General features: G+C 70.0%; 47 protein-coding genes and 1 riboswitch (1 of these 48 cut by a window edge). Of the genes, 39 read left to right on the top strand and 8 right to left on the bottom strand.

What is annotated here, in order from left to right:
- Positions 1-51: 51 nt before the first annotated feature.
- From KX816_03055 to KX816_03225, 35 genes are all read left to right on the top strand, one after another.
- The gene (locus tag KX816_03055; protein QXQ07050.1) at positions 52-282 is read left to right on the top strand and encodes a hypothetical protein; all 231 of its coding nucleotides are present in this window, start codon (positions 52-54) and stop codon (positions 280-282) included.
- 253 nt (positions 283-535) lie between these two features.
- Positions 536-1,009 carry a hypothetical protein gene (locus KX816_03060; protein QXQ07051.1) on the top strand — a complete coding sequence of 158 codons (474 nt, stop codon included), beginning with the start codon at positions 536-538 and terminating at the stop codon, positions 1,007-1,009.
- Positions 1,006-1,965 carry a 16S rRNA (cytosine(1402)-N(4))-methyltransferase RsmH gene (rsmH, locus tag KX816_03065; protein QXQ07052.1) on the top strand — a complete coding sequence of 320 codons (960 nt, stop codon included), beginning with the start codon at positions 1,006-1,008 and terminating at the stop codon, positions 1,963-1,965. The genes KX816_03060 and rsmH overlap by 4 nt, the downstream gene beginning before the upstream one ends.
- Positions 1,962-2,474: a hypothetical protein gene (locus KX816_03070; GenBank protein QXQ07053.1), complete on the top strand. Its 513-nt coding sequence runs from the start codon at positions 1,962-1,964 to the stop codon at positions 2,472-2,474. Before rsmH ends, KX816_03070 begins: the two co-directional genes overlap by 4 nt.
- Positions 2,471-4,213: a penicillin-binding protein 2 gene (locus tag KX816_03075; GenBank protein ID QXQ07054.1), complete on the top strand. Its 1,743-nt coding sequence runs from the start codon at positions 2,471-2,473 to the stop codon at positions 4,211-4,213. Before KX816_03070 ends, KX816_03075 begins: the two co-directional genes overlap by 4 nt.
- Complete coding sequence (locus KX816_03080; GenBank protein ID QXQ07055.1) at positions 4,210-5,628, top strand: UDP-N-acetylmuramoyl-L-alanyl-D-glutamate--2,6-diaminopimelate ligase; 1,419 nt, start codon at positions 4,210-4,212, stop codon at positions 5,626-5,628. The genes KX816_03075 and KX816_03080 overlap by 4 nt, the downstream gene beginning before the upstream one ends.
- Positions 5,625-7,007, top strand: coding sequence for a UDP-N-acetylmuramoyl-tripeptide--D-alanyl-D-alanine ligase (locus KX816_03085; GenBank protein QXQ07056.1), 1,383 nt, complete (start codon positions 5,625-5,627; stop codon positions 7,005-7,007). Before KX816_03080 ends, KX816_03085 begins: the two co-directional genes overlap by 4 nt.
- Positions 7,004-8,080: a phospho-N-acetylmuramoyl-pentapeptide-transferase gene (gene mraY, locus KX816_03090; GenBank protein QXQ07057.1), complete on the top strand. Its 1,077-nt coding sequence runs from the start codon at positions 7,004-7,006 to the stop codon at positions 8,078-8,080. The genes KX816_03085 and mraY overlap by 4 nt, the downstream gene beginning before the upstream one ends.
- Complete coding sequence (murD, locus tag KX816_03095) at positions 8,077-9,402, top strand: UDP-N-acetylmuramoyl-L-alanine--D-glutamate ligase (GenBank protein ID QXQ07058.1); 1,326 nt, start codon at positions 8,077-8,079, stop codon at positions 9,400-9,402. Before mraY ends, murD begins: the two co-directional genes overlap by 4 nt.
- Positions 9,399-10,556 carry a putative lipid II flippase FtsW gene (locus tag KX816_03100; GenBank protein ID QXQ07059.1) on the top strand — a complete coding sequence of 386 codons (1,158 nt, stop codon included), beginning with the start codon at positions 9,399-9,401 and terminating at the stop codon, positions 10,554-10,556. The genes murD and KX816_03100 overlap by 4 nt, the downstream gene beginning before the upstream one ends.
- Positions 10,553-11,626, top strand: coding sequence for an undecaprenyldiphospho-muramoylpentapeptide beta-N-acetylglucosaminyltransferase (murG, locus tag KX816_03105; GenBank protein ID QXQ07060.1), 1,074 nt, complete (start codon positions 10,553-10,555; stop codon positions 11,624-11,626). Before KX816_03100 ends, murG begins: the two co-directional genes overlap by 4 nt.
- Positions 11,623-13,086, top strand: coding sequence for a UDP-N-acetylmuramate--L-alanine ligase (gene murC / locus KX816_03110; GenBank protein ID QXQ07061.1), 1,464 nt, complete (start codon positions 11,623-11,625; stop codon positions 13,084-13,086). The genes murG and murC overlap by 4 nt, the downstream gene beginning before the upstream one ends.
- Positions 13,086-14,021: a UDP-N-acetylmuramate dehydrogenase gene (gene murB, locus KX816_03115; GenBank protein ID QXQ08372.1), complete on the top strand. Its 936-nt coding sequence runs from the start codon at positions 13,086-13,088 to the stop codon at positions 14,019-14,021. The genes murC and murB overlap by 1 nt, the downstream gene beginning before the upstream one ends.
- On the top strand, positions 14,018-14,929 hold the full coding sequence (locus tag KX816_03120; GenBank protein ID QXQ07062.1) for a D-alanine--D-alanine ligase: 912 nt from the start codon (positions 14,018-14,020) through the stop codon (positions 14,927-14,929). The genes murB and KX816_03120 overlap by 4 nt, the downstream gene beginning before the upstream one ends.
- Positions 14,926-15,822 carry an FtsQ-type POTRA domain-containing protein gene (locus KX816_03125; protein QXQ07063.1) on the top strand — a complete coding sequence of 299 codons (897 nt, stop codon included), beginning with the start codon at positions 14,926-14,928 and terminating at the stop codon, positions 15,820-15,822. Before KX816_03120 ends, KX816_03125 begins: the two co-directional genes overlap by 4 nt.
- Positions 15,822-17,105: a cell division protein FtsA gene (ftsA, locus tag KX816_03130; protein QXQ07064.1), complete on the top strand. Its 1,284-nt coding sequence runs from the start codon at positions 15,822-15,824 to the stop codon at positions 17,103-17,105. The genes KX816_03125 and ftsA overlap by 1 nt, the downstream gene beginning before the upstream one ends.
- Positions 17,106-17,151: 46 nt before the next feature.
- Positions 17,152-18,594 (top strand): cell division protein FtsZ, encoded by a 1,443-nt coding sequence (gene ftsZ, locus KX816_03135; protein ID QXQ07065.1) that lies wholly within the window; start codon positions 17,152-17,154, stop codon positions 18,592-18,594.
- A 178-nt stretch (positions 18,595-18,772) separates the two neighbouring features.
- Positions 18,773-19,897 (top strand): CoA transferase, encoded by a 1,125-nt coding sequence (locus KX816_03140; GenBank protein QXQ07066.1) that lies wholly within the window; start codon positions 18,773-18,775, stop codon positions 19,895-19,897.
- Positions 19,894-20,751 (top strand): retropepsin-like domain-containing protein, encoded by an 858-nt coding sequence (locus tag KX816_03145; protein ID QXQ07067.1) that lies wholly within the window; start codon positions 19,894-19,896, stop codon positions 20,749-20,751. The genes KX816_03140 and KX816_03145 overlap by 4 nt, the downstream gene beginning before the upstream one ends.
- On the top strand, positions 20,748-21,911 hold the full coding sequence (locus tag KX816_03150) for a deoxyguanosinetriphosphate triphosphohydrolase (protein ID QXQ07068.1): 1,164 nt from the start codon (positions 20,748-20,750) through the stop codon (positions 21,909-21,911). Before KX816_03145 ends, KX816_03150 begins: the two co-directional genes overlap by 4 nt.
- Before the next feature lie 480 nt (positions 21,912-22,391).
- Positions 22,392-22,679, top strand: coding sequence for a hypothetical protein (locus tag KX816_03155; protein QXQ07069.1), 288 nt, complete (start codon positions 22,392-22,394; stop codon positions 22,677-22,679).
- Positions 22,680-22,900: 221 nt separating this feature from the next.
- Complete coding sequence (gene argS, locus KX816_03160; GenBank protein QXQ07070.1) at positions 22,901-24,640, top strand: arginine--tRNA ligase; 1,740 nt, start codon at positions 22,901-22,903, stop codon at positions 24,638-24,640.
- The gene (locus KX816_03165; protein ID QXQ07071.1) at positions 24,640-25,533 is read left to right on the top strand and encodes an SPOR domain-containing protein; all 894 of its coding nucleotides are present in this window, start codon (positions 24,640-24,642) and stop codon (positions 25,531-25,533) included. The genes argS and KX816_03165 overlap by 1 nt, the downstream gene beginning before the upstream one ends.
- Positions 25,530-26,531, top strand: coding sequence for a beta-N-acetylhexosaminidase (gene nagZ, locus KX816_03170; GenBank protein QXQ07072.1), 1,002 nt, complete (start codon positions 25,530-25,532; stop codon positions 26,529-26,531). Before KX816_03165 ends, nagZ begins: the two co-directional genes overlap by 4 nt.
- Complete coding sequence (locus tag KX816_03175) at positions 26,528-27,409, top strand: segregation/condensation protein A (GenBank protein QXQ07073.1); 882 nt, start codon at positions 26,528-26,530, stop codon at positions 27,407-27,409. The genes nagZ and KX816_03175 overlap by 4 nt, the downstream gene beginning before the upstream one ends.
- Positions 27,406-27,954, top strand: coding sequence for an SMC-Scp complex subunit ScpB (scpB, locus tag KX816_03180; GenBank protein QXQ07074.1), 549 nt, complete (start codon positions 27,406-27,408; stop codon positions 27,952-27,954). Before KX816_03175 ends, scpB begins: the two co-directional genes overlap by 4 nt.
- 121 nt (positions 27,955-28,075) lie before the next feature.
- The gene (locus KX816_03185) at positions 28,076-29,065 is read left to right on the top strand and encodes an adenosine kinase (GenBank protein QXQ08373.1); all 990 of its coding nucleotides are present in this window, start codon (positions 28,076-28,078) and stop codon (positions 29,063-29,065) included.
- 171 nt (positions 29,066-29,236) lie between these two features.
- Complete coding sequence (gene thyA, locus KX816_03190; GenBank protein ID QXQ07075.1) at positions 29,237-30,136, top strand: thymidylate synthase; 900 nt, start codon at positions 29,237-29,239, stop codon at positions 30,134-30,136.
- Between the two features lie 23 nt (positions 30,137-30,159).
- The gene (locus tag KX816_03195; GenBank protein ID QXQ08374.1) at positions 30,160-30,636 is read left to right on the top strand and encodes a dihydrofolate reductase; all 477 of its coding nucleotides are present in this window, start codon (positions 30,160-30,162) and stop codon (positions 30,634-30,636) included.
- Positions 30,637-30,662: 26 nt separating this feature from the next.
- Positions 30,663-31,832: a dipeptidase gene (locus KX816_03200; protein ID QXQ07076.1), complete on the top strand. Its 1,170-nt coding sequence runs from the start codon at positions 30,663-30,665 to the stop codon at positions 31,830-31,832.
- A gap of 25 nt (positions 31,833-31,857) precedes the next feature.
- On the top strand, positions 31,858-32,778 hold the full coding sequence (locus KX816_03205) for a bifunctional riboflavin kinase/FAD synthetase (protein ID QXQ07077.1): 921 nt from the start codon (positions 31,858-31,860) through the stop codon (positions 32,776-32,778).
- A gap of 10 nt (positions 32,779-32,788) precedes the next feature.
- Positions 32,789-35,755 carry an isoleucine--tRNA ligase gene (gene ileS / locus KX816_03210; protein QXQ07078.1) on the top strand — a complete coding sequence of 989 codons (2,967 nt, stop codon included), beginning with the start codon at positions 32,789-32,791 and terminating at the stop codon, positions 35,753-35,755.
- Positions 35,748-36,248, top strand: coding sequence for a signal peptidase II (lspA, locus tag KX816_03215; protein QXQ07079.1), 501 nt, complete (start codon positions 35,748-35,750; stop codon positions 36,246-36,248). The genes ileS and lspA overlap by 8 nt, the downstream gene beginning before the upstream one ends.
- Positions 36,245-36,679 (top strand): DUF3035 domain-containing protein, encoded by a 435-nt coding sequence (locus KX816_03220; GenBank protein ID QXQ07080.1) that lies wholly within the window; start codon positions 36,245-36,247, stop codon positions 36,677-36,679. Before lspA ends, KX816_03220 begins: the two co-directional genes overlap by 4 nt.
- A 45-nt stretch (positions 36,680-36,724) precedes the next feature.
- A complete protein-coding gene (locus KX816_03225) occupies positions 36,725-39,490 on the top strand; it encodes a [protein-PII] uridylyltransferase (GenBank protein ID QXQ07081.1) in 2,766 nt (921 codons plus the stop codon).
- A gap of 154 nt (positions 39,491-39,644) precedes the next feature.
- Here KX816_03225 and KX816_03230 read toward each other — a convergent pair whose 3' ends face one another.
- The 5 genes from KX816_03230 to KX816_03250 all read right to left on the bottom strand — a co-directional run bounded on the left by KX816_03230 (position 39,645) and on the right by KX816_03250 (position 47,396).
- On the bottom strand, positions 39,645-40,397 hold the full coding sequence (locus KX816_03230) for an ABC transporter ATP-binding protein (protein QXQ07082.1): 753 nt from the start codon (positions 40,395-40,397) through the stop codon (positions 39,645-39,647).
- A complete protein-coding gene (locus tag KX816_03235; GenBank protein QXQ07083.1) occupies positions 40,394-41,374 on the bottom strand; it encodes an iron ABC transporter permease in 981 nt (326 codons plus the stop codon). The genes KX816_03230 and KX816_03235 overlap by 4 nt, the downstream gene beginning before the upstream one ends.
- The gene (locus KX816_03240; GenBank protein ID QXQ07084.1) at positions 41,371-42,174 is read right to left on the bottom strand and encodes an ABC transporter substrate-binding protein; all 804 of its coding nucleotides are present in this window, start codon (positions 42,172-42,174) and stop codon (positions 41,371-41,373) included. The genes KX816_03235 and KX816_03240 overlap by 4 nt, the downstream gene beginning before the upstream one ends.
- Positions 42,174-44,111: a TonB-dependent receptor gene (locus KX816_03245; GenBank protein QXQ07085.1), complete on the bottom strand. Its 1,938-nt coding sequence runs from the start codon at positions 44,109-44,111 to the stop codon at positions 42,174-42,176. The genes KX816_03240 and KX816_03245 overlap by 1 nt, the downstream gene beginning before the upstream one ends.
- A gap of 166 nt (positions 44,112-44,277) precedes the next feature.
- A riboswitch (cobalamin riboswitch) is annotated at positions 44,278-44,494 on the bottom strand.
- Positions 44,495-44,555: 61 nt separating this feature from the next.
- Complete coding sequence (locus KX816_03250; GenBank protein QXQ07086.1) at positions 44,556-47,396, bottom strand: insulinase family protein; 2,841 nt, start codon at positions 47,394-47,396, stop codon at positions 44,556-44,558.
- 241 nt (positions 47,397-47,637) lie between these two features.
- On the opposite strand from KX816_03250, the gene zwf reads away from it, so the two are divergent.
- From zwf to glk, 4 genes are read left to right on the top strand one after another with little or no spacing between them, the layout of a single operon-like run.
- Positions 47,638-49,035, top strand: a complete 1,398-nt coding sequence (gene zwf, locus KX816_03255) for a glucose-6-phosphate dehydrogenase (GenBank protein QXQ08375.1) — start codon at positions 47,638-47,640, stop codon at positions 49,033-49,035.
- Positions 49,028-49,639 carry a 6-phosphogluconolactonase gene (locus KX816_03260; protein QXQ07087.1) on the top strand — a complete coding sequence of 204 codons (612 nt, stop codon included), beginning with the start codon at positions 49,028-49,030 and terminating at the stop codon, positions 49,637-49,639. The genes zwf and KX816_03260 overlap by 8 nt, the downstream gene beginning before the upstream one ends.
- Positions 49,640-51,460 (top strand): phosphogluconate dehydratase, encoded by a 1,821-nt coding sequence (gene edd / locus KX816_03265; GenBank protein ID QXQ07088.1) that lies wholly within the window; start codon positions 49,640-49,642, stop codon positions 51,458-51,460.
- A complete protein-coding gene (gene glk / locus KX816_03270) occupies positions 51,460-52,434 on the top strand; it encodes a glucokinase (GenBank protein QXQ07089.1) in 975 nt (324 codons plus the stop codon). Before edd ends, glk begins: the two co-directional genes overlap by 1 nt.
- A 196-nt stretch (positions 52,435-52,630) precedes the next feature.
- Here the strand turns inward: glk and KX816_03275 are convergent, their stop codons facing one another.
- From KX816_03275 to KX816_03285, 3 genes are all read right to left on the bottom strand, one after another.
- Complete coding sequence (locus tag KX816_03275; GenBank protein ID QXQ07090.1) at positions 52,631-54,712, bottom strand: TonB-dependent receptor; 2,082 nt, start codon at positions 54,710-54,712, stop codon at positions 52,631-52,633.
- 79 nt (positions 54,713-54,791) lie between these two features.
- Positions 54,792-55,739 carry an acetoacetate decarboxylase family protein gene (locus KX816_03280; protein ID QXQ07091.1) on the bottom strand — a complete coding sequence of 316 codons (948 nt, stop codon included), beginning with the start codon at positions 55,737-55,739 and terminating at the stop codon, positions 54,792-54,794.
- A gap of 1 nt (position 55,740) precedes the next feature.
- A protein-coding gene (locus tag KX816_03285) for an AAA family ATPase (protein ID QXQ07092.1) crosses the window boundary here: on the bottom strand, positions 55,741-57,671 show its end. The gene runs 2,080 nt beyond the window's last position; only the last 1,931 of its 4,011 coding nucleotides appear in the window; its start codon lies off the right edge, out of view; the stop codon is at positions 55,741-55,743.

Consider the following 57,671-nt stretch of genomic DNA (forward strand, 5'->3'; position numbering starts at 1 on the left):
CCTGGACGAGACCTTGGGGGCAGGGTCCCGGATGCGGGTCGGTGAGGGTCAATGCAACGCGTTCGCGCCGGACTTACGGGTCTGGCAGCAATCTTCCTGATGGTCCTTATCGCTGCGGCGGGGCTACGCCCGGCCCGGCAGGTCGCGCATGCTGCGGGCCGCAGCGAGACTTTGGCCGTGCTCGGCGTCGCGCCGGGATCGAACGGCGAGGCCGACCGCAAGCTGGCCGTCGAGCCAGTGACCCGACCGCGGGTAACGATTCGTAAACCGGTAGCGCGTTAAGTCTACACAGACTTATCCACAGCTTTAATTGCAGGAGAATGAAAGAAGAACGGGCCTGTTCCGAGCGGCTATGCTTTAACTCGCTCCATCGAAAACCGTCCGAAATGGCGGCTGTGCCCAAGATTTCCCATTGAGGCCCAACCCAGCCCATGATACCTGCTTGTCCACAGAAGTGGTGGCGGGTTTTCTTCCCATTCGGATTGTTGCGGCTTGTCCGTGACTTGAAGGGAGGCCCTGCCAGGCGAGGGGATCGGTGGCGGGGGAACAATATCTTGGCTTTGCGCTGAATGCGGTCGACGCGAAGTTGCGCGTGTCGGTCCCGACGGCGTTTCGCGAGATCGTTGCCGCGCGTTCGGTCGAGCGCGAGCTGATCCTCGGCCCCTCCGAGTACGACGACTGCCTGGTCGCCTACGACCCGACCCACGGCGACGCGCTGCGCGCCGAAATCGAGACCCGCTATGCCGGCAATTACTCGCGTGAGCGCAGCGTCGCGCTGCGCCGGGCGTTCGGCAACACCACCCGCCTCAAGATCGACGAGGCCCACCGCATCACCCTGACGCCGACGCTGAAGGACCTGCTGGGTCTCGAGCGGTTCGTCTATTTCCTCGGTGCGGGCGAGTATTTCGAGCTGTGGAACCCGCGCACGCTGCTCGGGGTGCCGGACCTCGATCCGTCGACGGCGCGCATCCTGCGCCGCGAACTCGAAGCGCGCGGCGAAGCGGCATGAGCCACGTTCCCGTCCTCCTCGACGAAGTCATGGCCGCGCTCGCGCTGTCGGACGGCGCACTCTACGTCGACGGCACGTTCGGTGCGGGTGGCTACACACGCGCGGCGCTGGAGCAGGGCGCGACGGCCTATGCCTTCGACCGCGACCCGACCGCGATCGCCGGCGGGGCCGCGATGACCGCCGGGTACGGTGACCGCCTGACCCTGATCGAGGCGCGTTTCGCCGTCATGGACCGCGAGCTCGCCGACCGCGGCATCGATGCGGTCGACGCCATCGCGCTCGATATCGGCGTCTCGTCGATGCAGATCGACCAGCCCGAGCGCGGCTTCTCGTTCATGTCGGACGGTCCGCTCGACATGCGGATGGGCGGCGATGGGATGACCGCCGCCGACTTCATCAACTCGGCCGACGAGGCGACCATCGCCGACGTCATCTACAACCTCGGCGACGAGCCCAAGGCGCGGCGCATCGCGCGCGCCATCGTCGCCGACCGCCCGCTGACCCGGACGTCGGAGCTGGCGCGGCTGGTGCGCAGCGTCTGCGGCCCGCAGCCCGGTGGCAAGGACCCGTCGACGCGCACCTTCCAGGCGCTCCGCATCCACATCAACGACGAGCTCGGCGAACTCGATGCCGGGCTGCTCGCCGCCGAGCGCCTGCTGCGCCCCGGCGGGCGGCTTGCGGTGGTCAGTTTCCACAGCCTCGAGGACCGCGCGGTCAAGTCGTTCCTGCGCGAGCGTTCGGGCGGCACCCCCGCCGGTTCGCGCCACGCACCCCCGGCGCTCGCCGGCCGCCCCCCGAGCTTCGCACGTCCCGCCAAGGCCGTGCGCGCCTCGGATGCCGAGACCCGCCGCAATCCTCGCGCACGGTCGGCGACCCTGCGCGCCGCCGTTCGCACCGCCGCCCCCGCCTGGGGCCACGATTCAAGTCACGATACGCTGAGTAGGAGTGCCGCATGATCCGCTTTGGTTCACTGATCTGGGGTGGCGCGACGCTCGCCATCATGCTCGGCTGCTACACGGTGTCGCTGAAGGCATCCGGTGAGCGCAAGGCGGTCACCGACCTGCGCCGCGAGATCGCCAGCAACGAGCGCGGCATCCGCACCTTGCAGGTCGAGTTCCGGACCCGCGCCCGGCTGCCCGAGCTGGCGCGCTGGAACGAGCAGGTATTCGGGCTGCAGGCGGCGACCGCGCAGCAACTGGTCAATGATCCCGTCAAGCTGGCGAACTTCGAGGCGCCGCGTCCGGCCGCCCCGGCTCCGCAACTTGCCATCGCCGCAGCACCCGCTCCCGCCGCCGCGCCGCTCCAGACGGTCGCCTACACGCCGGCACCGACCCCGGCGCACACAACCGCGTCGCGCCTGACCACGGTCGCCAGCTACGTCGCCGCCGCAAGTGACGCCCTGCCGAGCGCCCCGGGTACCGCGACCCTGCAGCAGGTCGCCCTGCGCCGCGTCGCGCTGCGGTGAATGCCGGCGTTGCCACCGCCAGCGCATTGACGCGGCTGCCGCCGCGGCCGGTGGCGCTTGCCGGGCGGCGACAGACCGCCTTCGCCCAGGCGCGGTCGCGCCTGGTGATCGGCGGCATGCTGTTCATCGCGCTGATCGCGGTGCTGTGCCTGCGCCTTGTCGACCTCGCGGTGCTCCACGCCGCGCCCGCCAGCGACAACGCCTCGTCCCTGCTGCTACCGGCGCGCGGCGACATCGTCGACCGTAACGGCGTCGAGCTGGCGCGGAGCTTCGATGCCTTCGCGATCACCGTCGAGCCGCGCAAGCTGATCACCGACCGGCACGCCCTCGCGCACCGTCTCGCCGCGATCCTGACCGAGCGCACCGAGGCCGAAATCTATGCGGAGCTGAGCAGCCCCAAGGCCTTCCGCTACGTCGCGCGCCGGGTGCTGCCGTGGCAGGCGAAGGCGATCAACGACCTCGGCGACCCCGGCCTGGCGCTGCGCCGCGAGCCGCAGCGCCTGTATCCGGACCTCGATCTCGGTGCCCACGCGATCGGCTACACCGCCGAGGGCAAGGACCGCAGCTACGGCATGTCGGGCATGGAACGCGTCCTCGACAAGCGCCTGACCGATCCCGCGACGCGCGGGATGCCGGTCGCGCTGGCGATGGATAGCCGCGTCCAGCAGGCGCTCGAGTCCGAACTCGGCGCGGCGATGGTCAAGTTCCGGGCGATCGGCGCGGCCGGCCTGATCTTGGACGTCCACACCGGCGAGGTCGTCGCGATGGCGTCGTTGCCGACCTTCAACCCCAACGCGCCCGGCCACGACAGCAACGATGCGCGCTTCAACCGCACGACGGTCGGCGTCTACGAGCTCGGCTCGACCTTCAAGGCACTGACCATCGCGATGGCGTTGGACTCGGGCGTCATCACCTCGATGAGCCAGACCTTCGACGCGCGCGCCCCGATCACCATCGGCGGCCACACCATCCACGACGACCGCGGCCATGAGCTGCGCAAGTTTGCGACGACGCCGGAGATCTTCATCCACTCGTCGAACATCGGCACGGCGCGGATCGCGTCGCAACTCGGCGGCGAGCGCCAGCGCGCCTATCTCGACCAGCTCGGGTTCTTCAAGAAGGTCGACGTCGAGCTGTTCGAGAAGGGCCGCCCGATCTATCCGCCGGTCAGCAACTGGGGCGAGGCGGCGGTGATGACGGTCGGCTTTGGCCACGGCGTCTCGGTGTCACCTCTCCACCTCGCGACGGCCTATGCGGCGTTGGCCAACGGCGGCATCCTCCACCCCGCGACGATGCTCAAGGTCCAGCCCGGCCAGCCGGTCCCGGGCCACCGCGTCTTCACCGAGGCGACCACCGCCAAGCTGCGTGCGCTGTTCCGCCTTGTCGTCACCAACGGCACCGGGCGCAAGGCGAACGCGCAGGGCTACCGCGTCGGCGGCAAGACCGGCACCGCGGAAAAGGTCGTCAACGGCCACTACGCGCACAACCAATTGGTCTCGACCTTCGCCGGGGCCTTCCCGATGGACGCGCCGCGCTATGTCGTGCTGGCGATGCTCGACGAGCCGCACGGCAATGCCGAAACCGGCGGCTTCGCGACCGCCGGCATGGTCTCGGCGCCGATCATCGAGAAGCTCGTGACCCGCATCGGCCCGATGCTCGGCGTCCAGCCCGACGATAGCAAAGACATCGACATCGGCGGGCTGCTTGGCCTGATTACGGACAAGCAGGCGGACGAGTGAGGCTCGCGGCGCTGGTCCCGGGGGCTCCGGACGCCGACGTCACCGGGTTCGCGCTCGACCACCGGAAGGTCGCGCCGGGAACGGTGTTCGGGGCGTTCACGGGCACGAAGTTCAACGGCGAGGATTTCATCGCGGGCGCGGTCGCGAGCGGCGCGGTGGCGGTCGTGGCACGGCCCGGGGCGAGCGTCGTCGGGGCCTGGCACGTCGCCGACCCGGAGCCGCGGCGGGCGTTCGCGCGGCTGGCGGCCAAGTTCTTCGCGCCGTTCCCCGCCACCACCGTCGCGGTTACCGGCACCAACGGCAAGACCAGCACCACCGAACTGCTGCGCCAATTGTGGCTGATGGCCGGGCACAATGCCGCGAGCATCGGCACGCTCGGCGTCACCACCGCGCACGACCGCGTCACCACCGGCCTGACGACGCCCGACGTGGTGACCTTCCTCGCCAACATGGCGGGCCTGCAGCGCGAGGGCGTGACCCACGCGGCGTTCGAGGCGTCGAGCCACGGCCTCGCCCAGTTCCGCACCGAGGGGCTGCCGGTCAGCGCCGCCGGATTCACCAATTTGAGCCGCGACCACCTCGACTATCACCTGACGATGGAGGCGTATTTCGCCGCCAAACTGCGGCTGTTTACCGAGGTCGTGGACAGCGCCGGAACTGCAGTCGTCTGGGCCGATGACGGCGACTGGAGCGCGCGGGTGATCGCGGCGGCGACAGCGCGTGGCCTCAAGGTGATGACGGTCGGGGAGGGCGGGGAAGCTCTCAAGCTGGTGTCGCGCACGCCGACGCAGCTCGGGCAGACGCTGGTCGTCGAGGCGGCGGGCAAGACCTTCAAGATCGAGCTGCCGCTGATCGGTGCCTACCAGGCGGCGAACACGCTCGTCGCGGCCGGCCTGTGCATCGCGACCGGTGGCGACGTTGCGACAACGTTGGCGAACTGCGCGCGCCTGCAGCCGGTGCGCGGCCGCCTCGAGCGCGCCGTCATCGCCCGCAGCGGCGCACCGGTCTATGTCGACTACGCCCACACGCCCGACGCGGTCGAGGCCGCGATCGCCGCGCTCCGCCCGCACACACGCGACCGCCTGATCGTCGTGCTCGGCGCGGGCGGCGACCGCGATACCGGAAAGCGCCCCGAGATGGGCGCGGTCGCGGTGCGCGACGCCGACCGGGTCATCGTCACCGACGACAACCCGCGCTCCGAGGACCCCGCCAGCATCCGCGCCGCGATCCTGGCGGCAGCCCCCGGCGCGACCGAGATCGGCGACCGGCGCTCGGCGATTGCGGCGGCGCTTGCCGAAAGCGGCCCCGGCGACGTCGTGCTGATCGCCGGCAAGGGCCACGAGCAGGGGCAGATCGTCGGCGACCGGGTGCTGCCCTTCGACGACATCCAGGTCGCGCGCGAGTGCGCGGCATGACGGGCCCGATGCGAGCGTTGTGGACCAGCGCGGAGATCGCCGAGGCCACCGCCGGCACCGTCCACGGTGACTTCGACGTCGATGCGGTGACGTTTGACTCGCGCGAAATCATCGGCGGCGAGTTGTTCGTCGCGCTCAAGGGCGAGGCCACCGACGGTCACAAGTTCATCGAGCAGGCGAAGCTGCGCGGCGCGCGCGGCTTCCTCGTCTCCGAGCCGGTCGACGCGCCTCACGTGCTGGTCGCCGACACCACCGCAGCCCTCGAAGCGCTCGGGCGTTCGGCCCGCGCGCGCATGTCCGGCAAGGTCATCGGGGTCACCGGCAGCGCTGGCAAGACCGGGGTCAAGACCGCCATCGCCGCGAGCCTCGAGCGCTTTGCCCCCGACCGCGTCCACGCCTCGGTCAAGAGCTACAACAATCACGTCGGCGTACCGCTGAGCCTGGCGCGGATGCCCGCTGCGTCGCGCTTCGGGGTGTTCGAGATGGGCATGAACCACGCCGGCGAGCTCCACGCCCTGACCGCGCAGGTCCGGCCCCACGTCGCGGTCGTCACCACCATCGCCCCTGCCCACATCGAGTTCTTCGGCAGCGAGGAAGCCATCGCGGACGCCAAGGGCGAGATCTTCGCTGGACTCGAGGACGGTGGGACCGCGGTCATCCCCTACGGCAGCCCGCACCGCGACCGCCTGATCGGACACGCCCGTCCGTTCGCGGCGACCATCGTCACCTTCGGCCTCGACAGCGCGGCCGACGTCCACCCGCTCGACTATGCGCTGCTCCCCGACCTGACGACGTGCACCGCGCAGGTCGGCGACGAGCGCCTGACCTTCAAGATCGGCATGGCCGGCAAGCACTGGCTCGAGAACGCGCTCGGCGTGCTGGCGGTGGTGCAGGCGGTCGGCGGCGACCTCGCGCTGGCGGGCCTTGCGCTCGCGGAGATGTCCGGCCTGCCGGGGCGCGGGCAGCGCTTCCGCACCGCCGCCGGGGTCATCGTCATCGACGAGAGCTACAACGCCAATCCTGCCTCGATGGCGGCCGCACTCGCGGTGCTGGGCGACGCCGTACCCGTCGGCAAAGGCCGCCGCATCGCGCTGCTCGGCGAGATGCGCGAGCTTGGCGCACAGGGTTCGGACTTCCACGCCGGCCTCGCGCCGATGATCGTCGCGGCGGGCGTGACGCGCGCGATCCTGGTCGGCCCGGCGATGGCGCCACTTGCCGACGCGCTCAGGCGGCAACTCGGCGTGCGCCATGTCGACAGCGCCGCGCAGGTTCGCGATAGCCTCGACCTCGCCCCCGACGACGTCTTGCTCGTCAAGGGCTCGAACGGTGTCGGCCTCGGTGCCGTCGTCACGGCACTGCGCGAGGAAGACCGTCCATGATCTACGCCCTCGCCCGCTATTTCGAATTCGAGGGCGTGCTCAACCTGTTCCGCTACCTGACGTTCCGCAGCGGCGCGGCGGTGGCGACGGCGCTGTTCATCGCATTGCTGATCGGGCCGCGCTTCATCGCCTTGCTGCGCACCCGGCAGGGCAAGGAGGGCCAGCCGATCCGCGAGGACGGGCCCGCCTCGCACCTGCTGACCAAGCGCGGCACGCCGACGATGGGCGGCCTGATGATCCTGATCGCGATGACGATCTCGACGCTGATCTGGATGGACTTCAACAACGGCTTCACCTGGGCCTGCCTCGGCGTGACGCTCGGTTTCGGCGCGATCGGCTTCATGGACGACTACGACAAGGTCACGAAGCGCAGCAACAAGGGCATCTCCGGCCGCACCCGCCTGCTGATCGAGTTCTTCGTCGCCGGCCTCGCGGTGACGTGGATCGCCAGCAAGACCGGCACGACCCTGTACCTGCCGTTCCTCAAGGACGCGGGTATCCCGCTCGGCCTCGGCTACATCCTGTTCGGCGCGTTCATCATCGCCGGCTTCGGCAACGCGGTGAACCTGACCGACGGCCTCGACGGGCTGGCGACGATGCCGGTGATCATCGCCGCGCTGACCTTCGGCGTGATCGCCTACCTCGCGGGCAACATCCGGTTTTCCGACTACCTCGGCATCCATCACGTCCCCGGATCGGGCGAGCTCGCGGTGTTCGCGGCCGCGATGATCGGGGCGTGCCTCGGCTTCCTCTGGTACAACGCACCGCCCGCAGCGGTGTTCATGGGCGACACCGGCAGCCTCGCGCTCGGCGGCGCGCTGGGGTCGATCGCGGTCGTCACCAACCACGAGATCGTGCTGGTCCTGATCGGCGGGCTGTTCGTGCTGGAGACGGTCAGCGTCATCGTCCAGGTCGTGAGCTTCAAGACCACCGGCAAGCGCGTCTTCCGCATGGCCCCGCTCCACCACCATTTCGAGCACCTCGGCTGGAGCGAGTCGACGGTCGTCATCCGCTTCTGGATCGTCTCGATCGTGCTGGCGCTCGCCGGCCTCGCGACGCTCAAGCTGCGGTGATCACGGCGAAAATCTTCGCGGGGAAGACCTACGGCGTCTACGGGCTGGCGCGCACCGGCACGTCGGTCGTCGCCGCGTTGACCGCGAGCGGCGCGACGGTGCTGGCGTGGGACGACGGCGAGGCGGCGCGGACGGCGTTCGGCGGCGCGACCACCGACCTACACCAGGCCGACCTCCGCACCCTCGATGCGCTGATCGTCTCGCCCGGCGTCCCGCACGCAGCCCCGCTGTTCGTCAAGGCGACCGCGGCGAAGATCCCGGTTATCGGCGATATCGAGCTGTTCGCGCTCGCCCGGCCCGAGTTGCCGCCGCACAAGGTTGTCGGCATCACCGGTACCAACGGCAAGTCGACGACGACGGCGTTGATCCACCACATTCTCGAGCAGGCGGGCGTCCCGACGACGATGGGCGGCAACATCGGCCTGCCGATCCTGTCGCAGGAGGCGCTGCCCGAGGGCGGCGTCTATGTCCTCGAACTGTCCAGCTTCCAGCTCGACCTGACCTTCAGCCTGGTCAGCGAGGTCGCGGTGCTGCTCAACATTACCCCCGACCACCTCGATCGCCACGGCACCGTCGAGGCCTATGCGGCCGCCAAGGCACGGCTGTTCGCGATGCAGGTGCCGGAGGACGACGCGGTCATCGCGATGGACGACAGGCTGGCGTGCAACATCGCCGAGATGGTCGTCGCGCACCTCGTGCCGGCGTCGGCCAGCCGGATCGTCGAGGAGGGCGTCAGCGTCGGTGGCGGTGTTGCGTATGTCGACGGGCTGGCGATCGGGCGGCAGTCCGACTGGCCCGACCTGCAGGGGCCGCACAACGCCCAGAACGCCGCCGCCGCGATTGCCGCCTGCCGCTCGCTCGGGCTGGACAACGACGTCATCCTCAGCGGCCTCGCCAGCTACAAGGGCTTGCCGCACCGCATGGAGCGCGTTGCCACCGTCAGCGGCGTCACGTACGTCAACGACAGCAAGGCGACCAACCCGACCTCCACGGCACCGGCACTGGCCGCTTATCCGCACATCCACTGGATCGCCGGTGGCCGCGCCAAGACCGACGAGCTCGACGCCTGCGCGCCGTTCTTCGGGCATGTCCGCGCCGCCTACCTGATCGGGGAAGCGATGCCGGTGTTTGCCGGCGTGCTCGAGGGCCAGGTGCCCGTCGTGCAGGCTGGGACACTTGCCGAGGCGGTCGCGCAGGCGCACCGGGCTGCGGTATCGGGCGAGGTCGTGCTGCTGTCGCCGGCGTGCGCGTCTTACGACCAGTTCAAGGATTACGAGGCACGCGGCGACGCGTTCCGGGCGCTTGTCGGGGGGCTTGAATGAAGGCGTTGTCGCGTAACGACCGGAGCGCGGTCGGTCACTGGTTCTGGACCATCGACAAGTTGCTGCTGACCCTCGTCATGCTGCTGATCGGTGCCGGGCTCATCGCTGTCGCCGCCGCCTCGCCCGCCGCCGCGCACCGCTATTCGGGCGGCAACGTCCACGTCGGCGACCTGTTCTATCTGAAGCGCCAGATAATGTGGGTGCTGGCCGGCGTGCCGCTGATGCTCGGCGTCTCGATCCTGCCGATCGCCTGGGCGAAGCGTGTCGCGATCGCGCTGACGGTGGTGTTCCTCGCCTGCCTGTTTGCGGTGCCGCTGGTCGGAGCCGAGGTCAACGGCGCGGTGCGCTGGATCGCGCTGCCCGGCTTCCAGTTCCAGCCTTCGGAGTTCCTGAAGCCGGTCTTCATCGTGACCACGGCGTGGCTGCTCGGCCTGCGCTTCGACGACCGCTCGGTACCGACGATGCAGCTGTCGTTCGGGCTCCTGGTGATCATCGCCGCCTTGCTGGTGAAGCAGCCCGACTTCGGCCAGACGGCGCTGTTTGGAGCGGTATGGCTGACCCAGGCAATCCTCGCGGGCATGAGCATCTGGGTCGTCGGCGGCTCGGTCGCAGCGGGCGCGGTGGGGCTGGCGCTGAGCTATGAATTCGTCCCCCACGTCACCGAGCGCATCGACAAGTTCCTGACCGGCGGCGGCGACACCTACCAGATCGACCGGGCGCTCGACTGCTTCAAGGCGGGAGGCTTGTTCGGCGCTGGCCCCGGTGAGGGCGTCATGAAGTTCAAGCTGCCCGAGCCGCACACCGACTACATCTTCTCGGTGATCGGCGAGGAGTTCGGCGCTGTCGCCTGCGCGCTCGTCGCGGTGCTGTACCTCGCGATCGTGCTGAGGGTGCTGCTCCAACTGCTCGACGAGGAGGAGCCGTTCATTTTCCTCGCCGCCTCCGGTCTCGCGGTCCAGTTCGGGCTGCAGGCAGCGATCAACATGAGCGTCAACCTCAAGCTGATGCCGTCGAAGGGCATGACCCTGCCGTTCGTCAGCCACGGCGGCTCGTCGTTCCTGGCGTTGTCGCTCGGCATGGGGCTGTTGCTGGCGCTGACCCGGCGCAACCGCTTCCTCAAGCACTCACCTTATGTCGGGGTCCGCACCGCATGAGCCACTACGTCGTCGCGGCGGGCGGGACCGGGGGCCACATGGTCCCCGCGTCCGTCGTCGCGCACGAACTGATCAAGCGCGGCCACCGGGTGACGCTGCTGACCGACGCGCGCGGGCTGCGCTTTCCCGGGCTGTTCACCGGCGTCACCAGCCGCATCATCGAGTCCGCGGTGCTCAGCCTGCGTACACCGCTGAAGTCGCTGCGCGCGATCTGGCGCGGGCGGGCTGACGCGATGAAGTTCCTGAAGGCCGAGCATGTCGCGGCAGTCATCGGCTTTGGCGGCTACCCGTCGTTGCCGCCGCTGCTCGCTGCCTCGGCGCTCAAGATCCCGACCATCCTCCACGAGCAAAACGCCGTGTTCGGACGCACCAACCGCTTCCTCGCCGGCCGCGCGACCCGCATCGCCACGAGCTTCGCGGGCACGCGGCGGCTACCGGCGAAATACGACGCCAAGACCGTGCTGACCGGCCTGCCGGTGCGCGACGCGGTCCGCGCGATCGGCGAGGCACCGCCGTCCGAGGGTCTGATCAACCTGCTGATCATCGGCGGTAGCCAGGGCGCTTCGATCCTGTCGCGGGTCGTCCCTGCCGCGATCGCCGAGCTCCCCGCCGACCTCCGCGCGCGCCTGCTGGTCATCCAGCAATGCCGCGAGGAGGATCTCGCCATCGTCCGCGCCAGGTACACCGACCTTGGGGTTGCCGCCGAGTGCGCGAGCTACTTTGCCGACCTGCCCGCGCGCCTTGCTGCCGCCAGCTTGGTGGTCTCACGCTCGGGTGCGTCGACGATGGCCGAGCTTGCCGCGGCCGGCCGCCCCGCGATCCTCGTGCCTTTCGCGGCGGCGATGGACGACCACCAGACCGCCAATGCCGCGGAATTCGTGCGCGCCGGCGCCGGTCCGATGCTTTCGGAGAAGGATTTCACCCCCGCGAACGTCGCCGCGGCAATTGTTTCGCTTACGGCGACGCCTGACTCTCTACAAAAAGCCGCGCATGCGGCTAAGAGCGTCGGTCGCCCCGATGCGGGGGCGGCGGTCGCCACTCTCGCGATCCAGCTTGGGGCAGCGGCATGACCGGCATCGGCACGGAAATCGGGACGATTCACTTCGTCGGCATCGGCGGCATCGGCATGTCCGGCATCGCCGAGGTGATGTGCAACCTCGGCTACAAGGTCCAGGGCTCCGACGTCGCGGAGGGCTATGTCGTCGCCCACCTGCGCGACAAGGGCATCGAGGTGATGATCGGCCACAGCGCCGACAACCTCAAGAACGCCGCCGTCGTCGTCACCTCGACCGCGATCAAGCGCACCAACCCCGAAGTCGCCGCCGCGCTGGAAAAGCGCATCCCGGTCGTGCGCCGTGCCGAGATGCTGGCCGAGCTGATGCGCCTCAAGTCGACGGTCGCGGTCGCCGGCACCCACGGCAAGACGACGACCACCTCGATGGTCGCGGCGCTGCTCGATGCGGGCGGCCTCGACCCGACGGTGATCAACGGCGGCATCATCAACACCTACGGCTCCAACGCACGCCTCGGTGCGGGCGACTGGATGGTCGTCGAGGCGGACGAGAGCGACGGCTCGTTCCTGCGCCTCGCCGGCACCATTGGCGTCGTCACCAACATCGACCCGGAGCACCTCGACCACTGGGGCAGCTTCGAGCGCGTCCGCGACGCCTTCGCCGAGTTCGTCGAGCACGTGCCGTTCTACGGCGCCGGCGTGCTGTGCATCGACCACCCCGAGGTCCAGGCGCTGCTGCCGCGCGTCTCCGACCGGCGGATCGTCACTTATGGGTTCAGCGCGCAGGCCGACGTGCGCGGCGAGAACGTCGTGCCGGTGCCGGGCGGCAACCGCTTCGACGCGCTGATCCGCGGCCGCGACGGCGAGCGCCGGATCACCGACCTGATGCTGCCGATGCCCGGCCGCCACAACGTCCAGAACGCTCTCGCCGCGGTCGCGGTGGCGCTCGAGCTCAAGCTGTCCGACGACGCGATCCGCAGCGGCTTCGCCAACTTCGGCGGGGTCAAGCGGCGCTTCACCCATGTCGGCGAAGTCGACGGAATCACCGTCATCGACGACTACGGCCACCATCCGGTCGAGATCAAGGCCGTGCTCGCCGCCGCTCGCGAAGGCGCGCAAGGCAGGGTACTCGCGGTCGTCCAGCCGCACCGCTTCACCCGCCTGCGCGACCTGATGGCCGAGTTCCAGACCGCCTTCAACGACGCCGACGGCGTGTGGGTCGCACCGGTCTATACCGCTGGCGAAACCCCGATCGAGGGCGTCGATGCGGAGGCGCTGGCGACAGGCCTCAAGCGCGCCGGTCATCGCCTGATCTTCACCACCGACAGCGCCGCCATGCTCGCCGAACAGATGGCCGAGGAGGCCAAGCCCGGCGATATGATCGTCTGCCTCGGCGCGGGCGACATCACCAAGTGGGCCGCGGGCCTCGCCGATGGCATCCGCGCCGCTCGCCTTCCCTCCCCCCTCGAGGGGGAGGGACAGGTTGCGTCTTCGCAAGCAGGGAGAGGGGCCGCGTGATCGCCACCGCACCCCCTCTCCCTGGTCGCCAAGCGGCGACCGGTCCCTCCCCCTCGAGGGGGGAGGGAAGGCGCGGCCGGCTGACCGCCGATGCACCGCTGGCGCCGCTGATCTGGTTCAAGACCGGCGGCGCGGCGGAGACGCTGTTCGAGCCGGCCGATGCCGACGATCTTGCGGCGTTCGTCGCCGATCTCCCGGCCGAAACCGCAGTGCTGCCGCTCGGCCTTGGCTCGAACCTGATCGTGCGCGACGGCGGCGTCGACGGCGTGACCGTCCGGCTCGGCAAGGCGATGGCGCAGATTTCGGTCGAGGGTGACCTCGTCCGTGCCGGGGGCGGTGCTCCGGGCATTTCGGTCGCGTCGGCGGCTCGTGACGCGAGCCTCGCAGGCCTCGAGTTCCTGCGCGGTATCCCCGGCACCGCCGGCGGCGCGGTGCGGATGAATGCCGGCGCCTACGGCCGCGACGTGTCCGACATTCTCGTTGAGGCCACTGTCGTCCGCGGCTCGGGCGCGGTCGAGACCTTGCCCGCCAGCGCGTTCGGTTTCAGCTATCGCCACTCGGCGCTGCCACAGGGCGACATCGTCGTCGAGGCGGTGTTCCGCGGGCTCCCCGGCGACAAGTCGACCATCGCCGCCGAGATGGACCGCATCGCCGCCGAACGCGAAGCGTCGCAGCCACTGCGGTCGCGCACCGGCGGCTCGACCTTCAAGAACCCGCCCGGGCACAAGGCGTGGCAGCTCGTCGACGCGGCCGGCTGCCGGGGCTTGCAGGTCGGCGGCGCGCAGGTCAGCGAGAAGCACACCAACTTCCTGATCAACACCGGCGACGCGACCAGCGCCGACATCGAGGCGCTCGGTGACGAGGTCCGCCGCCGGGTTCTGGCTCACTCCGGTGTCGAGCTCGAATGGGAAATCGAGCGGGTGGGGCGCGCATGAAGGTCGCGGTCCTCATGGGCGGCTGGTCCGCCGAGCGCGAGGTTTCGCTGACCTCCGGGCGTGGCATCGCGGCGGCGCTCGAACGCCTCGGCCACGACGTTACCGCGATCGACATGGGCCACGACGTCGCCCAGCGCCTTACCGAGGCCGCGCCCGACGTGGTCTTCAACGCGCTCCACGGCACGCCCGGCGAAGACGGTTCTGTGCAGGGCCTGCTCGACCTGATGGGGTTCAAGTACACCCACTCCGGGTTGCGGACGTCGGCGATCGCGATCGACAAGGTGTTGACCAAGCTGGTGCTGGTGCCGCTCGGGATCCGGATGCCCGGCGGACACATCGTCAGCAGCGCCAGCCTCCACGACGGCGACCCGCTGCCGCGCCCGTACGTGCTCAAGCCGGTCAACGAGGGCTCGTCGGTCGGCGTCGCCATCGTCACCGACCAGTCGAACTACGGCAATCCTATCGGCCGCGACGTCGAGGGGCCGTGGCGGCACTTCGACGAGTTGCTCGCCGAGCCGTTCATCGCCGGGCGCGAGTTGACCGTCGCGGTCCTCGACGGCGAGGCGCTTGCCGTCACCGAGCTTAACCCGACGCAAGGCTTCTACGACTATGACGCCAAGTACACCGACGGCCTGACCGTTCACACCTGCCCGGCGGAACTACCCGCCGGCATCGAGGCGGCAGCGTTGAAGATGGCCCTCGATGCACACGTCGCGCTGGGCTGCCGGGGTACCTCGCGGTCGGATTTCCGCTTCGATCCGGCGCAGGGCGTCGACGGATTGTACCTGCTCGAGGTCAATACCCAGCCCGGCATGACCTCGCTCAGCCTCGTGCCCGAACAGGCGAAACATTGCGGCATCAGCTACGACGACCTCGTCGGACGCATCCTCGCGAGCGCGCTCGCATGACCCGCACCGTCCAGCGTCGCGGCCAGGCCCAGAAGCGCCCCGCCCGCAAGGCCGTGCGCCCGCCGCCGCCGAAACTGACGACGCTGCCGGTGGCGCCGGGACGTTTCTACCGCACTGTCGGGACCACTTTTGGGGTGCTCTTCGTGCTCGCGGTCGGGGTCGGGGCGACGGCGCTCGGCGTCCCCCAGCGCTGGTGGCAGAAGGGCGCGGTCGCCGCTGCGGATGCCGGCTTCGAGGTTCGTCATGTCGAGGTGAGCGGGCTCAACCATCTTGGCAAGCTGCCGGTCTATACCGCGGCGCTCGATGGGTCGACCAACTCGATGCTGCTTGTCGACCTCGAGAAGTCGCGCCAGCGGCTGCTCGCGCTGCCATGGGTTGCCGATGCCAGCGTCGGCCGGCGGCTGCCGGACACGCTGATCGTCGACATCGTCGAGCGGCGGCCCGCGGCGCTGTGGCAGTATCAGCATCATGTTTCCGCCATCGACCGTAGCGGCCAGCCGCTGACCGACGAGGGCCTGGAGCGCTTCGGCAAATTGCCCCTCGTCGTCGGTCCGGAAGCCAACCAGCGTGCCAACGAGATCCTCGGGCGCCTCGACCAGCATCCGGCGCTGGCGAAGCAGGTGAAGGCGGCGATCCTCGTCGGCGGCCGTCGCTGGGACCTGCAGCTGCGCACCGGCGAGACGATGGCGCTGCCCGAAGGCGATGCCGCCAGCGAGCGCGCGCTGACCCAGTTCGCGGCGCTCGACAAGGCGCACGGCCTGATCGACCGTGGCTTCACGCGCTTCGACCTGCGCACGCCGAACAAGCTGACCTTGCGTGGCCCGGGCGTCGGCACCGCGCTGGCCGCCGCCGCCAAGGACCGCAAGTCCGACAAGAAGTCGTTCGTGACCTGATGGCCAAGCCGGTCTCCAAATCCGTTGCACGCGTCGTCCGCGGCGAGCGCACCGTCGCGGTCCTCGACGTCGGCACGTCGAAGGTCGCAGCCCTCATCGCCATGGTCGGCGGCGACGGCGCGCCCCGCGTCATTGGCGTCGGGCAGCGCTTCTGCCAGGGGCTGCGACGCGGGCTGGTCGCCGACATGGAGCGCACCGAGGCGGCGATCCGCGCCGCGATGGACCAGGCCGAGCGCAACGCCGGCGTCCAGGTCGAGGAAGCCTTCGTCAACCTGTCCGCGGGCGGCCTCGACAGCCACGTCACCGCGGTCGAGATCGACATCGGCGGCCACCGCATCGCGCAGGAGGACATGAACCGCCTGATGATCGAGGGCCGCGCCCGCATCGAGCCGGGCGCGCGCTCGGTGCTGCACGCGGCCCCCGCCCTCTTCGCCATCGACGGGCACGGGGTCGAGCAGCCCTTCGGCTTCCATGCCGACCGGCTCGGCATGGACATCCACGTCGTTACGGCTGACACGCCGCCGATCCGCAACCTCGACCTTGCGGTCCGGAGCGCCCACCTCGGCGTCAAGACCATGGTCGCCTCGCCGGTCGCCGCGAGCTACGCCTGCCTGGTCAAGGAGGAGCGCGACCTCGGCGTCGCGCTTGTCGAGATCGGCGCGGGCGTGACCAATATCGCGGTCCACATGATGGGCCAGTTGATCGGCGTTGCGACGGTGCCGATGGGCGCGGGCGACATCACCAACGACATCGCCTCCGCCTTCGCCACCAAGCGGGTCCACGCCGAGCGGCTCAAGGTCCTGTATGGCGCGGCGATCACCAGCCCCAAGGACAACCACGAGGCGATCGAGATCCTGCCGATCAGCGACGACGACAATGCCGAGCCGCGGCGGGTACCGACTGCACAGATGATCGGCGTCATCCGCCACCGCCTCGATGCGCTGTTCGGCGAGATCGCCAAGGCGCTGGTCGAACTCGGCTATACCGGGCCACAAGCACGGCAGGTCGTGTTGACCGGCGGCGGCGCCGAGCTGCGCGCCATTTCCGACTTCGCGCAGGGCGCGCTCGGGCGGTCGGTCCGGCTCGGGCGGCCGCGCGGGCTGACGGCGCTGCCGGAGGCGCAATCGGGCTGCGCCTTCGCGACGCTGGCGGGCCTCGCGCTGTTCGCCGCCGCCGACGTCCAGGACCTCTACCATTCCCGCTCGGGCAAACCGGTCGCCGGACCGGTCAGTCAGGGCAATGGATGGGGTGGAATGTTCAAGAAACTCAAAAGCAGCATTTGATGCCGGACCACCGGTAATGGTATGTGACGTGCAAGGGAGATACGACATGCTGGAACTGCAACGACCGCAGCTGACAGAGCTCAAGCCACGGATCACCGTAATCGGGGTCGGCGGAGCGGGCGGTAACGCGGTCGCCAACATGATCAACGCGCAGTTGCAGGGCGTCGACTTCGTCGTCGCCAATACCGACGCGCAGGCGCTGCAGGCGTCGAAGGCCGAAACCCGGATCCAGCTCGGGCTCAAGATCACGCAAGGCCTTGGTGCCGGGTCGCGGCCGGAGATCGGCAAGGCCTCGGCCGAAGAGACCATCGACCAGCTCGAGAACGCACTCGAAGGCTGCCACATGTGCTTCATTACCGCGGGCATGGGCGGCGGTACCGGCACCGGTGCGGCGCCCGTCGTGGCGCGCGCTGCCCGCGAGAAGGGGATCCTGACCGTCGGCGTCGTCACCAAGCCGTTTGCCTTCGAGGGGCTGCGCCGGATGCGCGCCGCCGAGGACGGCATCATGGAGCTGCAGCAGCACGTCGACACGCTGATCATCATCCCGAACCAGAACCTGTTCCTGATCGCCAACGCCAACACCACGTTCAAGGAGGCCTTCGGCATGGCCGACCAGGTCCTCCACCAGGGCGTCCGCGGCATCACCGACCTGATGATCATGCCGGGCCTGATCAACCTCGACTTCGCCGACATCCGCACCGTGATGTCGGAAATGGGCAAGGCGATGATGGGCACCGGCGAGGCCAGCGGCGAGCGCCGCGCCATTGAGGCCGCCGAGAAGGCGATCGCCAACCCGCTGCTCGACGAAGTCTCGATGCGGGGCGCCAAGGGCGTCATCATCAACATCACCGGCGGCGACGACCTGCGCCTCCACGAAGTCGACGAGGCCGCGACCCACATCCGCGAGATGGTCGACCCCGACGCCAACATCATCGTCGGCTCGGCATTCAACCCCGACCTCAACGGCATGATGCGCGTCTCGGTCGTCGCGACCGGCATCGATGTCGTCGCCCGCACCCCGAGCGTCCAGGCACCGCGTCCGAGCATGTTCAGCCGCAACAACGGCAGCTTCGACGGCCCGACCGTCGCGGTCCCCGGCCGCACCACGCCCGTCGCCGAGCCGTTGCCGGAGCCCAAGGCAGCCGTGCCCGAGCCCGAGCCGGTGATGCCGTTGCCCGAGCTGGCGATGAGCGAGGAGCTCGACCTCGCCCAGGCCGAGCTGATCGAGGAGGAGCCGCAGCCGCTGATTGCGCAGTTTACCCCCAAGGCATCGACCGCTGCCCCGGTGATACGGATTCGTCCCCCGGAGCCCGAGCCTGCGCCCGAGGAGCCGCTGTCGCTGTTCCAGAAGATGCTCAACCTCAGCCGTGGTACAAAGCCCGCAGCGCCGCGCGCCCCGACGACACTGGCCCCGGAGCCCGAGCGCCAGCCCGAGGCAGGGACCGACGTCGAGATCCCGCCGTTCTTCCGCCGCCAGATCAACGAGTAAGCGCAGACCGACTGCCCTGTGATCTCCGCGCTGGCGGGGACCCATGAACACGACATTCCGAGATCGTGGGTCCCCGCCGCCGCGGGGATGACACAGCGCTCGCTCGAAGCATCCCCCCTCGCTTGACCACACACCCCGCAGCGAGGCATCACGCCCGCCTCATTGGGGAGAGCGCCGTATGCCCGGACCACTTGCCGGCCTTCGCATCATCGAGTTGGCGGGCATCGGCCCGGGACCGTTCGCGGGCATGATGCTCGCCGACCACGGCGCCGAGGTCATCCGGGTCGAGCGGCCGGGCACGCGTGTGGACGCGCGCGATCCGCTGCTGCGCTCGCGCCGGACGATCCATGTCGACCTGAAGAGCGCGGACGGCATCGCTTTGATCCGCGAGATGGCCAAGGGCGCGGACGGCTTCTTCGAAGGCTTCCGACCCGGCGTTACCGAGCGCCTCGGGCTGGGGCCGGAGGTGCTGCTGCTCGACAATCCGAAATTGGTCTATGGCCGCATGACCGGCTGGGGCCAGACCGGGCCTTATGCTGCGTCGGCGGGGCACGACATCAACTACATCGCGCTGGCGGGCGCACTCCACGGCTACGGCCGCGCCGGCGACAAGCCGACCCCGCCGATCAACATGGTCGGCGACTTCGGCGGCGGAGGCATGATGCTGGCATTCGGCATGGTCAGCGCCTTCCTGCACGCCGCAAAGACCGGCGAGGGCCAGGTCATCGACGTCGCCATGACCGACGGTGCGGCGGTTCTAAACGCGATGATCTGGGGCTTCCGCGCCAACGGCATCTGGTCCGACGACCGCGGCGTCAACATGCTCGATACAGGGGCGCACTTCTACGACACCTACGAGACCGCCGACGGCAAGTGGCTGTCGATCGGCTCGATCGAACCGCAGTTCTACGCCGAGCTGCGGCGCTTCGCAGGCCTCACCGACGACGGCGACTTCGATGCCCAGATGAGCCGCTCCGCCTGGGGGCCCCTCAAGGCCAAGCTGACCGCGCTGTTCCTGTCGCGGACCCGCGACGAATGGTGCGCGCTGATGGAGATGACCGACGTCTGCTTCGCGCCGGTGCTGAGCATGGCCGAGGCACCGACCCACCCGCACAACGCCGCACGCGGTACGTTTGTCGAGGCCGATGGCGTCATGCAACCCGCGCCGGCCCCGCGTTACTCGGTAAGCGAGACGGTCGTGCCGGTGATGGCGAGCAAGCCTGACAGTGCCGCCATATTGAGCAGCCTGGGCTTCGCCGACGCGCGGATTGCTGCCTTGAAGGCGAGCGGCACGGTCGGGTGAGGTTTATCGACCGGCGGTTCTTCATGGCGGCGGGCGCGGCGCTGGCGTTGCTGCCGGGCACGGCGGGCGCCCAGCCGGTGCAGATGAAGCGCGCCGGCGGGCACCTGCTGATCCCGGTGACGGTCGGCGGGCGGACGGTCGACGCGGTGCTCGACACTGCCGCCGAGGCGTCGGTCGTCGACAAGGCGTTCGCCGCCGAGCTTGGCCTCAAGGGGTATCGCACCGCGACCGCGCGCGGGTCGGGCGCGGCGAGCATCCAGACGCAGTTGGTCAAGGGCGTCGTGCTGCAGGTCGCCGGCTTGACCCTGCGCCCGCGCTTCGTGGCGATCATCGACCTCGGCGACATCGGCCGGCGGCTGATCGGTCGCCCGATTTCGATGATCCTCGGGCGCGAGTTCTTCGATGCCAGCCGGATCGCGGTCGATGTCGACGCGGCGACGCTGACCCCGCTCGACCGTAGCCGCGAACCCGCCGGCAAGCGCGTCGCGCTGACCCCCCGCCGCGGCGTCGAGCAGGTCGCGGTCACCATCGAGGGCATCGCCGCGACCGCGGACTTCGACATCGGCAACGCCGGACACGTCCTGATCGGCGAGGCCTTCGCTGCCCGGCACGGCTTCCTGACCGGCCGCCCGCTCGGCAGCATCGGCGGCGGCGGCATCGGCGGCGAGGCGCGCCAGTCCACGCTGGCCCTCAAGAGCCTCGACATCGCCGGGCGCCGCTTCACCAACATCGTTGCCGCGGTCGACGCCAACCCGGAGGCCGCCGACTGCAACGTCGGCACGCAGGTGCTGCGGTCCTTCGGCATCGTCGCCGACTTCGCCCGGCACGCGGTCTGGCTCGACGCCCGGGCATGAGCATCCGACCCTACGCCAGCGACCCCGCCCGGTCGCGCGGGCGCGAGCATCCCGAGACCGCCAGCGCGACCCGCGACGCCTTCCAGCGCGACCGCGACCGCATCGTCCATTCGAGCGCCTTCCGCCGCCTCCGCGACAAGACCCAGGTCTTCGTCGCCCCCGACGGTGACCATTTCCGCGTCCGCCTGACCCACAGCCTCGAGGTCGCCCAGATCGCCCGCACCTTGGCCCGCGCGCTCGGCCTCAACGAGGACCTGACCGAAGCCTGCGCGCTCGCCCACGACATCGGCCACCCGCCATTCGGCCACTCCGGCGAGGACGCGCTGCAAGCCGCGATGGCCCCCTACGGCGGCTTCGACCACAATGCCCAGACCGTCCGCGTGCTGACCCGGCTCGAGCACCGCTACCCCGCCCACGATGGCCTCAACCTGAGCTGGGAGACCGTCGAAGGCCTCGCCAAGCACAACGGGCCTGTCGTCGCCGCACCCTGGGCACTGGCCGAGATCGACGCCGCGTGGCCGCTCGAGCTCGCGTCGTGGCCGGGGCTCGAGGCGCAGGTCGCGGCGCTCGCGGACGATATCGCGTACGACAACCACGACCTCGACGACGGTATCCGGGCCGGACTGTTCAGCCTCGACGAGCTGCTCGCCGTCCCGTTCACCGCCGACTGCTGGACGGCGGTCAAGGCGCGGTTCCCGGCGACCACCGAGAAGCGGCGGCTGATCCCCGAACTGGTCCGCGAGCAGATCGGCCGGATGACCACCGACCTGCTGGCCGAGACCCGCGTCCGGCTCGCCGAAGCCGCGCCCCGGTCGGTCGAGGACGTCCGCGCCGTCGGCCGCGCGCTGGTCGCGTTCTCGCCCGCGATGGTCGCGGCGGAGACCGCGCTCAAGGCGTTCCTCCGCGCCCGCATGTACCGCCACCCGAGCGTGCTGGCGCTCCGCGACCCGTCGCAGCACATCGTCGCCGGCCTGTTCGACGCGCTCCACGCCGATCCCGACCGGCTGCCCGAGCAATGGCGCGCGACGCTGCCCCCGGTCGAGCCGTTCCGCGCCCGGCATATCGCGGACTTCATCGCCGGCATGACCGACCGCTTCGCCATCCGCGAGTACGAGCGGCTGGTCGGCCCATCGCCGCTGCCCGACGGCGTGAGCTTCTGACGCCCGCGCCGGGTGTGAAACGGGCGGAATGGTACGAACTTTCCGCTTAAACAGTAAACTTCGCTCAAGTGGCGAGCGGGACGGCGCGGCTCCGCACCGCGCGTCGAGATCGCGCCCGTGGCGCGGCGTTGCAAACGATCGGTCATTGCTGTCGTGTACCACATCGGTACGCCTGTAGGACAGGTATCACCGCGCTGCGACAATGCCGGAGCGCGCAATCCAACCCCCATTGTCATCCCGGGCTCGACCCGGGACCCAGCTAACCCAGCGCCCGGACTCCGTGGTTAGCTGGGTCCCGGGTCAAGCCCAGGATGACAATTGATGCGTGCACGGTAACTGGCCGCGGGAAAGAGTATGCGGCTACAGCGTAGGTGGTGAACTACTTGCTATGATTGTGACGACCGTCCGCCTTTAGGTTCGGATAGGCTATCGCGGTTTGCCAGGGTGGACGCGTACCATTTCCACCACTAAGTCGAACCGGTGAACGCTAAGGATCTCTTGCAGCGCACCGCCAAGGTCATTGCGGCCTTGTGCGCCGTGTCCGTCGTCCTCCTTTCAGTCTTTGGTTTTATCGTCGGAAGCTCGATGGGTGGTCATCCGCTCCAAGAACCCGACTTATTTGCAGCCCTGATCGTAGTTCCGATATTCGCGGTCACTGGTTCGGTATGGGCAACCCTCAACGAAAATCGAACGCCCGCCGCTAGTATGGTGACGTACATTGCCGTCGCCGCCGCGCCGATTGCTTGGTACGCGCTGACCCGCGTCTAACCTGCACGACTGCTTTTAGGTCAGACCAGATCGAATCTGAACGTCCACAATTGAGCTGTTTCCCGCCACCGCCGAAACGGTCCCCCGTATCAGAACAGCCACAAGCCCGACACGTCCGGGCAGACGAGCGCCGACCCGACGCCCGACGCCTCACCCGATGTTGGCCAACCCCCGCCGACCCCCTATAGCGGCGGCCACGTACAGCAACACCGGACCCCGCCTTGCCCACCCTCTACCAGCGTTTCGAAGCCCATGTCGCCGACGCCCTCGCAGCGCTCGTCGCGGACGGGGACCTGCCGGCGGGGTTGAACTTCGCGCATGTCACGGTCGAGCCGCCGCGCGACCCGACGCACGGCGACCTCGCGACCAACGCCGCGATGGTGCTCGCCAAGCCTGCCGGCCTGAAGCCGCGCGACATCGCGCTGGCGCTGGCACAGAAGCTCGCCCGGCTTCCCGAAGTCGACAGCGCCGAGCCCGCCGGGCCGGGGTTCCTCAACCTCGGCCTGCGCTCCGACGTGTGGCGCGCGGAGCTCGGTGCGATCCTCGGGGAGGGCGTCGATTACGGGCGCTCCGACCTCGGCAAGGGCTCGACCGTCAACGTCGAGTACGTCTCCGCCAACCCGACCGGCCCGATGCACATGGGGCATTGCCGGGGTGCGGTGGTCGGCGACGCGCTGGCCGATATCCTCGCTTATTCGGGCTTCGTGGTGACGCGGGAATATTACGTCAACGACGCCGGCGGGCAGGTCGATACGCTCGCGCGGTCGGTGCACCTGCGCTACCGCGAGGCGCTGGGCGCGACCATCGAGATCCCCGAGGGCCTGTATCCGGGCGACTATCTGGTGCCGGTCGGCGAGGCGCTGGCGAAGCAATATGGCGACCGCTACGTCGACGCCCCCGAGAGCGAATGGCTGGCGCTGTTCCGCAAGGACGCGGTCCACCGCATGATGGACCTGATCCGCGAGGACCTGAAACTGCTCGGCATCGAGCACGACGTGGTCAGCTACGAGTCCGACGTGCAGGCGGCGAAGAAGCCCGAGGCGGCGGAGGCCCGGCTGCGCGCCGAGGGCCTCGTCTACGACGGCGTCCTCGAAGCGCCGAAGGGCAAGGAGCCCGACGACGACTGGGAGCCGGTGACGCTGCCGCTGTTCCGCGCGACGAAGTTCGGCGACGACCAGGACCGCCCGATCAAGAAGTCCGACGGCAGCTGGACCTACTTCGGCGCCGACATGGCCTACCATTATCAAAAGTCGGAGAGTGCCGACCAGCTCATCGACATCTGGGGCGCGGACCACGGCGGCACCGTCAAGCGCATCCGGGCGGCGGTTCAGGCGCTGACCGCCAAGGACGGCAAATCGATGCCGTTCGACGTCAAGCTGATCCAGATGGTCCGGCTCCTGCGCAACGGCGAGCCGGTCAAGATGTCGAAGCGCTCCGGCTCGTTCGTGACGCTGGCCGACGTCGTGCGCGAGGTCGGCAAGGACGTCGTGCGCTTCATGATGCTGACCAAGCGCGCCGACAGCCAGCTCGATTTCGACTTCGCCCACGTCGTCGAGCAGTCGCGCGAGAACCCGGTGTTCTACGTCCAGTACGCCCACGCCCGCATCCACTCGATCCAGCGCCGCGCCGCCGAGGCCGGGATGGTGCTGCCGGAGCCCGACTTCGCGCGCCTCGACGATGCCGAGCTGGCACTGGTCAAGCTGTGCGCGCAGTGGCCGCGCACCGTCGAGGCGGCGGCGACGACGCACGAGCCGCACCGCATCGCCTTCTACCTCGGCGACCTCGCGGCGGCGTTCCACTCGCTGTGGAACCAGGGCAACGATGACCCCGCGCGGCGCTTCGTCGTGGCGGACGATGCAGCGCTGACATCGGCACGGCTGGCGCTGGCGCGGGGTGTCGGGCAGATTATCCGCAATGGGCTCGGCCTGATGGGGGTCGAGCCGGTCGAGGAACTTCACTGATGGCGCGTCGCCCGGTCGAACCCGATTACGACGACGATGCACCCTGGCTGTCGAGCGTCGAGGACGAGCAGCGCGGCGGCACCACCTACGTGCCGCGCCGCCGCCTGATCGGCGGCGTCGCGGTGTTCCTGGTGCTGCTCGCGGTCATTCTCGGCGGGCTGTGGTTCGTCACCAAGGGCCCGCGCCAGACCGGCAGCAGTGGCACCTATGCGACGCCGGAGGAGGCGCCGCTGATCGCCGCCGACCCCGGTCCGTACAAGGTCGCGCCCGGCCCCGATGACCCGCAGGGGGCCGACGTCGACCAGAACGGCAGCGACATGCACGGCGTCAGCCAGGGCGAGGCCCCCGCCGGTGCGCTCGACGCGAACGCGACGCCCGAGACGCCGGGCCAGTCCCCGGATGTCGAGGGCGAGCCGACGGACCTGCTGCCGCCGAGCGCCGGGGCCTCGGTCACCGCCGCGATCCCGCCGGTGCGACCGGGGACCGCTCCGAAGGCGATCGCTGTGCCCGCCGCGCCGGTGGCCACCATCCGTCCGCCCGCTCCGGTCGTGGCCAAGCCCGTGGTTGCGCCTCCGCCCGCGACGATCAAGCCGCTGCCCAAGGTCGCCGCGCTGCCGCCGGGAGCGCCCGCGCCCAAGCTCGTCGTGTCGTCGGGCAACGTCGCGCTCCAGCTCGGGGCCTTCTCGACGAGCGCCAAGGCGAACAGCGTCTGGGACGAATATTCGAAGCGCTTCAAGTACCTCGGCGGCCTCGGCAAGTCGGTCCAGTCGGTCGATCACGGCGGCGCCACCCTGTACCGCCTGCGCGCGACGGGCGTCGCCGACCGCGCCACCGCCGACGACCTGTGCGCACGCCTGAAGGTAGCGGGCGTCGAGTGCGTGGTGGCCAAGTGACACCGCTCATCCTCGGCATGTCGGGCGCGGCGCTGACCGACGACGAGCGCGCCCTGTTCCGCGCCGCCGATCCGGCCGGGTACATCGTCTTCAAGCGCAACTGCATCGACCCCGAGCAACTGCTGGCGCTGACCGACAGCCTGCGTGACCTGTCGGGTCGTGACGTGCCGATCCTGATCGACCAGGAGGGCGGGCGCGTCGCGCGGCTGCAGCCGCCACACTGGCCGCTGTTTCCCGCCGCAGCCGCGTTCGGCGAACTGTTCGACCTCGCGCCGTTCTCCGGGATCGAGGCCGCCAAGGTCAACGCGGAGGCGATCGCGCTGACGCTGCGTGCGGTCGGCGTCAACGTCGACTGCCTGCCGCTGCTCGACGTGCCGCAGCCCGACGGCCACGGCATCATCGGCGACCGCGCTTTCTCGACCGACCCGATGTGGGTCGCGGGGCTGGGCAAAGCGACGCTCGACGGATTGAAGGCTGGCGGCGTCTGCGGTGTCGTCAAGCACATCCCCGGCCACGGCCGCGCGCGCGTCGACAGCCACCTCGCGCTGCCCGTCGTCGACGCCAGCCGCGAGGAGTTGGAGATCGACTTCACCCCGTTCCGCAAGCTCAAGACCGCGCCGATGGCGATGACCGCGCACGTCGTCTACACTGCGCTGGACCCGGACCGCTGCGCGACGCTGTCGCCGATCGTGATCGAGGACATCATCCGCGGTTTCATCGGTTTCGACGGGCTGCTGATGTCCGACGACCTCGGCATGAAGGCGCTGGGCGGGGCCTTCGGCGACCGCACGACCGGGGCGCTCGCCGCCGGTTGCGATATCGCGCTGCATTGTTCGGGCGACATGGCCGAGATGCAGGCGATCGTCGATGCCAGCCCGGAAATGACCTCCGCAGCCATGCGGCGGCTGAACGCCGCGATGGCGTGGGCGGCGAAACCCTCGAAACGCGCGGTCGCGGACCTGATCGACAAGCGCGACGCGTTGCTGGCGCTGACGTGACCTCCCCCTCCCCTTCAGGGGAGGGGCGCGGAGAGACGGCGCACTTCAGCGCCGGCCCCGAGGGTGGGAACTTCGGTACGGGTGAAGAACCCACCCCGGGGCCGGCTGCGCCGTCTCTCCGACCCTCCCCTGAAGGGGAGGGTGGCAGGCAGGGCACCGGCGACGTCCTGACCCTCACCCTCGACGGCTGGGAGGGTCCGCTCGATCTGCTCCTGACCTTGGCGCGGAGCCAGAAGGTCGACCTCGCCAAGCTGTCGATCCTCGACCTCGTCGACCAGTACCTCGTGTTCATCGCCGATGCGCGCGCGCTGCGGCTGGAGCTGGCGGCAGACTATCTCGTGATGGCGGCGTGGCTGGCGTACCTGAAGTCGTGCCTGTTGCTGCCGCCCGACCCGGAGGCCGACCCCGACCCGCACGAACTCGCGCTGCGCCTGCAGTGGCAGCTCCAGCGTCTCGACGCGATGCGCGAGGCCGGCGGTCGCTTGATGGGCCGCGACCAGCACGGGCGCGAGATCTTTCGCCGCGCCGCGCCCGAGGGTCTGCGGATGCAGGTGCGGGCGCGCTACGAATGCACGCTGTACGAACTGCTCAGCGGCTATGGCGGCGTCCGGGCACGCACCGCGCAGGGGGTCTACCAGGTGCGGCGGCGCGCGGTGCTGGCGCTCGACGAGGCGATCGAGCGGCTCGGGCGGCTGCTCGGCACCGCGCTCGACTGGACCGCGCTGGCGACGTTCCTGCCGGATGAGGACGAGCCCGACTACGCCCGCTCGGTGCTTGCCAGCACTTTCGTCGCGGCGCTCGAGCTGGCGCGGCAGGGGAGGGTCGACCTGAGCCAGGGCGAGGCGTTCTCGCCGCTGCTGCTGCGGGCGCGGGCATGAGCGACCTGCTCCGCGAGGTCGAGGCGCTGCTCTTCGCCGCTGCCGCACCGATGACGCCGGCCGAACTGGCGCGCTATCTCCCCGACGGCAGCGACGTCGATGCGCTGCTCGCCGAACTCGCGGAGCGCTATGCAGCAAGCGGCATCAACGTCGTCGAGCGCGGTGGTCGCTGGTTGTTCCAGACCGCCCCTGACCTCGCGCACGTCCTGGCCCCGTCGCGCGACCGACCAGCGAAGCTGTCGCGCGCCGCGGTCGAGACGCTCGCCATCGTCGCGTACCACGAGCCGGTGACGCGTCCCGAGATCGAGGCGATCCGCGGCGTCGGCGTGTCCGGCGGCACCCTCGACGTGCTGATGGAGGCGGGCTGGGTGCGCCCCGCCGGACGCCGCGAGACCCCGGGGCGACCGCTACAGTACGCGACCACCGGCGGCTTCCTCGTGCATTTCGGGCTCGCCTCGCGCCGCGACCTGCCGGGGTTGGCGGACCTCAAGGCAGCCGGGCTGCTCGATGCGGAGGCGGTTGCCGAGATGGAGACAGACAGCTAACCCACGCCCGTCATCCCCGCGCAGGCGGGGACCCATCAGCCCAGCATTTCGGGGTGATGGGTCCTCGCCTGCGCGGGGATGACGATGTTTTGCGCGAGAGCCCCCTATGACCGACAATGCCATGACCCACGACATCGACGTCCTCGCGATCGGCAATGCGCTGGTCGACGTCATCGCCACCGCCGACGCCGGTTTCCTCGCCGCGAACGACATTCCCAAGGGCTCGATGCGCCTGATCGGGGCCGACGACGCCGAGCGGCTGTACGCGCTGATCGGGTCGTCGAAGGAAGTCTCGGGCGGGTCGGCGGCGAACACCGTCGCGGGCATCGCGGCGATGGGCGGCAAGCCCGCCTTCATCGGCCGGGTCGCGACCGACCAGCTCGGCGAGGTCTTCGCGCATGACATCCGTGCCGCCGGCGTATCCTACGACGTCGCGCCGATGGCCGACGGCCCGCCGACCGGGCGCTGCCTGATCGTGGTGACCCCCGACGGCGACCGCACGATGAGCACCTACCTCGGCGCCTGCCAGGAACTGAGCGAGGCTGACGTCGACGAGGCGGTCGTGCGCTCGGCCGCGGTGCTCTACCTCGAAGGCTATCTGTGGGACCCCGAGCACCCGCGTGCCGCGATGAAGAAAGCCATCAAGATCGCGCGCGATGCGGGCCGCAAGGTCGCCTTTACGCTGTCCGACGTGTTCTGCGTCGAGGGCCACCGCGAGGACTTCATCGAGCTTCTCGCTGGCCATGTCGACGTCATGTTCGGCAACGAGAACGAGGTTTGCGCCCTGTACCAGACGACCAACCTCGACGCCGCGATGAGCGAGCTCGGCAAGCACGCCAAGATCGCCGTCGTCACCCGGTCCGAGAGCGGCGCAGTGGTGTTGGTCGATGGCGAGCGCCACGTCGTGCCGTGCCATCCCGCGACCCAGGTGCTCGACACCACCGGCGCCGGCGACCTGTTCGCCGCCGGCTTCCTGAGCGGGCTGGTCGCGGGGCGCTCGCTGTCGGACTGCGCGCGGCAGGGCACGATCGCGGCCGCCGAGATCATCTCGCACTACGGCGCGCGCCCGGAGCGCGATTTGCGCGCCCTGATCGCCGAGGTGATGGGCTGAAGACTCCAGGTTGTCATTCCGGCGAACGCCGGGACCCAGCTTGGTCCAGCGTTCACAATCCGTGCGGAAGGCAACTGGGTCCCGGGTCAAGCCCGGGATGACAATGGGGCGCCGGGATGACAATGGGTTCGCCGGGATGACAACGCGGGACGCTCCGGGATAAGACCGCACATGCGAACCGGCGAAGACCAGTATCTCGACCTCGTCCGGCGCGTGTGGGAGCACGGCGTCGTCCGCGGCGACCGCACCGGCACCGGCACCCGGGCGCTGTTCGGCGAGACTTTGCGCTTCGACCTGTCGGACGGCACGGTGCCGATCCTGACCACCAAGCGCGTCTACTGGAAGACCGCGGTGCGCGAGATGCTGTGGTTCCTCGGCGGCGAAACCTCGATCGTGCCGCTCGTCCGCGACGGCGTCCACATCTGGACCGACTGGCCGCTGGAGAAATACAATAAGGCGACCGGCGAAGCTCTGGACCGCGACGCGTTCGAGGCGCGGCTGCTGAACGACGACGCCTTCGCCGCCGAATGGGGCGACCTCGGGCCGGTCTATGGCCACCAGTGGCGGCACTGGCCCCGGCATCCCGACGACACCGAGGGCATCGACCAGATCGCCGCGCTGGTCGACGGCCTTCGCCACAACCCGGCGTCGCGGCGGCACATCTTCACCGGCTGGAACGTCGCCGACCTCGACCGCATGGCGCTGCCGCCATGCCACATGACGTACCAGTATTTCGTCGCGGATGGCAGGCTGTCGGGCATCCTTTACCAGCGCTCGTGCGACCTCGGACTGGGCTTTGCGTTCAACATCTTCGAGGCGGCGCTGCTGCTGCGGATGCTGGCCCAGCAGTGCGACCTCGAGCCCGGCGAGCTGGTCTGGATGGGCGCCGACTGCCACCTCTACCTCAACCACGCCGAGCTCGTGGAGACGCAACTGGCGCGCACCCCGAAGCCGTTCCCAACCTTGAGCCTGACCCGCCGCCCGCCGTCGATCCTCGACTATCGGTTCGAGGATTTCGTGGTCGACGGCTATGACCCGCACCCGCCGATCAGCGCGCCGGTGGCGGTTTGACGGAGCGGCGCGACCCCCGAACAATCATCAGCCTCGTGGTCGCCCGCGCCGACAACGGCGTCATCGGCCGAGACAACGCGCTGCCGTGGCGCATCCCCGCCGACCTCGCGCACTTCAAGCGGCTGACCATGGGCAAGCCGATCATCATGGGGCGGCGGACGTTCGAGTCGATCGGCCGCCCGCTACCGGGCCGGCTCAACATCGTGCTGAGCCGCGATCCGGACTGGCGGGCGGAGGGCGTGACGGTGGCCGCGAGCCTGTCCGACATGCTGGCGAACGACGTGCCCGAGATCGCGATCATCGGCGGCGCACAGGTCTATGCGGAGGCATTGCCGCTGGCGACGCATGTCTATCTGACCGAGGTCCATTCCGCGCCGGAGGGCGATACCTGGCTGCCGGCGTTCGATGCGGGCGAGTGGCGCGAGACGGCGCGCGAGGCCCATGGTGCCGCGGGCGGCCAGCCGGGCTATAGCTTCGTGACGCTCGAACGGCGCAGCTAAGCGCCGGGGCCAACGGGGGGACGAACATGAGCTGGCGCAAGATTTCGGCGTGGGCGCTTGGGCTGGTCGTCGTCGCCATCGCCGCCTTCCTGACCTTCGCCCCCGGCATCGCCGAAAGCGGCATGAACCGCATCCAGGGCAGCGGCATCTGGCCGGTGAGCGTGCGGGCGAAGGCGCTGCACAAGACGCTGTTCGTCGCCGACATGCACGCCGACACTTTGCTGTGGAAACGCGACTTCGCCGACCAGGCGACGCGCGGCCACGTCGACCTGCCGCGGCTCGCACAGGGTCATGTCGCGCTGCAGATCCTGTCGTCGGTGACCAAGACGCCGAAGGGGCAGAACTACGACTCGAACTCCGACAAGACCGACAACATCACGCTGCTGGCGGTGGCGCAGCTCCAGCCGGTGCGGACCTGGGGGTCGCTGCTGGAGCGCTCGCTGTGGCATGCCGAGAAACTGCACCGCGACGTCGCCGCCAACCCGAAGGCGCTGCGCCTCGTCCTGACCCGCCGCGACCTGGCGGCGCTTGCGGCCGACCAGGGGCTGGCGCCGCGCCCGGTCGGGACGATGCTGTCCGTCGAGGGCGCGCACAATCTGGAGGGGAAGCTCGCCAACCTCGACCGGCTGTACGACGCCGGGTTCCGCATGATCGGGCTGGCGCATTTCTTCGACAACGAGCTCGCCGGCTCGATGCACGGCGAGCGCAAATACGGGCTGACCCCCTTCGGCCTCAAGGTCATGCGCGCGATGGAGGCGAAGTCGATGCTCGTCGACCTCGCGCACTGCAGCCACGCCTGCTTCGCCGACGTCATGCGGCTGGCGGCGCGCCCGGTCGTGGTCAGCCACGGCGGGGTCAAGGCGACCTGCAACACCAATCGCAACCTGTCCGACGACGAGCTGCGCCTGCTCGCGAAGAACGGCGGCGTCATCGGCATCGGCTATTGGGATGCGGCGGTGTGCGCCCCGACACCCGCCGCGACGGCGCGCGCGATCGTCCACGCGGTCGCGGTCGCGGGCATCGACCACGTCGGGCTGGGGTCGGATTTCGACGGCTCGGTGACCACCGGTTTCGACACCGCGCACCTCGACGCCGTGACCCAGGCGCTGATCGACGCGGGGCTGTCCGACGCCGACATCGCCAAGGTCATGGGCGGCAACGTGCAGCGCCTGCTCCTCGCGGGGTTGCCCGCCTGACCGGCGGGCCGCTACAGGCACCATCATGGAGCGCATCATCGGAGGGGGCGTCGTGCCCGATGCGTTGCGCGGCGGCATCGTCGCGCTCGGTAACTTCGACGGTTTTCACTTCGGGCACCAGGCCGTCGTCGGCCGCGCGCTGGCCAAGGCGCGCGCCGAGGGCCGCCCGGCGCTGGTCGCGACCTTCGACCCGCACCCGGCGCGGCTGTTCCGGCCCGACGCGCCGCCGTTCGCGCTGACCCGCATCGAGCAGCGGCTGGACCTGTTCGAGGCGTTCGGCATCGACGGTGCGGTGGTGCTGCCCTTCGACCACGCGCTCGCTGCCGAGACCGCTGAGGGCTTCTGCGCCAAATGGCTGGCTGACCGGATCGGCGCGGCGGGCGTGGTCAGCGGCGACGACTTTACCTTCGGGGTCAAGCGCTCGGGCGACGTCTCGGCCTTGTCCCGGCTTGGCGCGGAGCACGGCTTCAGCGCCGAAGTCGTGGCTCCGGTCGCCGACACCGGTGGACAGATCTCCTCGACCCGCATCCGGGCGCTGCTGGCGGACGCCGATCCCAAGGGCGCGGCGGCACTGCTGACCCGCCCCTACACCATCGTCGGCGAGGTCGAGCACGGTGCCAAGCTCGGCCGCAGCCTCGGCTTCCCGACCGCGAATATCGACATGGGGCCGTATCTGCGGCCCGCGTACGGCGTTTATGCGGTCCGCGTCCGGCACGCGGGCCGCGCCTACGACGGTGTCGCCAACCTCGGCGTGCGCCCGATGATCGAGCCGCCGAAGGAGTTGCTGGAGGCGTGGCTGTTCGACTTCGACGGCGACCTCTACGGCGCGACGCTGGCGGTCGAGCTCGTCGCGTTCCTCCGTCCGGAGCTGAAGCTGCCCGACCTCGACGCGCTCAAGGCGCAGGTCGCCACCGACGCGCGTGACGCGCGCGCCGCACTCGGCTAGACGCCGCGCCATGACCGAACGCGATTACCGCTCGACCGTATTCCTGCCGAAGACCGAGTTCCCGATGAAAGCCGGGCTGGCGGCGAAGGAGCCGCAGATTCTCGCCCGCTGGCAGGCGGAGCGGCTGTACGACCGGCTGCGCACCGAGCGCGCCCGGCGGCCCCGCTTCATCCTCCACGACGGCCCGCCCTACGCCAACGGCGACATCCATATGGGCCACGCCATGAACAAGGTGCTGAAGGATGTCATCGTGCGCTCGCGCTCGATGCTCGGCTTCGACGCACCGTACGTGCCCGGCTGGGACTGCCACGGCCTGCCGATCGAGTGGAAGGTCGAGGAGAAGTACCGGGCGAAGAAGCTCGACAAGGACGCCGTCCCCGGCCCCGAATTCCGCGCCGAGTGCCGCGCTTATGCCGCCGACTGGGTCGCCCGCCAGCGCGGCCAGTTCGAGCGCCTCGGCGTCATGGGCGACTGGGACAACCCGTACCTCACGATGAACTTTGCCGCCGAAGCGACAATCGTCGCCGAGCTGCTGAAGTTCGCCACCAGCGGGCAATTGTATCGCGGCGCCAAGCCGGTGATGTGGTCGCCGGTCGAGAAGACCGCGCTCGCCGAGGCCGAGGTCGAGTACGCGGACATCGTCAGCACGCAGATCGACGTGGCGTTCGAGATCGTGGAGAGCGCGATCCCGGAGCTGGTCGGCGCGTACGCGGTGATCTGGACGACGACGCCGTGGACGATCCCGGTGAACCAGGCTTTGGCTTACGGGCCGGAGGTTGAGTACGTTCTCACCCAGATCAACCAAGCCATCGGGCAGGAGCCTCATCCTCTCGTTGGTCGCTCGATAGTAGTAGCAACCGATCTGCTGACCCAGACTGAGCAGCGCTTGGGTTGCGTACTCACAGCGATGCTCGGTAGGCAATCGATGCATCTTAAAGGCTCCGACCTCGCCGGTACCGTCGCCCGTCATCCGATGCACGCCCTCGGCGGCTTCTTCGCGCGCCCGCGGCCGTTCCTCGCGGGCGATTTCGTCACCACCGAGCAGGGCACGGGGCTTGTCCACATGGCGCCCGATCACGGCGAGGACGATTTCATCCTGTGCAAGGCGAACGGGCTCGAGCCGGTGTTCGCAGTGGAGGGCGACGGCAAGTACCGCGCCGACTGGGGCTGGCTCGGCGGGCAGGGCAGCGTCATCAATGCGAAGTTCAACGCCCCCGACGGGCCAATCTGCACCGAGTTGCGCGAGGCTGGCGCGTTGCTGGCGGCGAGCGCGGACTATGCGCACAGTTATCCGCACTCGTGGCGCTCGCATGCCAAGCTGATCTTCCGGGCGACGCCGCAGTGGTTCATCCCGATGGACGCTCCCTCGCCCCTCGGGGGGGAGGGACAGGTTGCCCGCTTGGGCGACCAGGGAGAGGGGGCGGGGGCGGATGCTTCGAAGGGTGCGGCCGCGTCCCCTCTCCCTGGTCGCGAAGATGCGACCGGTCCCTCCCCCTCAAGGGGGGAGGGTAGTAACGGGGCGACGCTGCGCGAGATCGCCCTCGACGCGATCGAGCGCACCCGCTGGGTGCCCGCCCGCGCGCAGAACCGCATCCGCGCGATGGTCGACGGGCGCCCCGACTGGGTGATCAGCCGCCAGCGCGCGTGGGGTGTACCGATCACGCTGTTCGTCGACCGCCTCACCGGCGAGTATCTTCGCGACGACGCCGTCAACGCGCGGATCGTCGAGGCCGTCCAGAACCAGGGCGCCGATGCCTGGTGGGCGACCGACGCGGCGCACTTCCTCGGGTCGGGCCGAGACCCCGCCGACTACGAGCGCGTCGACGACATCCTCGACGTGTGGTTCGACAGCGGCTCGACCCACGCCTTCGTCATCGAGGCGCGCTACGGCGAGGGCGTCCGCGCCGACCTGTATGTCGAGGGCTCCGACCAGCACCGCGGCTGGTTCCAGTCGTCGCTGCTCGAGAGCGCCGGCACCCGCGGCCGCGCCCCCTATGACGCGGTGCTGACCCACGGCTTCGCGCTCGACGCGCAGGGCAAGAAGATGTCGAAGTCGGTCGGCAACACCGTCGATCCGCTCAAGATCATGGACGACGCCGGCGCCGACATCTTGCGGCTGTGGGTGGTCTCGACCGACTATTTCGAGGACGTCCGCATCGGCAAGGAAATGCTGAGCGGCCAGTCCGACGCCTACCGCAAGCTGCGCAACAATTTCCGCTACATGCTCGGGGCGCTCGACGGGTTTACCGCGGCGGAGGCCGTGCCGGTGGCCGAGATGCCCGAGCTCGAGCGTTGGGTGCTGCACCGGCTGGCGGAGCTCGACGTCGAGGTCCGGCGCGCCACGGAGAGCTTCGAGTTCGGCCCGATGATGGTGGCGATCAACGCCTTCGCCAACCAGGACCTGTCGGCGTTCGTCTTCGATATCCGCAAGGACAGCCTGTACTGCGACGCCGCCGACGATCCGAAGCGCCGCGCCTACCGGACGGTGCTCGACCGGGTCTTCGATTGCCTGGTCAAGTGGCTCGCGCCGGTGCTGGTGTTCACCTGCGAGGAGGTGTGGACGACGCGCTTCCCCGACGCGGGCTCGGTGCACCTCGGCGAATGGCCGGTAATCCCCGCCGACTGGCGCGACGACGCGCTGGCCGAGCGCTGGGAGCGGTTGCGGGTGCTGCGCAGCCTCGCGACGCAGGCAATCGAGCCGTTCCGCAAGGACAAGATCGTCGGCACCAGCCTTGCTGCCGCGCTCGACATCCGTGCCGGTGCGGAGGAGGCGGCGCTGGTTGCTTCGAGCAACTTCCAGGAGCTCGCGATCAGCGGCGCGGTCAGCATCGACATCGTCGGCGACGCCGGCTCGTTCGAGGTCGGAGTCCGCCCGAGCGACGACGCGCGCTGCGAACGTTGCTGGCGTCACCTGCCGGACGTCGCTACGGACACCGGGCTTTGTGACCGGTGTTCGAGTGTTGTCGCCCATGCCTAACCGTCTCGCCCGTACCGGCTACCTGCTCGCCCTCGCGGTGTTCGTCGTCGACCAGTTGGTCAAATACTGGATCGTCCACGTCGTCGAGCTGCAGAAGCACGGCTGGGTCGACGTCGCGCCCTTCCTGACCCTGACCTGGGTCGCCAACGTCGGTGTCTCGATGGGCCTGCTGCCGGCCAGCGGCGACCTGATGCGCTGGGTCCTCGTCGCGGGTACGGGTGCGATCGCGGCTTTGGTCGCGGTGTGGATCGCGCGCGAGCGTGTCCGCGGCGACGTCGTCGCGCTGGGCCTCGTGCTAGGCGGCGCGCTCGGCAACATCATCGATCGCATCCGGTTGGGGTATGTCGTCGACTTCGTTCATGTCGCGTACGGGTGGTTCGACTTTAAATATGTCTTCAACGTCGCCGATGCGGCTATAAGCGTCGGCGTCGCCATGTTGCTGGTGCGCGCGTTGCTGGTGCGCAAGGCGCCGGCGACCGAGGAGTTGTCATGAAGCTGTACGTTGCCGTTGCCGTTCTCGCCGTCGCCTCGCTTGGCTTAACCGCCTGCGGCAAGGGCGGGCGATCGGCCAGCAAGGGCCCCGACGAGTTCGCGATCAGCCGCAATGCGCCGCTGGTCGTGCCGCCGGACTACTCGCTTGCGCCCCCACGTCCCGGCGAGCCGCGCCCGCTCGGCGATGCCAACACCCAGACCCAGGCGGCCGAGGCGCTGTTCGGTCCGGGCGTCAAGGTACCGCCGAAGTCCGCCGCCGAGCAGCAGCTGCTCGACAAGGCCGGCGCCTCGCGGCCCGACCCGGCGATCCGCTCGAACGCCGGCGACCCCAAGACGCTGACCGTCGACAAGGGCGTCTTCCTGCGCGACCTGATGGCGGCCCAGCCCGGCAGCACCAACGCGCCCGTCGCCGAGGTCAAGATCGGCGGGTAACTGCCGGTAGCGCAAGCCCGGCGGAACCCCTATTTGAGTCCGGCCATGGCATCGCGTTTCGACACCGTCGCCAACCGGCGCGCTATCATCGACCGGCGTGTCGTTACCGACCAGCTGCGCGCGCTCGCGGACGCCGAGCCGGGCCGTGACGCGCGCCGCGCCGGGGCGACCGAGATCATTCGCACCGCGCTCGAGGCCGGCCGCGCCGAGCTGACCCGCCGCCTGCACCATGCGCCGTCGCGTGGACGCGACTACGCCACCGCCTACGCCTTCCTGACCGACCAGTTGCTGCGGCTGGTCTTCGACTTCACCACGACCACGCTCCTGCCGGTCGCCAACCCGACCGCGGCCGAGCGCCTCGCACTGATCGCTGTGGGCGGCTATGGGCGCGGCGAGATGGCGCCGTTCTCGGACATCGACATCCTGTTCCTGACGCCCTGGAAGCAGACGCCGTGGGGCGAGCAGGTCATCGAGACCATCCTGTATCTGCTGTGGGACCTGAAGCTGAAGATCGGCCACGCGACGCGGTCGCTCGACGACATGATCCGCATGGCGAAGTCCGACCTCAGCATCCGCACCGCGCTGTTGGAGGCGCGCTTTATATGGGGCGACCAAGCGCTCTACGACGAGGCCGGCGCGCGCTTCCGCAAGGAGATCGTCGCCGGCAATGCCCGCCAGTTCATCGCCGACAAGCTCGCCGAGCGCGACGCCCGCCATAAGCGCATGGGCGACAGCCGCTACGTCGTCGAGCCCAATCTCAAGGAGGGCAAGGGCGGGCTTCGTGACCTCCACACCCTGTTCTGGATCGGCAAGTTCGCCTACCAGGTCGAGACTGTCGACGGCCTCGTCGAGAAGGGCCTGCTGACTGCGCCCGAGCTGGCGCAATTCCGGCGGGCCGAGAACTTCCTGTGGGCGGTGCGCTGCAACCTCCACGACATTGCCGGCCGCGCCGAGGAGCGCCTGACCTTCGACGTCCAGCGCGAGCTGTCGGGGCGGCTGCGCTACACCGACCGCGCCGGGCTGTCGGCGATCGAGCGCTTCATGCGGCACTATTTCCTCGTCGCGCGCCAGGTCGGTGATTTGACCGGGCTGTTTCTCAGCCATGTCGAGGAGACCTTTTCCAAGGGCTCGTGGCTGCCGACTTTCACGCGGCGGCCGCGGCGGCTGTCCGGCTTCACCGTGCGCAGCGGCCGGATCGGGCTGCCGAACGAGGACTTCTTCAAGGCCGACCCGGTGCGGCTCATCGAGATGTTCGTCGCCGCGGACCGCGAGGGGCTCGACATCCATCCGCTGGCGATGCGCCAGGCTGGGCACGACGCCCACCTGATCAGCGAAGCGGTGCGCAAGGACCCCCGCGCCAACGCGCTGTTCCTCGAGCTGCTGACCTCGCAGAAGACCCCGGAGCGGGTTCTGCGCTGGATGAGCGAAGCGGGTGTGTTCGGCCGCTTCATCCCCGACTTCGGGCGCGTCGTGGCGCAGATGCAGTACGACATGTACCACCACTACACCGTCGACGAGCACACCATCCGGGCGCTTGGTCTGGTCGCGCGGATCGAGAGCGGCGACCTCAAGAGCGAGCACCCGCTTTCGTCCACGGTCATCCATCAACTGCTCTCGCGCCGGGTCCTGTACGTTGCCGTGCTGCTGCACGACATCGCCAAGGGCCGCGGCGGCGACCACAGCGAGCTTGGTGCCGCGATCGCCGAGAAGCTGTGCCCGCGGCTGGGCCTGAGTGCGGCCGAGACCGAGACCGTCGCCTGGCTCGTGCGCTACCACCTGTTGATGTCGTCGACGGCGTTCAAACGCGACCTCAGCGACTTCAAGACGATCCTCGATTACGCCGAGCTGGTGGCCTCGCCCGAGCGACTGCGCCTGCTGCTGATCCTGACCGTGGTCGATATCCGCGCCGTCGGTCCCGGCGTCTGGAACGGCTGGAAGGGGCAGCTGCTCCGCGAGCTGTACGAGGGCGCCGAGGAGGTGCTTCGCCTCGGCCACAAGCAGAAGGGCCGCAGCGAGCGCGTCGCAGCGAAACAGGCGGCGCTGGCCGCCGACCTCGAGTGGCCGAAGGCCGAGTTCGACGCTTATGCGGCGCGGATGACCGAGGCGTACTGGGTCGCCGAGCCCGCCGACGTGCTGCTCAAGAACGCCGTCCAGGTCGAGCGCGCCGACTTCGAGAAGCTGCCGCTGTCGATCGGCGCTCAGGTCGACTTCGCCTCGGGGACGACGCTGGTGACGGTCTATGCCGCCGACCATCCGGGCCTGTTCTACCGCGTCGCCGGGGCGATCTCGCTGTCGGGGGCAAACATCCTCGACGCGCGCATCCACACCACCCGCGATGGCCAGGCGCTCGACAATTTCATCGTCGCCGACCCGCTCGGACGGCCGTTCGCCGAGGCCGGCCAGCTGGCGCGGCTGAAGCGCACCATCGAGGACGTCCTGACCGGCAAGGTGCGGCTCGCCGACCGGTTGGCCGCGCGCCCTCTCGCGAGACGGCGCGCGGAGGTGTTCCGCGTCGAGCCCAACGTGCTGACGGACAACAAGGCGTCGAACCGCTTCACCGTCGTCGAGGTCGCCGCGCTCGACCGGCCGGCGCTTCTGTACAGCCTGACCTATGCGCTGTTCCAAGCGCGGCTGACGATCCACAGCGCGCACATCGCGACCTACGGCGAGCGCGCTACCGACACCTTCTACGTCACCGACCTGACCGGTGAGAAGATCGACAATGCGGTCCGCCTCAAGGGCATCGAGAAGCGCCTGATCGAGGTTGCAGCGGCGCGCAGCGAGGGCTTCGAGGCGATCGCGGCAGAATAGCGTACCCGTTATAGCGTACCCGTTCCGCCTGTTTCTCCGATCGACTTCCCGGGCTTGACCCGGGACCCAGCTTACTCAGAGGACCGGATGCGGGGTTAGCTGGGTCCCGGCGTTCGCCGGGATGACGAAAACATCAGGCGTGTCGTCGCGTGACTCAGCCGAAGCGTACGGTGCCGTCCCGGACGTGCGCCTCGACCTCGTAGAGCGCCCCGAGCACGGTGTCGTCGAACACTGCGGCTACGGTCCCGGCGGCGGCGATCCGCCCGCCTTTGAGCGCGATCACCCGGTCGGCGACGCGTAGCGCGAGGTCGAGGTCGTGGACCGCCATGACGACCGTCCGCCCGGCATCGGCGCGCGCGCGCAGGGCCGACGCGGCGGCAAGGGCGTGGCGGGGGTCGAGGCCGGCGGTCGGCTCGTCGACGATCAGCAATTCGGGGTCGCCGACGGTGGCGCGGGCGAGCATGGCGCGGGCGAGTTCGCCGCCCGACAATGCGGTGGCAGGGCGGTCGCGGAGGGCGAGCAGGTCGTGCGCGGCAAGCGCCGCCTCGATGCGCGGCTGCAGGTTTGCGGGCAGTCCGCCGAACGCCGGAAGTGATGGCGTCAGCCCGAGCGCGACGACCCGCTCGACGCTGATCGGCCAGTCAACGCGAGGGTTCTGGGGCAGATAGGCGCGCCGACTGGCGAGGTCGCGGCGGCCCATGTCGGTGAGCGCAACGCCGCCGAGGGTGACGCTCCCGGCGGCGGGCACGAGCAACCCTGCGGCGACCGCGAGCAAGGTACTCTTGCCCGCACCGTTGGGGCCGATGACCGCGGTCAGCATCTTCTCCTGGAACAGCGCGTCGACGGTATCGAGCACCAGCCGCCCGCTGCGGCGGACGCAGATGCCGCTGAGCATCAGCGCGCTCACGGCGAGGTCCGGCGCAGGTGCAGGACGAGCCAAAGGAAGAATGGCGCGCCGATCATGCTGATGAAGACGCCGAGCTTGATCTCCGGGGGCACCCGGTCGAGGCGGACCGCGATGTCGGCGAGGGTGACGATGATCGCGCCCGCGAGCGTCGCCGGGAGCAGCGCGTGGCCGGGCCGGTGGCCGACGAGCGGTCGTACCAGATGCGGCGCGACCAACCCGACGAAGCCGATCGCACCGGTCACCGCGGTCGCAGCGCCGACGCCGAGCGCGGTGCCGAACAACGCCAGCCACCGCGTGCGGCGGACGTCGATGCCGAGGCTCTCGGCCTGTGCCTCGCCGAGCGCCAGCGCATCGAGCGAGCGCCCGGTGACGAACAGCAGCGCCGCGCCCGCGAGGATGAAAGGGCCGGCGAGGCGGACATGGTCCCAGCTGCGGTCGGCCAGTGAGCCGAGCAGCCAGGTCGTGATCTCGTAGGCGGCATAAGGGTTGGGCGCGAGGTTTAGCGCCAGTGCGACGCCTGCGGACGCGATCGACGACACCGCCGCTCCCGCGAGGATCAGCGTCGCGGTGCCCCCGCCGCGCGACAGGGCCAGCGCCGTCCCGGCGGTGACCAGCGCGCCGATGAGGCCGCAGATCGGGGCGGCGAGGCTGAGCGTGCCCGACAGGCCGTAATAGATCGCGATAACCGCGCCGAGCGATGCGCCCGACGACACGCCGAGCAGGCCGGGTTCAGCGAGCGGGTTGCGCAGCAGGCCCTGCAAGACCGCGCCCGACAGCCCGAGGATACCGCCGACGAGGACGCCGAGGACGGCGCGCGGCAGGCGGACCTCGGTGACGATCAGCCCGGCGAGGCTGGCGTGGTCGCGGAGGCCGGCGAGGACTTCGGCGGGGGTCAGCCAGACCTGGCCGGCGAGCAGGGACGCCAGCACGGCGACGGCGAGGACTGCGGACAGGGCGGGGACGAGCCAGCGGGTCATGGGTGAACCGCGGCGTTGAGATCCGCGCGCAGCTTGAGCGCGGCATCCGCCGTGTAAGGGGTCCCGCACATCGTCGCGGTGGCGGGCACAATCACCGTGCGCCCGCTCCACAGGCGGCGGATCAGCGGGTGATCGCGGTCGCCGCGCGGCGTGTCGCGCTCGGCCCGGCCGCCGCGGACAAGCAGCGCCGGCGCGACCGCGAGCAGGGTCTCGACATCGGGCGAGCCGACCCCCGGCTCGGCGGCAACATTGCGCGCGCCCGCCGCGCCGAGCACCGTGTCGTAGAGCGATCCACGCGCCGCCGCGAAGCCTGCGCTGTCCCACGCCGCGACCCGCACCGGCGGGCCGGGTGTTGCCGCAAGCGCTGTGATGCCGGCGTCCAGGTGCGCGACCAGCGCCTCCCCGCGCGCCTCCGCTCCGACTGCCGTGGCGACCTGCCGGATTTGCGACCGGATCGCGGCGAAGCTGTCCGCCGAGCCGAGTTCGAGCATCGGCAGCCCGAGCTTGCGGACCAACGCGCGCGTCGCCGGGGTAGTGTAGACGCCGGCAATAACGAGGCCGGGCCGCTCTCGCAGCACCTCCTCGGCGCTGCCGTAGTTGACCGGCACGCGACTCGCTGCCGCCGCCATCTGCGACATCGCCGGATCACGCGACAGCCAGCTTACCGAGGCGATGCGCCCAGGCGGCAGCAGCGCCAGCACGAGCTGGTCGGCGCACTGGTTGATCGACATCACCCGTCCCTGCGCCCCCGCCGCTGCCGGAGCGGCGACGACGAGGGCCAGGGCGAGCAAGCGTCGCATCAGAAGCTGAGCCGCACTCCCCCATAGGCACCGCGCCCGGGCGAGACGAAGCTGAACACCTCCTGGTACTTTTCGTCGAGCAGGTTCTCGACGCGGCCGAAGACCTCGATGGTCTTGGTCAGCTTGTAGGAGGCAGCGAGGTTGAGCAGCACATAGTCCTTCAAGACGACGTTGACCGGCACGAACGACGGGTCGGTGAAGGCGACGTCGCGCTGGTCGCCGTTGTAGCGCGCGGTCAGCGTTCCGGAGAAGCGCTCGTCCTTGCTGAACACGGTGAAATTGGCGCTGCCGATGTCGTTCGGACGCCGGACCTCGACCGCGCCGTCCTCGCGGGCGTGGAGGTGGGTGTAGCTCAGGTCGATCCGCAGCTGCTGGATCGGGCGGGCGGACGCGAACACCTCGACGCCGTGCTGCTTCGACAGCGTGTCGCGGTTGCCCGGCGTCGCGATATAGTCCGGCGCCGGGTAGGTGGTGAAGATCTCGTCGGTCAGCTTGCTGCGGAAGTAGGTGACACCGAGCGTTGCCTTGCCGTCGATCAGCGACTGCTCGACGCCGGCCTCCCAGCCCTTTGACTTCTCGGGCTTGAGGTTCGGGTTGCCGATGTAGCGGCCGTCGGAGAAGCCGTAGAGCTCGAAGTAGCCCGGATTTTTGACGCCGGTGCCATAGGCGGCGCGGAAACGCGTGCCGGTGTCGAGCTTGTAGCTGCCCTGGACGCGGAAGGTCGTGGCGTCGGCGAAGCGCGTGTTGAAGTCGTGGCGGACCGACGCGCCGACCGCGAGCCGGTCGTCGACGACGAGGTCGTAGACCCCGACCAGCCCGACATTGTCGGTGTGACGCTTGCCGGTGAAGGTGAACGGGTTCTCCGGGGAGGAGTTGCGGAACTCCTCGCGCTCGACGTCGACCGCACCGGTGACGCGCTGCTTGACGCGGTCGCTGTCGAACCGGATCGCGCTCTCGAAGCTGCCCTTGTAGCGGGTGCCGTGGTCGCCGAAATCCAGGCCGGCGGCGGTGTAGTTGCTGCGCTTGGTGTCCGCGACCTGGCCCGACAGGACGTTGGTCCAGCGCCCGTCGAGCAGGCTCAGTTCGCCGCGCACCAGCCCGTACAGCGAGCGCGCGGTGTAATAGGTGCCGGGGCTGTCGATGATCGTGCCGAAGCGCGGGCTGCTTGGGTCGTTCTCGGTGTTGTTGAGGTCGGCGTCGGTCCAGCTGTAGCGCGCGACGCCGGTCAGCTTGAAGATCTCGCTCGGCGTCCACGTCAATTTGCCCGACGCGCCGACCTGGTCGGAGCCGAGATCGCGACTGCCACCGACCGCCGTGGGCGTGCCGTCGGTGTGGTATGTCGAGGAGGTCAGGACGTAGTCGAGTGGGCCGCTGACGCCGGCAACGCGCGCGCCGCCGCTTACCGTGCCGAACGAGCCGCCCTCGAGGCGTGCGCTGATGCCGGGCTGCTCGGCTCCGGTCAGGGTGATGTACTGGATGACGCCGCCGATCGCGTCGGAGCCGTACAGCGAGGACTGCTGGCCGCGCAGCACCTCGATCTTGGCGGCCTCGTCGGCGATCAGCGTGCCGAAGTCGAACTCGCCGGAGTACGGGTCGGAGGCCTTGATGCCGTCGATCAGGACGAGGACGTGGTTGCCCTCGGTGCCGCGCAACCGGACCTGGGTCAGGCCGCCGACGCCCCCGGAGCGGTTCACCGCGACGCCGGGCACGTCGCGGAGGATGTCCGACACCTGCCGGGTCTGGCGCTCGTCGAGCGCGGCGGCATCGAGCACGGTGACCGAGGCCCCGAGCTGGTCGACGCGGACAGCGTCGCCCGAGCGGCTGGCGGTGACGACGATGGTCTCGCCGCTGGCATCGGTGGTGGGCAGGGAGGGGTTGCTTTGCGCCAGCACGGGGGCGGCGGTGGCGAGCAGAGTCAGGGTTAGCAGCGAGCGCATGGTCGGTCCTCGGGCGTCGTGAGCGACGAGGCCGGGACTTCCGCGCGAACGGCCGGAGCGCGGGCGGCGGACACCTCGGGCGTCGCCACGCGAACCGGTGCGGCCCCAGCCGCAGGTTCGTCGCTCAGACGGAAGACCGTGCCACGGCCAATCCCTGGGCCAAGGCAAGAGCGACCGGTGCGCTGGCAGGTCTCCTGGCTCGCGGGTCATGGCACGATGCACGCCTTCCCAGGACGTGAGTCCCAGTGGCTGGCCCGGAGGGGCCGTGTGCAGCGCGCTCGCCGCTTACAGTTGCAGGGACAGCCGCGGATTTGGGGCCGAAACCCCGCACCGCATTCCCTTTTAAGCCCTCTTGCGAGGGCACCGGCGCGATCACGAGGGCGTTGCTTGCGCCGCGCCCTCGTGGGTTCCGTTAGCGGGGGAGGGTGGGAATGTCCACGGCGATCACCGCACCTCGATCGGCAGACCGAGCTTCTTAAGCTGCGGCTCGACCGTCGCGCGGTCGCCGACGACGACCCAGGTGATCGGCACGCTCGTCAGCGGCGCGGCGGCGGCGTTGACCGCGGCCGGGGTCATAGCGCGGTAGCGGCCCGACAGGGTGGTGTAGAAGTCGTCGCTGCGGCCGAGCAACGCGTTGCGCTCGAGCGCTGCCAGCACGGAGGTGCCCGCTTCGAAGTCGCCGGGTAGCGAGCGGATGCTGTTCGCGGTGGCGTTGCCGAGCTCGGCGGCGTCGATGGGCTTGGTCTTGAGGCCCTGCAGGTCGGCGGTCATCGCGGCGATCGAGTCGCCGGTGCGGTCGCTCTGGACCGGCGCGACCACCTGGAACGCGAGCTGCTCGCGGGCGTCGCCGACCGCGGTGCCGACGCCGTAGGCCCAGCCCTTGGTCTCGCGGATGTCGGTGTTGAGGCGCGAGGTCGACAGGCCGCCGACGATGTCGTTGGCGACGCGCAGGTCGAGCGGATCGTCGGTGCCCTTGAGCGGCAGCACGAAGCCGCCGCGGATCACCGACTGGGGCGAGCCCGGACGGTCGATCAGCACGATCCGCGACGACGTGGGCGGCGTCGCGGTGGCGAAGGTCTTGACGACGCGCGGCTGCTTCGGGGCCTGCCAGTCGCCGAAACGGGCGTCGAGGAGCGGCTTCAGTTCGGCCATGGTGACGTCCCCGACGACGAAGAACTCGCCGGTGTCGGGCCGAATGGTACGAACTTGTGCCATAATCAGGTCATTGCGGGTTATCGCCTTGAGGCCGGCCTCGGTGCCGGAGCCGAGGCTGGCGTAGGGATGGGTCGGTCCGTAGATCAGGCCGGGCAGCGTGCGCCGGCTTAAGCTGTTGGGATCGCTCAGTTCTTGCGCCAGTCCGGCGATTGCCTGGGCGCGGACACGCTCGATTTCGGCGGCCGGGAACGCCGGGCGCCGGGTGACGTCGGCCATCAGGTCGAGCGAGGCGGCGAGGTTGGGCTTGAGCGCGTCGAGCGAAATGCGGGTGCGGTCGAGCCCGGCGGCGGCGTTGACGCGCGCGCCGAGGCGCTCCTCCGCCTTCGAGATCTCCGGGCCGGTCAGCTTGCCCGCGCCCTCGTCGAGCAGCGCCAGCATCAGCGCGGTCGTGCCCGGCTTGGCCGGACCGTCGAGGATCACGTTGTCGGCGGCGAGCCCGGCATCGAACGACAGCATCATGCGGACCACCGGCAACTCCGCGCGGCGGACCAGAGTGACCTTCATGCCGTTGGCGAGCGTCGCGCGCTCGACCGGCGGAAAGACGAGGTCGGGCAGGCCCTTGACGGCCGGCAGGACCGAACGGTCGACCCCGGCCTGGGTCGAGGCGGCGCGGACCGGCGGTGCGGTGACGCCCTTGGGAGCGTCCTCGCTGCCCTCGACCGCCTTGGCGACGTCGCGCGGCTCGCGGGTTCCGGGCAGCATGGTGATGCGGTGGTCGCCGGTCGCCAGCCAGCGGCGGGCAGCCGCGCCGACGCTCGCGGGCGTCGCATCGGCATAGCGCGCCAGCTCGGTGCGGTAGTAGTTCGGGTCGCCGGCGTAGACCGCGCCCTCGGCCAGCGCGACGGCCTTGCCGCCGAAGCCGCCGACAGCCTCCAGCGAGCGGATCGTGCCCGACACGGCGCGGGTGGCGACGCGCTGGACCTCGTCCGCCGTCGGGCCGTTTTTCCGGAACTCGGCGAACAGCTGGTCGATGCGCGCGTCGACGACCTTGGGATCGACACCGGGCGCGACATCGACGTCGAACTGCGCCCAGCTGACCTTCTCGAACGCCTGCACGCCGCCGCTGACGCCGACCGCGAGGCGCTTGTCGCGGACCAGATCCTGGTACAGCCGCGAGGTGTCGCCGCCCGCCAGCACCGTCGCCGCGACGTCGACCAGCGGGGTCACGGCGTCGGTGCGCCCGGGCAGGACATAGACGCGGGTCAGGCGCGGAAGCGGGATCGCGTCGTGCATCGTCTCACGCGTCGTCACCGGGCGTGGCGGCACCGGGGCCGCGAAGCGCCGCGGCTCGGGACCACGCGGGATGTCGCCGAAATATTTCTCGATCAACGGCTTGGCGGTGGCGACGTCGGTGTCGCCGGCGAGCACGAGGACCGCGTTGTTGGGGCCGTAGTTGGCGCGGAACCAGTTCTTGACGTCCTCCAGGCTGGCGGCGTCGAGGTCGGCCATGCTGCCGATGGTGTCGTGGCGGTACGGGTGGCCGGGCGGGAAGATGCCCTCCAGCAGCGCATATTCGAGCAGCCCCATCGGCTGGTTGTCGCCCTGCCGCTTCTCGTTCTTGACGACGGCGCGCTGGGCATCGAGCTTCTTCTGGTCGATCGCGCCGAGCAGGTGGCCCATGCGGTCGGACTCGAGGAACAGCGCCAGGTCGAGCGCCGGCGTCGGCACGTTCTCGAAATAATTGGTGCGGTCGAACCACGTCGTGCCGTTGGAATCGGTGGCGCCGTTCTCCTCGAGCTTCTTGAAGAAGACGTCGTTGTTGTGCTCCGAGCCGTAGAACATCAGGTGCTCGTAGAGGTGCGCGAAGCCGGTCTTGCTGGCCGGCTCGTCCTTGGAGCCGATGTGGTACCAGACGCTGACCGCGACCACCGGGGTCTTGCGGTCGGTGTGGATGATGACGCGCAGGCCGTTGGCGAGGGTGAATTCCTCGTGCGGAATTTCGACCTGCCGGACCAGCGCTGCGGTCGGGGCCGGCGCGGTCGCTGTCACGGTTGGAGCCGGCGGCGCGGCGGTGACCGCACTCGATGCAAGCAGCGCGGCAACGAGGGTCGCGCCCGGACGAATTCGCATGAAAAAGGTCTCGGTAATCAGGGGATGGCGCGTTCTAGAGCAGGATCGTCCTGCACTGAACCTGAATTGTCGTCGCGGGTCGCTGGAGCCGGTCGTCGGGGCCGGTACGGTCTTGCCAGCGCCGCCCCCGGGGGCCAAGTACCGGGCGGCAGCGTACCATGCCCCATTCTGACCCAACTCCGGAGATTCGACCGTGAAGTCGCTGCTGCTGTTCGGTGCGACCGGTGACCTGGCGCGGCGCATGCTGCTGCCGTCGCTGTTCGGCCTCGATGCGGACGGCCTGCTGCCCGACGACCTGCGCATCGTCGCGACGGCGCGCAGCAAGCACGACAGCGACGGTTATCGCGGCGTCGCCGCCGAGGCACTCGCGACCTACGTCGACAAGGCGCGGCAGGACCCGGCGCAGGTCGAGCGCTTCCTTGCCCGATTGAGCTATGTCGCGCTCGATGCCAGCGACCCGCAGGCGTTCGGGGCGCTCGCGGAGGCGGTCGGCGACGGTGCCGACAATCTGTCGATCTACCTGTCGACCGCGCCGTCGCTGTTCGGCGCGACCATCGCCGGGCTGGTCGCCTCGGGGCTCGCGCGGCCGACCACCCGCCTCGCGCTGGAGAAGCCGCTCGGCCATGATCTCGCCTCCAGCCGCGCCATCAACGACCAGGCCGCCGCCGCCTTCGACGAGAGCCAGACTTTCCGCATCGACCACTACCTTGGCAAGGAAACGGTGCAGAACCTGCTGGCGCTGCGCTTCGGCAACATCCTGTTCGAGCCGTTGTGGAACAAGGGCGGCATCGACCACGTCCAGATCACCGTTTCGGAAACCGTCGGCGTCGAGGGCCGGGGTGACTATTACGACGGCATGGGCGCGCTCCGCGACATGGTCCAGAACCACATGCTGCAGCTGGTCGCGCTGGTCGCGATGGAAGCGCCGGGCCGGCTCGACGCCGCCAGTGTCCGCGACGAGAAGGTCAAGGTGCTGCGCTCGCTGCGCCCGATCGACCGCAAGACCGTGGAGGCGTGCAGCGTCATCGGACAGTACGGTGCGGGGGCCAGCGTCGGCCAGCCGGTGCCGGGCTATGCCGAGGAACTCGGCCATGCGTCCGGCACCGAGACCTTCGTCGCGCTCAAGGCGCACATCGACAACTGGCGGTGGAAGGACGTGCCGTTCTACCTGAGAACCGGCAAGCGACTGCCGTCGCGGACGTCGGAGATCGTCATCCAGTTCAAGCCGGTGCCGCACTCGATCTTCGACGAGCGCGGGGCCGACCTCAAGGCGAACAAGTTGCTGATCCTGCTCCAGCCCGAGGAGAATATCCGGCTGACGATCATGGCCAAGCAACCCGGCCTCGACCGCGACGGGCTGCACCTGCGCGAAGTGCCGCTCGACATCGAGATGGCCAATGCCTTTGCCGACGTGCGGCGGCGGATCGCCTATGAGCGGCTGCTGCTCGACCTGCTGGCGGGCGACCCTACCCTGTTCGTGCGGCGCGACGAGGTCGAGGCGCAATGGACCTGGATCGATGCGATCCGCGACGGCTGGGCCAAGGCCGGGATGACGCCCAAGACCTACGGCGCCGGTAGCTGGGGGCCGAGCGCGGCGATCGCGCTGACCGAGCGCGACGGAGTCAGCTGGCATGACTAAGCTTACCTGGGCCCCGGACGGCGGCGACGCTGCGGTGGCGGATGCGCTGGCGGCGGTGGTCGCCGCGCCGGGTCGCAAGATCCTCGCCTTCCCGGGCGGCGCCACCCCCAAGGCGATCTTCGCGCGGCTCGCGGCGCGCGACCTGCCGTGGGACAGCGTCACTTTGTGGCCGACCGACGACCGGCTGGTGCCGCCGTCGCACCGGGCCAGCAACATCGGCGGGCTGGCGAAGGCGTTCGGCGGGGCGGGCGCGCACCTGCAGCCGCTGGCGCTGGGGCTGGTGCCGCCGCACTTCGATGTCGTCTGGATCGGCATGGGCGCGGACGGGCATGTCGCTTCGCTGTTCCCGAATATCGACCCCGACCCGAAAGCGCCCGCGGGCGTGATCCGCGTCGCGCCGGTGCCGCTGCCCGCCGACGCGCCGTTCGACCGGCTGTCGCTGACCTTTGCCGCGCTGGTCGAGGCGACCTCGATCATCCTGGTGGTGCGGGGCGCCGACAAGCGCGCCCTGCTCGAGGCTGCGGATGCGGGCCAGAACGACCTGCCGATCGCGCGCCTGCTCGCCGTCGCCAAGGCCCCCGTGACCGCTTACTGGAGTCCGTAGATGTCGCTTCATCCGGTTGTCGCCGCCGTCACCGACCGCATCATCGAACGCAGCCGCCCGGGCCGCACCGCCTACCTCGACCTGATCGCGCGCGAGGCTGAGGGCGGCTTGCGCCGGCCGATCCTGAGCTGCGGCAACCTCGCCCACGGCTTCGCGGCCGCCGAGGGCGACAAGGCCGAGATCCGCAGCGGGCGCGCCATGAACATCGGCATCGTCACCGCCTACAACGACATGCTGTCGGCGCATCAGCCGTACGGTCGCTACCCGGAGGCGATGAAGCTGTTCGCGCGCGAGGCCGGCGTGACTGCGCAGGTTGCGGGCGGCGTGCCGGCGATGTGCGACGGCGTCACGCAGGGCCAGGTCGGCATGGAGCTGTCGCTGTTCAGCCGTGACACGATCGCGCTGTCGACGGTGGTGGCGCTGTCGCACGGCATGTTCGAGGGCGCGGCGCTGCTCGGCATCTGCGACAAGATCGTCCCCGGGCTGCTGATCGGCGCACTGCGCTTCGGGCACTTGCCGACGATCCTGATCCCCGCCGGGCCGATGCCGTCGGGCCTGCCCAACAAGGAGAAGGTCCGCGTCCGGCAGCTGTACGCCGAGGGCAAGGTCGGTCGCGCCGAGCTGCTCGATGCCGAGGCGGCGAGCTACCATTCGCCCGGCACCTGCACCTTCTACGGCACCGCCAATTCGAACCAGATGATGATGGAGGTCATGGGCCTCCACATCCCCGGTGCGGCGTTCGTCAACCCGGGCACCAAGCTGCGCACCGAGCTGACCCGCGCCGCGGTCCACCGGCTGGCGGCGATCGGCGCGCACGGCAACGACTACCGGCCGCTCGGGCGCTGCATCGACGAGCGTGCCATCGTCAATGCGGCGGTCGGCCTGCTCGCGACCGGCGGCTCGACCAACCACGCCATCCATTTACCCGCCATAGCGCGCGCGGCGGGCATCGTCATCGACTGGGAGGACCTCGACCGGCTCTCATCGGTGGTGCCCCTGGTGGCGCGAATCTACCCGAACGGCGACGGCGACGTGAACCGCTTCCAGGCGGCGGGCGGCATGGCGTACACGATCCGCACGTTGCTCGACGCCGGCCTGCTCCACGGCGACCTGCTGACGGTGGCGGGCGACAGCCTCGAGGACTATGCCCGCGAACCCGCGATGGCGGGCGACGCCCTGGTCTGGCGCGACTCCCCCACCGAGCCGCTCGATACCGCAATGTTGCGCAGCGCCGTCGCCCCGTTCGCGCCCGACGGCGGCATGCGGCTGGTCGCCGGTAACCTCGGGCGCGCCACCTTCAAGACCAGCGCCGTCGCCCCCGAGCGGCATACCATCGAGGCCCCGGCGCGGGTGTTCTCGGACCAGAACGAAGTCCTTGCGGCGTTCAAGGCGGGCGAGCTCGAGCGCGACGTCGTCGTCGTCGTGCGCTTCCAGGGTCCGCGCGCCAACGGCATGCCCGAACTCCACAAACTGACGCCGCCGCTCGGCGTGCTGCAGGACCGCGGCTTCAAGGTTGCGCTGGTCACCGACGGCCGCATGTCGGGCGCCAGCGGCAAGGTGCCCGCCGCGATCCACGTCAGCCCGGAAGCCGAGATCGGCGGGCCATTGGCACGCGTCCGCGACGGCGACATCATCCGGCTCAGCGCGGACACCGGGCAGCTCGACGTGCTGGTCCCGCCCGGCGAGTGGGCAGCGCGCACCCCCGCGCTGCCGCCGCCGCCACAGCTCGGCACGGGCCGCGAGCTGTTCGCGATGATGCGCCACGGCGCCGACGATGCCGAGCGCGGCGCGTCGGCGATGCTGGCCGCGGCGGGCCTGTAATGGAGATCGTCGCAGCCGACATCGGCGGCACCCACGCGCGCTTCGCCATCGCCGAGATCGACGGCGACAAGGTCGTCGAACTGCGCTCCGAAGTAACGCTCAAGGCCGCCGACTACGCCAGCCTGCAGACCGCGTGGGAAGCCTTCGCCGCGGAACTCGGGCGCCCATTGCCGCGCGCCGCCGCCATCGCCATCGCCGGGCCGGTCACCGGCGAAGTCCTCAAGATGGCCAACAACCCATGGGTCATCCGCCCGTCGCTGATCCACGACAAGCTCGGGGTCGACACCTACACGTTGTGCAACGACTTCGCCGCCGTCGCGCACGCCGTCGCCGCGGTCGGCCCCGACAGCCTGCGCCACCTGTGCGGCCCCGACGCGGCGCTGCCGGACGACGGCGTGATCAGCATCGTCGGCCCCGGCACCGGGCTCGGCGTCGCGCAACTGTTCCGGCGCGAGGGCGGCTATGAGGTCATCCCGACCGAGGGCGGGCACATGGATTTCGCGCCGCTCGACATCATCGAGGACGCGGTGCTCGCCCGCCTCCGCGCCCGCTTCCGCCGGGTCTCCGTCGAGCGCGTCGTCTCGGGGCCGGGCCTGGTCAGCATCCACGAGGCGCTGTCGGCGCTGGAGGGCCGCCCGCTCCAGCAGACCGACGACAAGGCGCTCTGGGCCGCCGGATTGGCGGGCACCGACAGCCTCGCCGCCGCGGCCGTCGACCGCTTCTGCCTCAGCCTCGGCGCGGTCACCGGCGACATCGCACTGGCGCAGGGCGCCACCGCGGTGGTCATCGCCGGTGGCCTCGGCCTGCGCATCGCCGACCATCTGCCGCGCTCCGGTTTCGGCACGCGCTTCGTCGCCAAGGGCCGCTTCGAGAGCCGCATGGCCGCGATGCCAGTCAAGCTGCTGACCTACCCCCAGCCGGGGTTGTACGGCGCGGCGGCGGCGTTCGCGCACGAGCATGGGCTGGCGCGGTAGGCGTGTTTCGCGCGATGATCCTGCGTTGAATCCAGGTTTGTCGTCCCCGCGCAGGCGGGGACCCATGAACTCAAATCTCCGCAGTGATTCCGCAGGCAGTGTTCATGGGTCCCCGCCTGCGCGGGGATGACAACCAAAACCAAGATGGGGCAGACCGGCCAATCGAATCGCCGAGTCCGAGCAACTTCATCCTGCTCTACCGCGCCACCCGCACCCCGATCGTCAGCGTCCGCGGCGTGCCCCGGTCGACGATTCCCGTGGTCGACACCCCCGAGGCGATCAGTGTGTTGGTCAGATTCTCGCCGCGCAGGGTCGCGAACACGCCGCGCGCCAGTGGGACCTCGACCATCGCGTCGAGGGTCGCGGCGTCGCCGAGCAGGCGGACGCCGAGGTCGTCCTCGGTCTGGCCGCTGACGTAGCGCCCGGTCACCGCCGCGCGGAAGCCGGCAGCCGGAGCCCATCCCAGCGTCGCGCTGGCCTGGTGGGTCGGGGTCTGGGCGGGGCGCAGGCCGTCGAGCGCGGCAGCGATGCCGGACGCTTCCACCCGCGCGTGGGTGTAGGCGTAGCTCGCGTCGAGGCGCCAGTCCTTCAATGCCAGGTGCGCCTCCGCCTCGATGCCGCGCGCGACGATGGCGTCGAGGTTCTGGCGCTGGCGGTACAGTCCGCCCGCCGCGACGAAGCCGACCTCCGGAAATACGCCAGGCCCGCTGCCGATGGTGACGTTGCCGATGGCGTTCTCGAGCCGGTTGATGAAACCGGTGACGCCGAAGCGCAGCGTTGCGAGCGGGCGGAAGTCGGCGCCGATCTCGACGCCCTTCAGCCGCTCGGGCTTGAGGTCGGCGTTGCTGCCGGTGGCGTCGGCACCGACGCGGAAGGGGCGATACAGCTCGTTCAGCGTCGGCAGCCGGTAGCTTAGGTAGGCGGCGGTGCGGAGCTTGAGTGCGTCCGTCACGTCGTAGGCGATGCCGCCGCGCCCGGTCGGCTGCCATTTCGTGCGGTTGGCGGGGTGATCGTTGATGGTCGGCTGGAAGGTCTGCGCGTCGACCTCCTCGAGGAAGCCGTCGGCGATGCGCCAGCGGTCGATGCGGCCGCCGGCGGTCAGCGTCAGCCGGTCTAGCGGGGTCGCGCTGGCCTCGGCATAGCCGCCGAAGACGGTGTTGTGGCCGCCGCCCTGCCTGAGCCGGGTGAAGCGGCCGAGCAGGTAGCGCGACTGCTCCTCGGTGCGCCCGACCTCGTTGCGGACGTCGACCCCGAAGCGCAGCTCCAGCCCGTCGCCCGTCGGTGGCCGGACCTCGAGCTTGCCGCCGAGGCCGGTCGCTGGGGTGTTGTACTGGTTGAGCGACGGCGTCGCGACGGTGCGGGTCGGATCGAGCGCAACGACGGTGTTGGAGAAGGTCTGCGACTGCAGATAGGCCAGCGCCTCCCACTTCCAGCTGCCGTCGCCGAGCAGCCGCACGCTGGTACTGGCACCCTTGATGTCGGTCGCGTTGCCTTCGATGCCGCGCACCCGCTTGTCCTGGAAGGCGAGTCCGTTGACGAGCAGCTGGACATCGTCGGTCAAAGGCGCCGCGATGTGGAAGCCGAGACTGCCCTGCCGGTAGCGCGCCGGAATGTCGGCGGGGCCGCGCTGGCCTTCGGGGATGATGATGTAGCCGTCGCCCTGGTCGTAGCGTCCGAACAGCGATGCGCTGCCGGCCCCGAGCTGGGCGCTGGCGACGGCGTTCGCCGACAGGCTGTTGCGGCTGCCGTAGTCGACCTCGCCCTGGAAGTGGGGCAGGGTCGCGGCGTCGGCGCTCTGCAGCTCGATCGTGCCCGCCAGCGCGCCGGTGCCGAACGCGCCCGCTCCGGCACCGCGCGTCACACGGACCGCGCCGAGCCGCTCGGGGGCGATCGCGAACCACGGGATGTAGCCCGCAAACGGATCCGCGACCGGCGCGCCGTCGAGCAGCACCAGCGCGCGGGATGAGGCATTGCCGCCGAGGGCGCGCAGGGTCGCGCCCTGGCTGGTCGGGTTGGCGGTGCGGCTGTCGGTGCGGCGGAACTGCTGGAAGCCGGCGACATCGCGGAGCACGTCCTCGATGCGGTTCGAGGCGGTGCCGGTCAGCCGGTCGTGATCGATGACGACGATGTCGTAGGCGGCGTCACCCTTTGCCGCGGGCAGCCCGGTGACGACGATGTCGGCGCGGTCGGCAGCGGCGGCATCGTCCGCGGCCATTGCGGGTCCGGCAGCCAGCGCGGCGGCGCAGCAGAGCAGGGCGTGGCGCAGCGTGATGTTCATCCGGCAGCGCCTGCCATTCCGGGCCGCCGCCGTCCACGGCACCAAAGGTCGCCCGCGAATTTTGTCGAGGACGTGTGGCTCAGTCGCCCGCGCGCCAGACCTCGGCCCCGAGCGCGAGGATGAAGTCATAGTCGATCCACACGCCGCGCCCGACATCGTGCCAGCCGGGCGCGATGCCGAGCTCGTCGAGGAACGGCTGGCTGGCGAACGACGTCACCTGCGCGCGGTAGTGATCGTCGGTGAGGCCGGCGCCGCGCAGCGTAACGACCCTCGCCTCGGCCTCGATGATCCCCTGGTAGCAGGCGGTCATCGGGTCGGCGGCGTCGGGGAACTGCTTGAGGAACGCCATGGTCATCGCGCCCATGCCGATCGCGGCCTGCAGCTTCCCGGCGATGCTGGCGAAGCTTTCGGTCAGGCGCTCGCCGACAAGGGCTGCGAAATGCTCGAGCGTGGCGACGACGCCGGGTGCTGCGGGCGGCGCGGCGATCGGCTCGACGCCGATCATCGGGGCCCAGCGGGTGCAGCTCGTGGGCGCGAACGGGTCGAGCACGAAGCCTTCGACCTTGAAGCTGCGCGGCCCGGCGGGGTTGCTGCCGAGCGGGCTGAAATCGCAGCGCGCCATCTGCTTGGGAAAGCCCCAGACCTCGCGCCCGCTCGCCATCGCCGGGCCGTTGTCGACGAACAGATAGACCGGGATCCAGCGGATCGCGAACAGCCCGCCATCGACGCGGTGGGCCATGACCCAGAGCGTGACGTCGATCTCGCTGCTGTAGCCGTGGCCATTCTCGACGCTGTCGACGGCATAGAGCTTGGGGATTTCGGCGAAGCTGAGGAAGACCTTGTCGCCGATCGCCTCGTAGCGGACCTGGCCACCGGACGGCGCATCGAAGGTCTTGTCGAGCAGCGCCTGCACCTTGCCGCGGTCGGCATCGAGGCAAAAGCTGTGCAGCACGACGTTGAGCAGGTGCACCGGGCCGAGCGCATCGATGCGGTTCCCGGTGATCACCAGCGGCGGCAGTACGGCCATCTCAGTCTCCCCTCGTGGTCACCGGTAGCGCCGGCACGCTGACCGCCCCGCAGGCGGCGGCGAGCTCGGCGGCGCGGGCGGCGTCTGCCGACCGGGCGCCCGCGGTCGACGACGGCAGCGTCGCCAGCGCGCCGTGGAGGCGGGCGGCGTCATAGGGCATCGCCATCGACCGCGCTGCGGTCAGCCCTTTGCGCCACATCGCCTCCGCCCGGCGGTGCTTGCCACCGAGCGCCGCAAGTTGCCCGCCGTGCAGCGCCGCGAGCGGGCGCGTGGTGGGGAAGATCGCGGCATAGCGCTTGAGCAATTTCTGCGCGGCAAGAGCGTTCGCGCGGTTGGCAGCACTGCCGTCGTGCGCGAGCAGGCCGTTCATGATCTCGGCGAGCCCGGCGAAGGCATCGCCGCTCGCCATCTGCATCGGGGCGGCCTGCGCCTGCGCGAGCAGCCCGGCGGCGAGCGGCGCGACGTCGTCGATGCGGCCCTGCCTGAGCAGCGCGACGCCGTGCAGGCAATCCGCGATCAGCACCGCCTGCACCTCGGCAATTCGCCCCGCCATGACGTGGCTGCGGTTGAAGCGCGCCTCGGCCTCGTCAAGGTGGCCCTCGTACAGCGCGATGCGGCCCAGTGAGAGCTCGGACCAGTCGATGAACTTGTCGTCGGAACGCGCCACGCCGAGCGCCCCCAGCGCCTCGAAGGTCGTCTTCATGCCGCGGAAATCGCTCGACCATTGCTGCGCGATGCCGATGTTGACGAGGGTCAGCCCCTGGTCGCGGGTGCTCTGGTAGCGCGCGTCGAGACCCTGCGCCTCGCGCGCCAGCTGGTGGACCTCGGCCCAGCGTCCCAGAGACACGGCAAGGAACATCTTGCTGAACAGGATGCGGTAGAGGCCGCGGTAGTTCTGCTTGCGCTCGCAGTCCGCAAGGGCGCGGTTGCCGAGGAAGCGGGCGACGCCTTCGAGACGGCTCAGCCCGGCGACATAGCCGAGCATGCCATAGGGCTCGGCCGAGATCGACAGGTCGCCGCTGGCCTCGGCGCTGCGGGCCGCGAACAACGCGCAGGCCACCGCCGGCAACGTGCCCTGCAGGTTGAAGAAGCAGTCGGACAGGCGCTGGGCAGCCTCGCAGCGCAGGCGGTTGCGGGCGCGGTGGCGGGTCGAGCGGCGGCGGCGCGCATAGAGTGTCGGCAGCGCGATCGTCAGGGTTAGGCCCGCCGCCTCGCGCGCCGCCATCAACGCCCAGCCGAGCTGGTGCTTCGGCTTGCCGCTCCACAATCCGTCGAGGCTGGCGATCGCCGGGGCGACCGCCTTGTGGTGGTCGGACAGCATGATGTGGGCGTTGGAGACGTCGAGATGGAGCTGGGCACGGCGCAACGGTTCGGCGACGGCGCGGTCGGTGTCGTCGGTGGCAATCGCCAGCGCGGTCTCGAAATGTCCGAGCGCGGCGGCATAGGCACCGGCGCGGTTGGCGTCGCTGCCAGCCCGGCGCAGGGGCCGCATCGCGCGCTCGGGGACGCCCGCCCTGATCCAGTGATACGCGATCTGGGCGCTGGCGGCGCGGACCACGACGGCGGGCTGGGCCTCCAGATACTCGACCGCCTTGCGGTGCAGGTCGGTGCGGGTGCGCTCGGGCAACGAGCCGTAGACGATCTCGCCGACCATCGCGTGGCCGAAGCGCCAGACCGGGCGCTCGTCCTGCCAGTCGGCGACCAGCAGCCCCTCGTCGACGAGGCCCGCAAGCTCGCCGTCGAGGGCGTCGGCGGCGACCGGCACTCCAAGCGCGACCAGCATCGCCATGTCGAACTGTCCGCCGATGACGCTCGCCGCCTTGAGGATGCCGAGGCGACCGAACGGCTGCGCGCCGAGCCGAGCGGCGGCGGCATCCTCGATCGTCTGGGGCAGGTCGAGTTCGAGCAGGCGCGCCTCGACGTCGCGCCACG

This window comes from Sphingosinicellaceae bacterium (assembly GCA_019285715.1).
GTDB lineage: Bacteria > Pseudomonadota > Alphaproteobacteria > Sphingomonadales > Sphingomonadaceae > Glacieibacterium.

Excerpts from the sequence above, each read along its gene's own strand:
- KX816_03055 (QXQ07050.1), top strand. The coding sequence starts at position 52 with ATGCAACGCGTTCGCGCCGGACTTACGGGTCTGGCAGCAATCTTCCTG.
- rsmH (QXQ07052.1), top strand. The coding sequence starts at position 1,006 with ATGAGCCACGTTCCCGTCCTCCTCGACGAAGTCATGGCCGCGCTCGCG.
- KX816_03070 (QXQ07053.1), top strand. The coding sequence starts at position 1,962 with ATGATCCGCTTTGGTTCACTGATCTGGGGTGGCGCGACGCTCGCCATC.
- KX816_03085 (QXQ07056.1), top strand. The coding sequence starts at position 5,625 with ATGACGGGCCCGATGCGAGCGTTGTGGACCAGCGCGGAGATCGCCGAG.
- mraY (QXQ07057.1), top strand. The coding sequence starts at position 7,004 with ATGATCTACGCCCTCGCCCGCTATTTCGAATTCGAGGGCGTGCTCAAC.
- KX816_03100 (QXQ07059.1), top strand. The coding sequence starts at position 9,399 with ATGAAGGCGTTGTCGCGTAACGACCGGAGCGCGGTCGGTCACTGGTTC.
- murG (QXQ07060.1), top strand. The coding sequence starts at position 10,553 with ATGAGCCACTACGTCGTCGCGGCGGGCGGGACCGGGGGCCACATGGTC.
- murC (QXQ07061.1), top strand. The coding sequence starts at position 11,623 with ATGACCGGCATCGGCACGGAAATCGGGACGATTCACTTCGTCGGCATC.
- KX816_03120 (QXQ07062.1), top strand. The coding sequence starts at position 14,018 with ATGAAGGTCGCGGTCCTCATGGGCGGCTGGTCCGCCGAGCGCGAGGTT.
- KX816_03125 (QXQ07063.1), top strand. The coding sequence starts at position 14,926 with ATGACCCGCACCGTCCAGCGTCGCGGCCAGGCCCAGAAGCGCCCCGCC.
- ftsA (QXQ07064.1), top strand. The coding sequence starts at position 15,822 with ATGGCCAAGCCGGTCTCCAAATCCGTTGCACGCGTCGTCCGCGGCGAG.
- ftsZ (QXQ07065.1), top strand. The coding sequence starts at position 17,152 with ATGCTGGAACTGCAACGACCGCAGCTGACAGAGCTCAAGCCACGGATC.
- KX816_03140 (QXQ07066.1), top strand. The coding sequence starts at position 18,773 with ATGCCCGGACCACTTGCCGGCCTTCGCATCATCGAGTTGGCGGGCATC.
- KX816_03150 (QXQ07068.1), top strand. The coding sequence starts at position 20,748 with ATGAGCATCCGACCCTACGCCAGCGACCCCGCCCGGTCGCGCGGGCGC.
- KX816_03165 (QXQ07071.1), top strand. The coding sequence starts at position 24,640 with ATGGCGCGTCGCCCGGTCGAACCCGATTACGACGACGATGCACCCTGG.
- scpB (QXQ07074.1), top strand. The coding sequence starts at position 27,406 with ATGAGCGACCTGCTCCGCGAGGTCGAGGCGCTGCTCTTCGCCGCTGCC.
- KX816_03185 (QXQ08373.1), top strand. The coding sequence starts at position 28,076 with ATGACCCACGACATCGACGTCCTCGCGATCGGCAATGCGCTGGTCGAC.
- thyA (QXQ07075.1), top strand. The coding sequence starts at position 29,237 with ATGCGAACCGGCGAAGACCAGTATCTCGACCTCGTCCGGCGCGTGTGG.
- KX816_03200 (QXQ07076.1), top strand. The coding sequence starts at position 30,663 with ATGAGCTGGCGCAAGATTTCGGCGTGGGCGCTTGGGCTGGTCGTCGTC.
- KX816_03205 (QXQ07077.1), top strand. The coding sequence starts at position 31,858 with ATGGAGCGCATCATCGGAGGGGGCGTCGTGCCCGATGCGTTGCGCGGC.
- ileS (QXQ07078.1), top strand. The coding sequence starts at position 32,789 with ATGACCGAACGCGATTACCGCTCGACCGTATTCCTGCCGAAGACCGAG.
- lspA (QXQ07079.1), top strand. The coding sequence starts at position 35,748 with ATGCCTAACCGTCTCGCCCGTACCGGCTACCTGCTCGCCCTCGCGGTG.
- KX816_03220 (QXQ07080.1), top strand. The coding sequence starts at position 36,245 with ATGAAGCTGTACGTTGCCGTTGCCGTTCTCGCCGTCGCCTCGCTTGGC.
- KX816_03225 (QXQ07081.1), top strand. The coding sequence starts at position 36,725 with ATGGCATCGCGTTTCGACACCGTCGCCAACCGGCGCGCTATCATCGAC.
- KX816_03235 (QXQ07083.1), bottom strand. The coding sequence starts at position 41,374 with ATGACCCGCTGGCTCGTCCCCGCCCTGTCCGCAGTCCTCGCCGTCGCC.
- KX816_03240 (QXQ07084.1), bottom strand. The coding sequence starts at position 42,174 with ATGCGACGCTTGCTCGCCCTGGCCCTCGTCGTCGCCGCTCCGGCAGCG.
- KX816_03245 (QXQ07085.1), bottom strand. The coding sequence starts at position 44,111 with ATGCGCTCGCTGCTAACCCTGACTCTGCTCGCCACCGCCGCCCCCGTG.
- KX816_03250 (QXQ07086.1), bottom strand. The coding sequence starts at position 47,396 with ATGCGAATTCGTCCGGGCGCGACCCTCGTTGCCGCGCTGCTTGCATCG.
- zwf (QXQ08375.1), top strand. The coding sequence starts at position 47,638 with ATGCTGCTGCCGTCGCTGTTCGGCCTCGATGCGGACGGCCTGCTGCCC.
- KX816_03260 (QXQ07087.1), top strand. The coding sequence starts at position 49,028 with ATGACTAAGCTTACCTGGGCCCCGGACGGCGGCGACGCTGCGGTGGCG.
- edd (QXQ07088.1), top strand. The coding sequence starts at position 49,640 with ATGTCGCTTCATCCGGTTGTCGCCGCCGTCACCGACCGCATCATCGAA.
- glk (QXQ07089.1), top strand. The coding sequence starts at position 51,460 with ATGGAGATCGTCGCAGCCGACATCGGCGGCACCCACGCGCGCTTCGCC.
- KX816_03275 (QXQ07090.1), bottom strand. The coding sequence starts at position 54,712 with ATGAACATCACGCTGCGCCACGCCCTGCTCTGCTGCGCCGCCGCGCTG.
- KX816_03280 (QXQ07091.1), bottom strand. The coding sequence starts at position 55,739 with ATGGCCGTACTGCCGCCGCTGGTGATCACCGGGAACCGCATCGATGCG.